48 protein-coding genes and 1 tRNA gene (2 of these 49 running past the window's edge) are annotated in these 57671 nt (G+C 37.7%); 21 read left to right on the forward strand and 28 right to left on the reverse strand.

All coding sequences use genetic code 11. The features are described from left to right. From BLS33_RS08575 to ribB, 4 genes are all read left to right on the forward strand, one after another. On the forward strand, nt 1-706 hold the end of the coding sequence (locus BLS33_RS08575; protein ID WP_089887465.1) for an FtsK/SpoIIIE family DNA translocase. It extends 1667 nt beyond the left edge of the window; only the last 706 of its 2373 coding nucleotides appear in the window; the start codon falls outside the window, past its left edge; its stop codon occupies nt 704-706. Nucleotides 707-726: 20 nt separating this feature from the next. Next, nucleotides 727-1371 (forward strand): outer membrane lipoprotein periplasmic chaperone LolA1, encoded by a 645-nt coding sequence (locus BLS33_RS08580; protein ID WP_089887466.1) that lies wholly within the window; start codon nt 727-729, stop codon nt 1369-1371. A gap of 73 nt (nt 1372-1444) precedes the next feature. Beyond that, on the forward strand, nt 1445-2890 hold the full coding sequence (locus tag BLS33_RS08585) for an LptF/LptG family permease (protein WP_245731339.1): 1446 nt from the start codon (nt 1445-1447) through the stop codon (nt 2888-2890). After that, nucleotides 2887-4029: a 3,4-dihydroxy-2-butanone-4-phosphate synthase gene (gene ribB / locus BLS33_RS08590; RefSeq protein WP_089887468.1), complete on the forward strand. Its 1143-nt coding sequence runs from the start codon at nt 2887-2889 to the stop codon at nt 4027-4029. The genes BLS33_RS08585 and ribB overlap by 4 nt, the downstream gene beginning before the upstream one ends. Before the next feature lie 16 nt (nt 4030-4045). Here the strand turns inward: ribB and BLS33_RS08595 are convergent, their stop codons facing one another. The 4 genes from BLS33_RS08595 to BLS33_RS08610 all read right to left on the reverse strand — a co-directional run bounded on the left by BLS33_RS08595 (nt 4046) and on the right by BLS33_RS08610 (nt 8232). Further along, the gene (locus BLS33_RS08595) at nt 4046-5449 is read right to left on the reverse strand and encodes an alpha/beta hydrolase family protein (RefSeq protein ID WP_089888153.1); all 1404 of its coding nucleotides are present in this window, start codon (nt 5447-5449) and stop codon (nt 4046-4048) included. Between the two features lie 151 nt (nt 5450-5600). Further along, complete coding sequence (locus tag BLS33_RS08600; RefSeq protein ID WP_089887471.1) at nt 5601-6794, reverse strand: DegT/DnrJ/EryC1/StrS family aminotransferase; 1194 nt, start codon at nt 6792-6794, stop codon at nt 5601-5603. A gap of 36 nt (nt 6795-6830) precedes the next feature. After that, a complete protein-coding gene (locus tag BLS33_RS08605; RefSeq protein WP_089887473.1) occupies nt 6831-7466 on the reverse strand; it encodes a nitroreductase family protein in 636 nt (211 codons plus the stop codon). Nucleotides 7467-7473: 7 nt separating this feature from the next. Next, entirely contained in the window at nt 7474-8232 is a 759-nt protein-coding gene (locus tag BLS33_RS08610) for a sulfite exporter TauE/SafE family protein (RefSeq protein ID WP_089888156.1), read from the reverse strand. 166 nt (nt 8233-8398) lie between these two features. On the opposite strand from BLS33_RS08610, the gene BLS33_RS08615 reads away from it, so the two are divergent. Then, nucleotides 8399-8483: transfer RNA gene (locus tag BLS33_RS08615), tRNA-Ser, on the forward strand. 301 nt (nt 8484-8784) lie between these two features. Here BLS33_RS08615 and BLS33_RS08620 read toward each other — a convergent pair. The 4 genes from BLS33_RS08620 to BLS33_RS08635 are packed head-to-tail and all read right to left on the reverse strand — an operon-like array spanning nt 8785 to nt 12997. Beyond that, nucleotides 8785-9507: a sterol desaturase family protein gene (locus BLS33_RS08620; RefSeq protein WP_089887476.1), complete on the reverse strand. Its 723-nt coding sequence runs from the start codon at nt 9505-9507 to the stop codon at nt 8785-8787. Between the two features lie 12 nt (nt 9508-9519). Next, entirely contained in the window at nt 9520-10749 is a 1230-nt protein-coding gene (locus BLS33_RS08625) for a radical SAM protein (RefSeq protein WP_089887479.1), read from the reverse strand. After that, the gene (locus BLS33_RS08630) at nt 10749-12437 is read right to left on the reverse strand and encodes a hypothetical protein (protein WP_143017591.1); all 1689 of its coding nucleotides are present in this window, start codon (nt 12435-12437) and stop codon (nt 10749-10751) included. The genes BLS33_RS08625 and BLS33_RS08630 overlap by 1 nt, the downstream gene beginning before the upstream one ends. 11 nt (nt 12438-12448) lie before the next feature. Continuing rightward, nucleotides 12449-12997 (reverse strand): hypothetical protein, encoded by a 549-nt coding sequence (locus BLS33_RS08635; RefSeq protein ID WP_089887484.1) that lies wholly within the window; start codon nt 12995-12997, stop codon nt 12449-12451. Nucleotides 12998-13112: 115 nt separating this feature from the next. Here BLS33_RS08635 and BLS33_RS08640 point away from each other — a divergent pair, with 115 nt between their 5' ends. After that, entirely contained in the window at nt 13113-13835 is a 723-nt protein-coding gene (locus tag BLS33_RS08640) for a response regulator transcription factor (RefSeq protein ID WP_089887486.1), read from the forward strand. A gap of 47 nt (nt 13836-13882) precedes the next feature. Here the strand turns inward: BLS33_RS08640 and BLS33_RS08645 are convergent, their stop codons facing one another. Beyond that, on the reverse strand, nt 13883-14110 hold the full coding sequence (locus tag BLS33_RS08645; protein ID WP_089887489.1) for a hypothetical protein: 228 nt from the start codon (nt 14108-14110) through the stop codon (nt 13883-13885). A 532-nt stretch (nt 14111-14642) separates the two neighbouring features. On the opposite strand from BLS33_RS08645, the gene BLS33_RS08650 reads away from it, so the two are divergent. After that, nucleotides 14643-16496, forward strand: coding sequence for a hypothetical protein (locus tag BLS33_RS08650; RefSeq protein ID WP_143017592.1), 1854 nt, complete (start codon nt 14643-14645; stop codon nt 16494-16496). A gap of 249 nt (nt 16497-16745) precedes the next feature. Here the strand turns inward: BLS33_RS08650 and BLS33_RS08655 are convergent, their stop codons facing one another. Further along, nucleotides 16746-18905, reverse strand: coding sequence for a hypothetical protein (locus BLS33_RS08655; protein ID WP_089887495.1), 2160 nt, complete (start codon nt 18903-18905; stop codon nt 16746-16748). A 204-nt stretch (nt 18906-19109) separates the two neighbouring features. On the opposite strand from BLS33_RS08655, the gene BLS33_RS08660 reads away from it, so the two are divergent. Continuing rightward, a complete protein-coding gene (locus BLS33_RS08660) occupies nt 19110-20579 on the forward strand; it encodes a M20 family peptidase (RefSeq protein ID WP_089887497.1) in 1470 nt (489 codons plus the stop codon). A 7-nt stretch (nt 20580-20586) separates the two neighbouring features. On the opposite strand, the gene BLS33_RS08665 is transcribed toward BLS33_RS08660, so the two are convergent. From BLS33_RS08665 to BLS33_RS08685, 5 genes are all read right to left on the reverse strand, one after another. Beyond that, nucleotides 20587-21285 (reverse strand): SCO family protein, encoded by a 699-nt coding sequence (locus BLS33_RS08665; RefSeq protein ID WP_089887500.1) that lies wholly within the window; start codon nt 21283-21285, stop codon nt 20587-20589. Continuing rightward, nucleotides 21254-21862, reverse strand: coding sequence for a toxin-antitoxin system YwqK family antitoxin (locus tag BLS33_RS08670; RefSeq protein ID WP_089887503.1), 609 nt, complete (start codon nt 21860-21862; stop codon nt 21254-21256). The genes BLS33_RS08665 and BLS33_RS08670 overlap by 32 nt, the downstream gene beginning before the upstream one ends. A 9-nt stretch (nt 21863-21871) precedes the next feature. Continuing rightward, entirely contained in the window at nt 21872-22642 is a 771-nt protein-coding gene (locus BLS33_RS08675; RefSeq protein WP_089887506.1) for a YHYH protein, read from the reverse strand. Nucleotides 22643-22670: 28 nt separating this feature from the next. Beyond that, entirely contained in the window at nt 22671-22970 is a 300-nt protein-coding gene (locus BLS33_RS08680; protein ID WP_245731341.1) for an EF-hand domain-containing protein, read from the reverse strand. A 403-nt stretch (nt 22971-23373) separates the two neighbouring features. After that, nucleotides 23374-24186 carry an alpha/beta hydrolase gene (locus tag BLS33_RS08685; RefSeq protein ID WP_089887510.1) on the reverse strand — a complete coding sequence of 271 codons (813 nt, stop codon included), beginning with the start codon at nt 24184-24186 and terminating at the stop codon, nt 23374-23376. Nucleotides 24187-24589: 403 nt separating this feature from the next. On the opposite strand from BLS33_RS08685, the gene BLS33_RS08690 reads away from it, so the two are divergent. Then, a complete protein-coding gene (locus BLS33_RS08690) occupies nt 24590-24946 on the forward strand; it encodes a pyruvate kinase (RefSeq protein ID WP_089887513.1) in 357 nt (118 codons plus the stop codon). Nucleotides 24947-25239: 293 nt separating this feature from the next. Here the strand turns inward: BLS33_RS08690 and BLS33_RS08695 are convergent, their stop codons facing one another. The 3 genes from BLS33_RS08695 to BLS33_RS08705 all read right to left on the reverse strand — a co-directional run bounded on the left by BLS33_RS08695 (nt 25240) and on the right by BLS33_RS08705 (nt 29970). Further along, complete coding sequence (locus BLS33_RS08695) at nt 25240-25869, reverse strand: response regulator transcription factor (protein WP_089887517.1); 630 nt, start codon at nt 25867-25869, stop codon at nt 25240-25242. Nucleotides 25870-26902: 1033 nt separating this feature from the next. Next, complete coding sequence (locus BLS33_RS08700; protein WP_089887520.1) at nt 26903-28588, reverse strand: PorP/SprF family type IX secretion system membrane protein; 1686 nt, start codon at nt 28586-28588, stop codon at nt 26903-26905. A 119-nt stretch (nt 28589-28707) separates the two neighbouring features. Then, complete coding sequence (locus tag BLS33_RS08705; RefSeq protein WP_089887523.1) at nt 28708-29970, reverse strand: PD40 domain-containing protein; 1263 nt, start codon at nt 29968-29970, stop codon at nt 28708-28710. A 360-nt stretch (nt 29971-30330) separates the two neighbouring features. On the opposite strand from BLS33_RS08705, the gene BLS33_RS08710 reads away from it, so the two are divergent. The 5 genes from BLS33_RS08710 to BLS33_RS08730 all read left to right on the forward strand — a co-directional run bounded on the left by BLS33_RS08710 (nt 30331) and on the right by BLS33_RS08730 (nt 35713). After that, a complete protein-coding gene (locus BLS33_RS08710) occupies nt 30331-31338 on the forward strand; it encodes a glycosyltransferase (RefSeq protein WP_089887525.1) in 1008 nt (335 codons plus the stop codon). 123 nt (nt 31339-31461) lie between these two features. Then, on the forward strand, nt 31462-33384 hold the full coding sequence (locus BLS33_RS08715; RefSeq protein WP_089887528.1) for a BatA domain-containing protein: 1923 nt from the start codon (nt 31462-31464) through the stop codon (nt 33382-33384). 76 nt (nt 33385-33460) lie between these two features. After that, the gene (locus BLS33_RS08720; protein WP_089887530.1) at nt 33461-34720 is read left to right on the forward strand and encodes a dihydroorotase; all 1260 of its coding nucleotides are present in this window, start codon (nt 33461-33463) and stop codon (nt 34718-34720) included. A gap of 2 nt (nt 34721-34722) precedes the next feature. Further along, complete coding sequence (locus BLS33_RS08725) at nt 34723-35052, forward strand: hypothetical protein (RefSeq protein WP_089887533.1); 330 nt, start codon at nt 34723-34725, stop codon at nt 35050-35052. A 1-nt stretch (nt 35053) separates the two neighbouring features. Then, complete coding sequence (locus tag BLS33_RS08730; RefSeq protein ID WP_089887534.1) at nt 35054-35713, forward strand: alpha/beta hydrolase; 660 nt, start codon at nt 35054-35056, stop codon at nt 35711-35713. Nucleotides 35714-35778: 65 nt separating this feature from the next. Here the strand turns inward: BLS33_RS08730 and BLS33_RS08735 are convergent, their stop codons facing one another. Both BLS33_RS08735 and BLS33_RS08740 read right to left on the reverse strand, forming a co-directional pair. Next, complete coding sequence (locus BLS33_RS08735) at nt 35779-36273, reverse strand: hydrolase (protein ID WP_089887537.1); 495 nt, start codon at nt 36271-36273, stop codon at nt 35779-35781. A gap of 11 nt (nt 36274-36284) precedes the next feature. Beyond that, nucleotides 36285-37061 carry an MBL fold metallo-hydrolase gene (locus tag BLS33_RS08740; protein WP_089887540.1) on the reverse strand — a complete coding sequence of 259 codons (777 nt, stop codon included), beginning with the start codon at nt 37059-37061 and terminating at the stop codon, nt 36285-36287. 81 nt (nt 37062-37142) lie between these two features. Here BLS33_RS08740 and BLS33_RS08745 point away from each other — a divergent pair, with 81 nt between their 5' ends. Further along, nucleotides 37143-38603, forward strand: a complete 1461-nt coding sequence (locus BLS33_RS08745; RefSeq protein ID WP_089887542.1) for a nicotinate-nucleotide adenylyltransferase — start codon at nt 37143-37145, stop codon at nt 38601-38603. 110 nt (nt 38604-38713) lie between these two features. On the opposite strand, the gene bcp is transcribed toward BLS33_RS08745, so the two are convergent. Beyond that, the gene (gene bcp / locus BLS33_RS08750; protein WP_089887544.1) at nt 38714-39166 is read right to left on the reverse strand and encodes a thioredoxin-dependent thiol peroxidase; all 453 of its coding nucleotides are present in this window, start codon (nt 39164-39166) and stop codon (nt 38714-38716) included. 54 nt (nt 39167-39220) lie between these two features. Here bcp and BLS33_RS08755 point away from each other — a divergent pair, with 54 nt between their 5' ends. Beyond that, nucleotides 39221-39886 carry an endonuclease III domain-containing protein gene (locus BLS33_RS08755; protein WP_089887545.1) on the forward strand — a complete coding sequence of 222 codons (666 nt, stop codon included), beginning with the start codon at nt 39221-39223 and terminating at the stop codon, nt 39884-39886. A gap of 229 nt (nt 39887-40115) precedes the next feature. On the opposite strand, the gene BLS33_RS08760 is transcribed toward BLS33_RS08755, so the two are convergent. Further along, nucleotides 40116-40697 carry an RNA polymerase sigma factor gene (locus BLS33_RS08760; protein ID WP_089887548.1) on the reverse strand — a complete coding sequence of 194 codons (582 nt, stop codon included), beginning with the start codon at nt 40695-40697 and terminating at the stop codon, nt 40116-40118. 732 nt (nt 40698-41429) lie between these two features. Next, on the reverse strand, nt 41430-42011 hold the full coding sequence (locus tag BLS33_RS08765) for an RNA polymerase sigma factor (RefSeq protein WP_089887550.1): 582 nt from the start codon (nt 42009-42011) through the stop codon (nt 41430-41432). A 264-nt stretch (nt 42012-42275) separates the two neighbouring features. On the opposite strand from BLS33_RS08765, the gene uvrA reads away from it, so the two are divergent. The 3 genes from uvrA to BLS33_RS08780 all read left to right on the forward strand — a co-directional run bounded on the left by uvrA (nt 42276) and on the right by BLS33_RS08780 (nt 48253). Continuing rightward, a complete protein-coding gene (gene uvrA, locus BLS33_RS08770) occupies nt 42276-45062 on the forward strand; it encodes an excinuclease ABC subunit UvrA (RefSeq protein ID WP_089887552.1) in 2787 nt (928 codons plus the stop codon). 249 nt (nt 45063-45311) lie between these two features. Further along, nucleotides 45312-46595 carry a hypothetical protein gene (locus tag BLS33_RS08775; RefSeq protein ID WP_089887555.1) on the forward strand — a complete coding sequence of 428 codons (1284 nt, stop codon included), beginning with the start codon at nt 45312-45314 and terminating at the stop codon, nt 46593-46595. A gap of 317 nt (nt 46596-46912) precedes the next feature. Continuing rightward, on the forward strand, nt 46913-48253 hold the full coding sequence (locus tag BLS33_RS08780) for a hypothetical protein (RefSeq protein WP_089887557.1): 1341 nt from the start codon (nt 46913-46915) through the stop codon (nt 48251-48253). 219 nt (nt 48254-48472) lie between these two features. Here the strand turns inward: BLS33_RS08780 and BLS33_RS08785 are convergent, their stop codons facing one another. From BLS33_RS08785 to BLS33_RS08795, 3 genes are read right to left on the reverse strand one after another with little or no spacing between them, the layout of a single operon-like run. After that, nucleotides 48473-50158 carry a RagB/SusD family nutrient uptake outer membrane protein gene (locus BLS33_RS08785; RefSeq protein WP_089887559.1) on the reverse strand — a complete coding sequence of 562 codons (1686 nt, stop codon included), beginning with the start codon at nt 50156-50158 and terminating at the stop codon, nt 48473-48475. An 18-nt stretch (nt 50159-50176) separates the two neighbouring features. Then, nucleotides 50177-52291, reverse strand: coding sequence for a SusC/RagA family TonB-linked outer membrane protein (locus tag BLS33_RS08790; protein ID WP_176801361.1), 2115 nt, complete (start codon nt 52289-52291; stop codon nt 50177-50179). 27 nt (nt 52292-52318) lie between these two features. After that, entirely contained in the window at nt 52319-53125 is an 807-nt protein-coding gene (locus tag BLS33_RS08795) for a carboxypeptidase-like regulatory domain-containing protein (RefSeq protein ID WP_089887564.1), read from the reverse strand. 401 nt (nt 53126-53526) lie between these two features. Here BLS33_RS08795 and BLS33_RS08800 point away from each other — a divergent pair, with 401 nt between their 5' ends. Further along, entirely contained in the window at nt 53527-55299 is a 1773-nt protein-coding gene (locus BLS33_RS08800; RefSeq protein ID WP_089887566.1) for an alkaline phosphatase, read from the forward strand. Between the two features lie 65 nt (nt 55300-55364). On the opposite strand, the gene BLS33_RS08805 is transcribed toward BLS33_RS08800, so the two are convergent. Together BLS33_RS08805 and BLS33_RS08810 are read right to left on the reverse strand one after the other, a co-directional pair. After that, entirely contained in the window at nt 55365-55844 is a 480-nt protein-coding gene (locus BLS33_RS08805; RefSeq protein ID WP_089887569.1) for a GAF domain-containing protein, read from the reverse strand. A gap of 66 nt (nt 55845-55910) precedes the next feature. Beyond that, the gene (locus BLS33_RS08810; RefSeq protein WP_089887571.1) at nt 55911-56708 is read right to left on the reverse strand and encodes a transthyretin-like family protein; all 798 of its coding nucleotides are present in this window, start codon (nt 56706-56708) and stop codon (nt 55911-55913) included. A gap of 811 nt (nt 56709-57519) precedes the next feature. Between BLS33_RS08810 and BLS33_RS08815 the strand changes: the two genes are divergently transcribed. After that, on the forward strand, nt 57520-57671 hold the start of the coding sequence (locus BLS33_RS08815; protein WP_089887574.1) for a hypothetical protein. 274 nt of this gene lie beyond the right edge of the window; the window shows 152 of its 426 coding nt (coding positions 1-152); its start codon is at nt 57520-57522; the stop codon falls past the right edge of the window.

Raw genomic sequence — 57671 nt, forward strand, 5'->3', positions numbered from 1 at the left:
ATTGAATCCGAATGACGGACATAAATTTTTACCCTATATTGTTTTGGTAATCGATGAGTTTGCCGACCTTATCATGACTGCCGGAAAAGAAGTAGAAACACCTATTGCTCGATTGGCACAGTTGGCCCGAGCGATCGGAATTCATTTGATCATAGCCACGCAGCGACCGTCAGTTAATGTAATAACCGGTATTATAAAAGCTAACTTCCCCGCTAGAATCGCTTTTAGGGTTACTTCGAAAATAGATTCTAGAACTATTCTTGATGCGCAGGGTGCCGACCAGTTGATTGGTCGTGGTGACATGCTGTATACCCAAGGCAATGATGTCACCCGAATTCAATGTGCCTTTGTTGACACCCCTGAAGTTGCTAAAATCACTGAATATATCGGCTCACAGAGAGCCTATCCGCAGGCGTACGAACTTCCTGAATATGTAGGCGAAGATTCTGGCACAAGTATTGATTATAATATATCTGATCGTGATGCTATGTTTCGAGATGCCGCCGAAGTTATCGTTATAGCACAGCAAGGATCGGCCTCCTTAATACAACGAAAGTTGAAATTGGGATACAATCGTGCAGGCCGAATTGTTGACCAGTTGGAAGCGGCAGGAATCGTAGGTCCTTTCGAAGGCAGTAAAGCAAGACAGGTTCTGGTACCCGATTTGGTTGCGCTAGATCAATTATTGAATAATGAAGGCCGATAAAAGGCATTAATAATTATAAAATGAAAAAATATTACCTAGTACTACTTTTGGTTTTAATCTTTAGTAGCTCCTTTGCCCAAAATTCAGATAAGGCCGAAGCGCTTTTAGACGATGTATATAACAAGGTGCAGAGCTATGACAATGTTACTATTGACTTTAAATACGTATTGAACAATGTCGAAGCCGGTATAAATCAAGAAACCCGTGGCGATGTCACTATGGAGGGGGATAAATATCTCTTCAATTATATGGGTGCCCAACAATTATATGACGGAAAAAAGGTCTATCGTATTGTACCTGAAAATGAAGAAGTTACCATTGAAGATCTTGTCGAAGATGAAAATACGGTTTCCCCTTCTAAAATGCTCACTTTTTATAAGCAAGGTCATACGTACGAATGGGATATACTACAAAATGTTCAGGGTAGAAAAATACAATATGTCAAATTGATTCCTATCGATACTGATACTGAAATAAAATCTATATTGTTAGGTATCGATGCCGAGACCAAACACATCTACAAACTTATCGAAACGGGCCAAAATGGCACCACCACTACGATTACTGTTAATTCTTTTAAAACGGATCAGCCTTTGTCGAAAACCTTATTTACTTTTGATGAAGACAAGTACAAGAAATCAGGCTACTACATTATAAGAAATTAGACCATTGAGAATATTAGACCGGTATATTTTATCGAGATTTCTATTTAATTTTTTCAGCTCGTTTGTAATATTGATGTTCATCTTCATATTTCAAACGATTTGGCTTTTTATAGATGATTTAGCGGGAAAAGGTCTCGATATTGTTATTATCGGAAAGTTTCTTTTCTATTTGATGCCGAACCTTACCGAAAAAGTTTTACCCTTAACGGTTTTGCTTTCTTCAATTTTGACCTTCGGAACCTTTGCCGAAAATTATGAATTCGCAGCCATGAAGGCGTCAGGTATTTCATTACAGCGTGCCATGCTAAGCCTTATCGTATTTATTATTTTTTTAGGAGGGGTTACTTTCTATTTCGCCAATAGCGTAATTCCTGCATCGGAACAAAAAATCTATAATATGCGACGGAATATTGCCAAGGTGAAACCGGCCGTAGCTATCGAGGAAGGTGTATTTAGCGACTTTGAAGGAATGAACATCAAAGTCGACAATAAATACGGCGAACAAGACCGTTTTTTAGATAACGTGATCATCCATCAAAAAGCGAATAATATAAACCGGGTGGTTATCAAGTCCAAATCTGGAGAATTAATTAGTAGCGAAGCTTCCGATATTATTCAATTGGTATTGAAAGAGGGGCATTATTATGAGGATATTACCACCAAATCGAATAATGAAAAGCGTCAATACCCTTTTGCCAAGGCAAATTTCGAAGAATACACTATGAATATCGAGGTGCCCGATTTCAGTGATGTCGATCTTGAGGAAGAGCGTAATGTACGAACCGATAAAATGAAGAACGTTTCAAGGTTAATACAAGATATTGATTCACTTAAAAACGACAATCTAAAAATTGTTGGTGCGTTCTCGAAAAATATTTCCAATAGAATGGGTGCCTTTGTTCCAGTACCAAAAATCGACAGGGTAGATAGTCTTGCACAAAAGAACAAAGAAATCAAAAAAGACACGACTGCCTTGGCTTCTACACAATTGGCAGATTCCGTCGAAACGGGTGGTCAAAAACCTATAAAAAATATAGAAGACCTGTTTCAAGATTGGCAAAAAACTCAAGTTGTGAACTCAGCTAAAACGTCGGTATCGAACATTTTGACTTCGATTCAAGGGAAAAAAGAGGAGTTATCGAAGCGTTATAAGATATACAACATGCATATTCTCTCTTTACATAAAAAATATGCTTTGGCGCTCTCCTGTGTTATTCTGTTTTTTGTGGGTGCACCACTAGGAGCTATAATTCGTAAAGGAGGCATGGGGTTGCCCATGGTTATTGCCATTGTTCTCTTTCTTACTTATTATTTCATAGGAGTTTTTGCAGGTAATTACGCCAAGGAAGGTAACATACATCCCATATTGGGCGCATGGTTATCTACGCTGATAATGTTACCTTTGGGAGTATTTCTAACAAGAAGGGCTACGGCCGATAAAGGACTAATGAGTTTTGGAAATGTAATTGACTTTATTAAAAGGAAGTTTCCAAAGAAGGATAAAAAGGAGATGGTATGATAACAAAAGTGGAAAAAAAAATAGCGTTACATACAATAGAGGAAGCTATTGAAGCTATTCGTAATGGCGAGGTCATTATTGTGGTCGATGATGAAAACCGAGAGAATGAAGGTGATTTTTTGGCCGCGGCTGAACTCGCCACGCCCGAAATGGTGAATTTTATGGCCACACATGGCAAAGGATTGATTTGTGCTCCGCTTACCGAAGGTCGTTGTCGCGATCTAGGGCTTCATATGATGGTCACCAATAATACCGACCCACTGGAAACTGCTTTTACGGTTTCTGTAGATTTACGGGGCAATGGGGTAACTACAGGGATTTCTGCTTCCGATCGGGCAAAAACGGTACAAGCATTGACCGGACCGGATATCAAGCCCCAGGATTTAATGCGCCCAGGGCATGTCTTTCCCCTTATTGCAAAGGAAGGCGGGGTCTTGAGACGCACGGGCCATACCGAAGCTGCAATAGATTTTGCGCGATTAGCCGGTTTGCAGCCTGCGGGAATCATTGTTGAAATCATGAATGAAGATGGTAGCATGGCTCGCCTACCCCAACTTATCGAAGTCGCCAAAAAGTTCGATTTAAAAATTGTTTCCATTGAAGACCTTATTGCCTATCGCATGGAACATGATAGTTTGATCGAAAAAGAGGCCGATTTTGAAATTACAACGCTATTTGGCGATTTTAGGTTGCGTGCGTATAAACAGACGACCAACAATCATGTGCATATCGCTTTGACCAAAGGAAGCTGGAAAAAAGATGAAAAGATTTTGACTCGTATAAATTCTACCTTGGTCAACAATGATATTTTAGGAACCCTCACCAATAATCCCGATAAAAAATTGGATGATATGTTCCAAGCGATCAACAAAGAAGGAAAAGGAGCTATTGTCTTTATCAATCAAGATTCCGAATCACTTAATCTTTTATCGCGCTTAGCGGAATTAAAGGAGTTACAAAAACAAGGCATCTTTAAGGCACCGAAAATTGACATGGATGCAAAAGATTTTGGTATCGGCGCCCAAATTCTACATGATCTCGGCATTGTAAAAATGCGTCTCTTGTCCAATTCACCACAAACCAAACGTGTAGGTATTGTAGGGTATGGATTAGAGATTGTCGATTATGTCGGATATTAAAAGTTTGGCCAAAGTACTATTCGACCTGTTGTAAAATCCAATTTGAGATTTCCTTTAACGCCATAGGTGAAAAAGTCTGTTCAATCGCTGCATATTCAGTAGGTGATCCCGTCTCGCTTTCTTGAAATAAATGGTTCAAGCCAGGCAACATCTTTAAGGTTACATTTTTATTACCCCCTTTTTTTAATGCTTTGGCTATTGCCTCCAAATTTTCTTTAGCAGGTACCTGCAGGTCTTTATCACCATTTATAGCCAAAACTGGACAATTTACCTTTTCAAGTACATTTGCAGGATCATGCCTTAGTAAATAGACCATCCATGGGGTAGCCATAAAATCTATTTGAGCCTTTATAAACTGTTCGGTATCAACACTTTCAGGAACCCAAGTACTCGATTCCTCATTTTGGGTTTCAGCAACAAGATAAGTATTCAAATCATCCTTCAAGGTCTGTATATTATCTGAAGCAACGGCCATACTAATCATTTTATCCCGAATCTCAGCTGATTTTTTTATTTCAACATCTGATTTTCCCATGGCCTTTGCTATCAACCTTCCTTGTATGGACAATAATTCACTACCCGGTATTCCAGTTCCAGCCATTAGAACGATAAACTTGACATCTTTAGATTGAACAGCAACCATTGGTGCTATTATTCCACCTTCACTATGTCCGATCAAACCAATATTATGCTTATCGACCTTCTTTCTTGTTTTTAGATAAGCGATGGCACTTTGTACATCTGAAGCAAAATCGACCGAAGTTGCAGTTGTAAAATCCCCGGTAGACTCTCCGGCACCGCGGTCATCATAGCGCAATACCCCAATCCCGTTTTTAGTCAAATAATCGGAAATGACTAGAAAAGGTTTATGGCCGGCCAGTTCTTCATTTCGGTTTTGCGGACCACTTCCGGTAATCATAATCACAACCGGATAGGTACCCGTTGCTTTGGGCAATGTTAAGGTTCCCGCCAAAACGATTTCGGCCGATGTATTGGAAAAGTTAACTTCTTCGGAGTAGTATGAGTAGGGTTCTTTTGGTTCTTGCGGACGGTTGACCTTAGGTTTTTCAATCGCCTCCCTTGATAATTCCAGCGGCAGAGAAAATCCGCCTTGCGTAAAAGTACCTTCCAATTTTTCTCCTTTAAGATTGGCAGTATATACAAGCCCCAAGGCGGTTATGGCTATGTTTAGTTTGGAATCTTCAAAACTAGTGGAATTCACAGGAATACCTAAAGCACCTTGATCGGGACTGTCCAAAGTCGAAGTATAACCCGTATCGGATTCAACAATATGAAGAACAAGACGCAAGGGGTTTCCAGGAATTTCCAATAAGCCGTTCCATTGCCCTGTAATGTCTTGTGCAACCGATGTAAAAACAATTACAAAAGTTAGTAATGTGGTTAGTGTACCTTTTATCATCACTGTGGGTTTTTGGATTAACATTTCTAGAGTTTTGCTCCTATTCCATGAAAGCATCTACTCTATCAGTTACAGGAATGTTGGAAATATTACACGTATTCCAATATTTATTTCCGAAAACAGCGCTAAACGCAAAAGAAATACCCGAAGATTACAAGCTCTTCTTGATGATTTGTGCAATTTTTTCCGCCCGTTGTCGCATTTCGTTTTCACTCCATCCCAATTTAATCAAACAAGAGATATTACGCCCAACCCAATGGTCAGATTGCGAAAAATCACAAGTTTCTAAATCTTGAAGTCCCTCAAGAGTTTCTTTTGGTAATTTCCCCAAAGATTTCCTTTCGGTTAAATGTTCCCACTTCCGGTAATAATGCCAATTGTTATGAAACCAGTAAAAACAGCCATCAACACCTTCATCACCCATTGCAGCGTGTACTTCTTCCGCCAAGGCCATTGAAGGCAAAAAGAAACTGAGAAAAGAATAGTTTTCAATTCCTCCTTTAGGAACTCGTCTAAAACTAACTTCAGAAATATCTTCCAAAACCGTTCTTAGTATGGAATAATTCCTTTTTTGGATGGATAAAAACTCATCTAAGCGGGCCAATTGTGCCAGTCCTACAGCCGCATGCAATTCAGATATTCTGTAATTGTACCCTAAAAATGGATGGGTTTCCGCTCCCCTATCCTTTCCCACGTGGTCATGCCCATGATCGGAATAATGGTCGGCATTTTTGTAAAATTTCTTATTGTTGGTAATAATCGCACCACCTTCCCCGCAGGTAATCGTTTTTACATAATCGAAGGAAAAAACACCCAAATCGCCATAACTCCCCAAAGGCTTCTTATTAAAAGTGCCGCCAATCGCCTGACAAGCATCTTCCAACAAAAGTAGATTGTGCTTTTCGCAAATGGATTTCAATGCTGCAAGATCAGCCATCGAACCACACATATGTACGGGCATAACTACCCGTGTTCGTTCGGTAATGGCATTTTCAACAGCTTTCGGATTTAAGGTCAGCGTATCATCGACATCAACCAGAATGGGTACCGCACCAATGGCAAGAATGGACTCAAAACTGGCTACAAAGGTAAAGGTGGGGATAATCACTTCGTCTCCTGCTCCTACTCCCGCAACGGCCAAAGCTACCGTCAAGGCTGCCGTACCACTACTGACCAGTTGTGCGTAATCGACTTGCATTCGTTGTGATAAAGCTTTTTCAAGCTCAACAGCCTTCCAGTGGCCATTTCTCATGCCATCAAAGCCGTAGCGCATTAAAACGGTAGAATCGAGTACCTCGTTTACTTGTGCTTTTTCTTTATCTCCAAAAAGTTCAAATCCTGGCATAAATAGTTATTGTTGGTTGTTGGCTGAAAATAATTTTTAAAGAATATCGATAATACTATCATCGATATTTCTTCTTACTTTTTTAAATTCGGAAAACATATCGTCGGAGGCCCTATAACCGACCGGAAGCACCAATACGGAAGTCAAACCTCTTTTCTTTAAATCCAATATTTTATCGTATGATTCCGATTCAAAACCTTCCATCGGACAAGAATCAATTTTTTCAAGGGCGCATATGGTCAGTAGGTTTCCCATGGCCAAATAGGCCTGATTAATACTCCATTGCCGTATTTCTTCCACCTTTTTATTGGAAAAATCGGCTACTAGTGCCTCTTTAAACGGATTCAATATTTCATCGCTGGTTCCGCGGACTTTTTTTATCTGATCAAAATAACCAGCAATGTATTCATCGTCAACACGATTCTCAATACAAATGATGAGAACGTGTGATGCTTGAGCCACTTGTTGCTGATTAAAAGAATGGGAAACAAGTTGCTTTTGAATCTTTTTATTTCTTAAGACCACCAATTTTATGGGCTGTAGTCCGTAAGAAGTAGCCGTAAGATTGAATGCCTGCTTTAATTTTCTGATATCCTCGGACGACAGTACTTTCTCGGAATCAAATTTTTTGACCGCATAGCGCCATTTCAGATGTTCGATACTGTCGTGCATATACTTTCTAATTAAAAAACCACAATTTTATTGACATGATCGTAATCATGATGACAAGTAATACCTTGACGATGCCATCACCCTTATTTACTGACCACCTACTGGTAATCCATCCGCCCAAGGCCTGACCGGACGCCAAGGTCAATCCGATTTCCCAATCCAACTTACCGTTAAGCCCGAAAAGTATCAAAGCAGCAATAGTATACAGGGTCATTACCACGGCTTTTATGACATTTGATTTAATCAACGTCATTTTATTGATAGAGGACAACGCCAAAAGTATAAAAATACCCGTTCCCGCTTGAATAAAACCACCATAAATTCCTATAAAAAAGAAAGCTATGACTGCCCAAATCATATGTTTCCCGGTAAGTCTTTCAGCAATATCTGCTATTGATCGCTTGGGTTGAAGTACCATAAAAGTCACTATAACGACCATTACAATAGCCAGTACACGGTTGAAAAGTCGTTCATCTATTTCGATAGCCAGTTTTGAACCGATCAACGTTCCTACAATTGCGGATGCCGATAAATACCAAATAAAGCGGGAACTGATTTGCATTCCCTTGCTTTTATAGCCCACAATATTGGCGAAACCTTGTATGAGTATAGCAATTCTATTCGTGCCATTGGCAACGCTTGGTGGCAACCCCATAAAAATAAGAATAGGTAAGGTCAGTAGAGACCCGCCACCCGCCAACGTATTTATAAAAGCTACTAATACCCCCAATAGGGCCAAGAAAACATAGTGGTACCATTCTTCCATGGCGCAAAAATACATGCTAGAATAAGATAAATATAAGTTTATCTAAAAATAATATTACACTTCTTTTACAGAATTGAAAAAGGTTAGTATATTTGCACCCGCCTACGCAACCTATTGTTGCTTCAGTAGTAAAATACTGCTGAAATCTTTTAAAGATGTATCGACCGGAGAAATGGCAGAGTGGTCGAATGCGGCAGTCTTGAAAACTGTTGAGGGTCACACCTCCGGGGGTTCGAATCCCTCTTTCTCCGCTGAATAAAAACCCAACTATCTAATTTATAGACTGTTGGGTTTTTTTATGAGCTTTTTAAATTTTGATATTAAATGAGAGATTATAAGAAATGTTGTTTTTCTCTTTCACTTTCTATGGATTATTAGTGTCTTGGTTCCATACTTCATAAAACTATTGGATATTAAAGCTTTAAAGAACCTACACAAATTCGCTTTGAGCGATGGCAGATAATTTAAAACTACGATTTAAGCATCGTTTTTTTGATATCTATCCTTTTACGATGGAAAGTCAGCTATAAGGAGTTTCAGGGACACTAAATATCATACATCGATTTTATACGTACCCATTATCTTGTCCCAAAAATTAAAATATAAACCGTAATTTCCTTTAACCCCTTTATGATGTAAATCGTGATCATCGGGGGTATTCTGTAATTTAAACAGCTTTAGTACAGCAACCGAAAATCCCAAATGTATATAGGAATTATATATAATAACAAACGTTATAAATAGTACCAATGCCAGGTGATGAAATGGTATCACAAAGAGAATTATCGGTATTATACCTATAGAAATTATGGCTTCTATTGGATGAAAGGCGAAAGCTGCCCAGGGGCTGGGACTATCAAATGTATGATGTACTTTATGCACATATTTAAAAAATAAGCGGTGATGGATCAACCGGTGTGTCCAATAAAAATAGGTGTCATGTAAAATGATCATGATAACTATACTGGTCACAAAATAAATCAGGCCATGTTCATAAATATCAAAATAAATTTTGGTCATATCATTTCTTATCCAATATAAAAAAAGCCAAACTCCAAGGCTATAGATAAAAAAAGTAAGCACTGAGTATTTAATTTCTTTTGTAATCTGTGTTCTATTTGACCATTTGTTTTGTAATTTAAAGGAAGTCCATTGTGCTCTTTTCCATATATAAAAAAAGAAATAAAACAAACCGGCAATCAATAGATATCGTAACAAAAAAATTCCTGTAACCGCCATCCAAATTTCAAAATCCGTAAGATTACCTGTTATCATAATTGTATGATGCTAATTATAGTTATTGCATCCGATTCGTTGCAATGTTGTTATATGGTCTTCAAAACAAACATCGAGCACATTCCCACTTTTTTTATTGCAAAAGGGGCATGCATTGATATCTCCATCGGTATCTACATAAAAGCCCTTAATTCCGGCGCTATAACAACCTTGTCTTCTCTGATAATACCCATGGTAGGTAATGATAGGAAATGTTTCAAACTCGCTGTCAAAGTTCATTTTAAGGAAAAATTTCTCCAAAATCTGCAAGTGTTCTTGATCAAGGGTAACATTCATATTTTTATAATGCCCAATCGGTTTTGGTTCTAGAAATTGGACAAAGGCTATATTAAACTTTTTTGCCAAGTGCATGTAGGACATTAAATTGTCATGAGAGACGAATTCCCTAGTCACACAAACGGAGAGTGCTACAACCAGATTCTGGTCATGAGCATTGCATATGGCTTGTTCTACCCAATAATAAGCATCTTTAAAATGCCTAAATGCATTGTGTTTCTCTGGGATAAAGTGATCTAGACTGATAATTATCCCTGTAAGTCCTGACTTTTTTAACCTTTTGGCGTTTTCATTCGTAAACTTAAAACCAGAGGTCGCAATCCAACAATCGGTTTTCTTACTTGCCAGCGCCACTACCTCTTCCAAAGTATCTATCCTAAGTAAGGGTTCGCCTCCTGAAAATTGGAACTGACCAACACCATAGAATTGAAGCTTTTCAATTATCTGCTTTATTTCTTTCGTGGATAAAACATCCTTCTTATTTAGGTTTTCCCATTCGTAACAATGGTCACATTGTAATGCACACTTTTTGGTGATGGCTATAAAAACGTTGTTGAACCGGTTTGTCTTTGATTTTATCTCTTTAAAATCATTTAGTTGTGCAGCGATAAAATTTTTGTAAACACTGCTGTTCCAACCCGGTGTATATAGTCCCATATAATACTTGCCACCTGCATAGACCATTTTTCTTAGCCTGTGGTTTCCCAAAAACTTTCGCCGTAACCTTATTAAGTCCCTTAGCGCCTTAATCCAATCCATAGGACGATTATAATGTTTTATGGCTACCCCTAACAAACTCAACTTTAACCTTAAATGGACTAAGTTCAACTTTGTGCCGTTTATGATATGACTTCGTTTAAATTCATTATCGCAAGTTTTGACTTTAACTTTATAGTCGGAACCAGGCCAAGACATCCGCATCGATATGGATTTTAAATCTGTCATTATTGAATCGCATTAAAATCAATACCGTTCACAAAATCGAAATAGCGCTTTTCGGAAAATCGGGTAAATTCACTGTTATACTTAAAGGTCTTAAGATTATCAAAATCGGGAATCCCTTTATAATCCCTTATATAATTGTAATAGCCCCTGTTTTTGAGAAAAACGGACTGTTTTTGGTGGTTTCTGTTTTCTTTGGCAATAAATATAACTTCGACCTCATCACCAATTCTCGGTTGTTCAAAGTAGTTTTGGTCGGCAACCGCCAACAAGGATGTCACATCAATACCATTTTGATCTGTAGCTTTGTAGGGTTTGATATATTCTATTTCCACTGGCACATTGACGGAATAATCTATGCCCACATAATCAACTTCCCAGAACATGAAGCCCGTTTCCAGTTTTATCTCAAGCTTATCAGACCCTGATTCTTCCAATTTTAAAGGTATTGCCAAATCTCGCATGGCTAAAGGCCCTACTGTATTTATCTTTTCTATCAATTCCCATTTACCGCTATTTTTCACGTAAATCGATAGTGGTATGTGCTGGTCAACTAACCATTGTTTTATTTTTTGACCCTCAATCTTTTGTTGATTTTTTTGAAAAGTATTGTAGTAATATCCAAATTGTTCGTTAAATTTTCCGAAAACATAGTCAAGCCAAACGGTATTTTTAAGTGTTAAATATAGTTTTGCTGCCTCATTATCTTTTGGTTTCTCAAACTCGAAGATTATACTTCTTGTACTATTTTCAGAGCTTGTCAACGATGAATTGAATGTGTAATAATCATTATCCTTATGTAAGGCGGGTGATAAATGGACGGTTCCATCTTCTAAAATCACCTTTCTTGGTCTGTCGATACTCTTGAAGGTTTGAATGTCTCCATACACATCTAACAAAACCTCCAAATTTTCACTATGATTCGCTACCATAAGTTCTAGTTGATCCGTATACTGAATTTCTTTTAATTGGTTGGTCACCTTTACTTTATAAGCACCATTTTCGGATGTAAAATTCGGTAATGGCAGATAATCATCGTGCTGCATGGTAGGAGTGATTATTCCCGGGTATAGCTCCCCGACAAAATCATAGGTATGCCCATTTTTAATGTATACAAAAGGGCAAGAACTTTTTGTGGCGAAATAAATAATTAGAATAACAAAAAATAATCCAATGCTTGTGAGTACAATATTCACTACCGCACGCCCCGTATTCTTATCGTTAATGGAAATGTTGTTAATTGCCGACAAAGGTATTTCTATGGTACTATTGTGCTTAAAATCAATTGGTTTTTTTAAGTAAAAATGAATTTCGTTTAATGGATCCGAGTTCAACTTTTTGTATCTATGAACCTTTTTCTCTTCTCTTTTGGATTGATCGTTATGCGCATTGCTTAAAAATTGGAGCGTTCCTTTTATGATTTGCTCATCATCGTTGATGACCATATCACTAAGATGATAAGCGGATTCACCGGAATGAATAATTACATACTTATCCAACTTATTAAAATCATGAACTTGTTTTGAAAGCCCTTCGTCATCTGAAGCAACGTTCTTGACCGTGTAATACGAACAAGAAAATGAGATGTTTAGAATAGCCAAAGCGAAAAAAATTGAAATATAGTTCGCGTATTTTCTCGCTAATTGGAACAGCATAGTGGTTAAATGGCCTTTTTTTGCTTGTAATTCCATTGTTTTGATTTTTATCGGTCGTATGTTTTATTTCTATATACCAAAGTAAAGTTCACGTTGATTAACGGTACAATTCCATTAACAGTGATGTTTGGGTTTACTCCAATACCTAAATTCGGAGTAATAAAATAATTGGCCTTTATTCTAACGGGAAGTCCTATGGTTGAAGTAGTTACCTTGGTGTCAAATAAGATATACTTATTGGTATAATAACCTAGCCCTGCGTGACCTTCAAGTATAAATCGTCCGCGCTCTAAAAACTTCAAACCTATAGTGAGATTAATTTCTGAATAAACTTCCTTTTCCAAATCCAACTTATTAAGACTGGTACCATAATAGATAGCGAAAAAATAATCATCTAGTTCAAAAATCAAGTCGGCAATTAGATTGGAGCCGTTAAGTTCATTTTCAGAATAGCTATCGTGGATGAGGAAACCATCATAAACACCCACACCTAAGCTCAATGAACTGAATCTTAGTACGCCCCCATCTTGCGCATTATTAAAGTAGACGGTAAATACGACCACCATGAAAGCTGATTTTAATTTAAGTGTTGACATGAAGCGCTGCTTTTGAACAATCGGGAGAGATAATCAAAGAAAAGCATTGATGGAAACATATAAAATACGGGAATACACGTATTTTTCTTTATCTTAAGGGTAATAAACTGAAAAAATGGATGGAAAAGATTATTTTCTAAACCAATTGAGTAATCTCAAAGCTGATTTGCATTCCATGAACGCTCAGGCCATTAAGAAAAAGTTTTCTTTATTTCCCAATCAAGCAGTTTCTATATATGATTACAACACCTTTGAATTAAAGTATGTAGATGGTTTCCAAATGTTTGGAATGAAAAATGATGAAATTACGATGGTCGACGTATTTAATACCGCGGTACCTGAACATCGAGAAGTTTGTGGGGAATTGAGCGGAAAGATTCTTCAATTTGCTAAAGACCGTCTAATTAAAAAAGACTCACATGTACTCAATATGACATATGCCGGGCTTCACAAAGACGGAACCCGTATGCACATCATGTTCCAAGCAAAAATTTTTGAAACTACCTCAGACGAAATTATCAAATCGGCCTGCACGATGATGACCCACCTTCCTCATCTAAAACCACCAAATATTGTTAGTTGGAGTGTTCATGGCCCTTCTTTTGATCATGTATATAAATTACTTGACAAAAGTATTGTAAGCCCAAATCACATTAGGTCTCGGGAACAAGAAATATTACAACTAATGTCGGGGGGATTAACGATGCATGAAATGGCCGATAATTTATGTATATCTAATCGTACAGTAGAAAAGCATTTAGAAAACCTAAGACATCGATTCAATTGCCAGAATTCCATTCAGCTAGTCGCTTTTGCTAAGGATATGGAATTGTTATAACATATTCATTGAATGACCGATTGGAAAGAAGGTCGACTGAAATGTACTTAAATTCCCGAATTGGGTCTTCCTTTTAATCGAATATCAATTCTTTTTTTCTTAGCGGTCAACCGCTTCATGACATCCATTAGGTTTGCATCTTGTGTTTTCTTATAAATCTCATTGATTTCTAAAATAAGTCGTTTAGCCTCTCTTGAAGCTGTCACTCTATCACTCGTAGACATATGAGTCATCTTAGTCTCTTCAAAAATCGTTGCCTCTTCTAAAATATCCATTATTGTGTTTTGTCTGATATTATATAAATATAATTAAACAGGAAATATTTAGCAAGTGTTAAATACCGTTTATTATTATTTTAACAAAACTAAACTGAATTAAGTAAATTTCGAAATATTAAATTCGAAATAAATCAACAAAATGCTTCCTATTAAAATGTGCTTAAAGCGGTCATTTATTCAATGAATATTTAAAAGCCTAATGAAATTTATTTGAATCAAAAGCATGTCTAACCATTTCACATTCAATTATATACCAGAATTTAAAAATTAACAGTATAAACGCTGATTGTTTATGCCGGTTATTTTATTAGGCAATCGCAATTCATATATAGAGACCATGATAATTGAAGCATGTATAAATTAACTACATATCTGAACGCTGAAGTGAAGTTAAGGCACTTGATGAACAGCTTGGTTGGAAAATAGTCATTACTTAAAGATCGGTCATTTTTTGACAGGAACTTTGCCAAAAAAACTAAATTTAGGCTTAATCAATAAATTGATTTTTTTAACACACTTAATTTCACGCATGACCACTACAAATACTTCCTTAAGAACACGCATCATTTCGGGATTGATGATAGCGGCATCCATATTCGGTTTTTCTCAAACAAGGGAACAAATAGATGACAATTTCCGTTTTGCCAAACAACATCAAGATGATTTGAAGCTGAGTGTATACATCACAGCGCATTCTGTTGAGCGTTTACTTTCAACCCCTGAAGGAAGAAGAGAGGCTATTTCACTCATGATGGCAAATGGAATTACCAAAGTTTATGTAGAGGTGTACCGCAACGGGTTGGTGGTTTCACCGCATTTATTGGCCGAGGTTACAGAATATTTTAACCAAAATGGATTTGAAGTTGTTGGAGGAATTGCCACGGTACCCGGGGGTGATATTGGAGTAAAAGGTGAGGGAGATCTTGGTGGCTGGTTCAATTGGCAGAACCCAAAGACCCAACAAGACATGAAGAAAGTCATGGTAGACGTAGCGCCAATTTTTGATACTTTTATCGTTGATGATTTTTTATGTACCGAAGATACCAGCCCAGAATCTATTGCCGCAAAGGGAGACCGCAGCTGGTCTGAATACAGAAGACAATTGCTAACAGATTTAGCAACATCAATTTTCATAGAACCAGCCAAGTCTGTTAACCCTGATATCGACATGATCATTAAATATCCACAGTGGTACGATCGTTTTCATATGTTTGGTTATGATGTGGAAAGTGGTTCGAAATTATTTGACGAAGTTTGGGTAGGAACGGAAACAAGGGGGCAATACACACAGCGGTTCGGGTTTGTGCAGCCCTACGAAGGCTTTGTAAATTATAGTTGGATAAAATCCATAGCTGGGAAGAAAATCGGGGGAGCTTGGTTTGATCATGGTGATTGTGATGCTTTAGATTTTGTAGAGCAGGCTTATCAATCGGTACTTGCAGGTGCTAACGAATTAGTTATTTTCAATTATGGAAGCTTTGTAAATGGCCATCCTGGTCATCATTTATTGCGGATGGATTTTGAAAAATTAGCAAGGCTCGCCAAAGCTATAAAAACCGCTCCAATCCATGGAATAGCTGGGTACAAACCACCGAGTAGTGATGCGGGAGGTGATTTATATATTATGGATTTTATAGGCATGTTTGGGATTCCTTTAATGCCCACGGCACATTATCCCGAAAGTGCTGAAACTATTTTTCTGCCAACACAAGCTGCCGCCGATCCCGAAATTGTAGGTAAAGTAGTGGCATCGCACAAACAAGGTAAACGAATTATTATGACTGCGGGATTTTTGGCAAACGTAGATGATAAAGGAAAACTCGCAAAATTGGCTGGTATCGTAAAGCCAGAGATTGAGGCGATAAATACGGAGAAAATAATCTTAGATGGAAGTGAAACTACTTTGGAAAGGCCACTAGATTTAGAGGCAGCATTGGAAATTAAAAAAGCAATAGTGATTCTGGAAGCCAAATCAGGCAGTCGCATCATTCCATTCTTGACTAAAAGCAAAGACGGGCAGCTATATGTATTGAATTCCCATACGTTTTCAGAGGCTGACTTCAAAGCTGTCGGAGAGGTTTTACTGAGTCCACGACCACTAGGTTTGCTCGAATTGCCAACTTCTTGGGCCAATGAAATTCGTAATGTTTTCAATAAAAATTTACAAATAGAACTTTACGCGCCCACCAGAATTACCATGCAACCCATGGAAAACGGTGACATTATTTTGCACAATTACAATAAGGAAGAAGTAGAGATTCAATTAAACGGATTACAAGATTATGAAGTATTGGATGCTTTTACCGGTCAAAAAGTAGATGTGACATCAGGAACTATGAAAATGAAGCCTAGGTCGAGGATTTGGCTTGGTAATAAGCATTAGTTAGAAACTTATCGATTAGTCTTTGATACCGTGTAATGCATTTGTATTGCTCGTGCTAGCTTGTTGAACACCGTCGAAAATAAGAAGGTGACCTTAGAATGTGTCGTCTTTATTTTGGCTGTAATAAGTGGATTTTGGGTTTATAGTCAGGGCCATCCGTGAAAATAATATCATAGAAAAACCCGACCTACTCCCGGTAAACCGGAAGTTTAAAAAGTAGCATAATACAGTAGTCAAAACTGTATTATTCTAAAGCCCTGGTAGCATGGTCGCCTTCAAATGCTCAAAATCCGTTCCGACACTTGAATTCTTGGTCTTGTCCCAATAGCTGGTCTGCTCTAATTTCAAAGCCAAAGTAGTTGTGATAAAGCTTTGGGTCCATCCCGTAAGTGTGCCCCAAGCACCCCAACCATGATCGGCGTTAGACCCATAATATTCCCAATTTTCGTAATCGAAGGCTCTAAACCAGGCTCCGTCTAGATCAGATCTTCCCGAAGACGTACTCTGAATACGTACCAAAAAGTCTGAAAGCTTATCAACAGCTTTTAGATATTTCACTTCTTGTGTTACTTGGGCCGCCTCGTTCAGTGAAAAAAGTGCAAAATTGGTTGTATACAACATATCGGCAATAGGGTCACCGTTTGAAAATATAACCGGTGCTTCAGAAGTGCCGTAAGCCTCGTTACTCTTAGATGCACCGTATTTTCCCTGTTTTTGATCGCCCAAAACCTCTCGAAGTGCTCCAGAGCTGACTTGATATTCTAATAGATCGTCGCAGAGCTTCGTTAGCCATTGCCTATGCTGTTCCGTATTTTCAACACGAACCAACCACGCCAATGGCAAAATCATTCGGGCCCTTTCTTGTTGTAGTCCATTCGTCCATATCCACTCATTCGGGTATGCATCCATCGTTATTGTTATCGCCCTTTTGGCTTTTTCCAATAAGGGTTTGTATCCCGTTTTGTCATACAACCATATGTAGGTCGCCCACAACCACGATTCGTAGTGAGGGGCAGGGTTTATCAGTTGACCTTCGCTCAGCTTTCGCCATCCTAGCGGTGCTATTTTATTTCCGTTCAGGGCATTCCCCCTAAAGCCGGTTTCCCCTGCAGTTCTAAAATTTGCCAGAATTAACCTTTCCAACGATTGATCCCATTTTTTGTTTCCTAGAAGCTGAGCCGCCAAAAGACCACCCAAAATCACCCGGGCATTATCATCACCATAGTATTTATGCGGAGCCGTATCAGCCCAACCGATAAGGCCGTATGACGTTCCATCCGGATTTTTACTATCATCGGTCATGAATGTGTCCGTGTTAAAAAGAAAATCCATTAAATTCTCAGCCTTTTGCAAATGCCCTTCACGTTTTTGAACAGAATTGGCCATGGCCATGGTCATTGCGGTCTCCGCCACACAATCGGCTCTTAACCAATAACGGTACGGCTGGCTTCCATCGGGATTTATATATGAATAATGCCCCTCCATAACACCTAACGAACCATCGCCCGAAGGCCGGTCAAGATCCATGGGCGGTCCCACAGGAAGTGCCAAAGTATCTATGGCTTGCCAATGGTTCTTCCATTCAGGGTGAATCAAAAATCGCCCTTTGTCATACCATTGGCTTCCGCGATCAACGGCAAGTCGATACGCATTCTCGGGCAGCTCCTGTTTTTTAGAATATGCCGGTTTGACTGAGGGAGTCCATTCAACTGTATCCGTATCAAAATCGTCTATCAAAAATGAAAGTATATGACCGATGACGATGTTCCATTCCTTTATCGGTGAATACCTGCCCTGAATAATATTGCTCAACTTAGTGGTAGCCACCAGTACATCACCCTGCTTAAATAGTATGGGAAAATGGTCGGTTTCGTTTAAACCATAAACCGCAGATTTAAAACCCGCTACTTTTGCTCCTTGTAAAATTGCCGCTCTACCGGGAATCGACACATAAGAAAATATACCTGCATCTAAAATACTCATCTGGGGCAAATGCGCTCCAAATGCATCTGAGGTTACCACAAGTCGTTCTTTTTTTGTTGCGATGATATCGCCCGTATCCCCTGCATTCAAAAGATTCGGAAACTCTACATACACTTTTAGATTCTTAGCTTTTGCCCTTTCATAGAAATCCGGAGGAAGTACTGTTTTTTGTTGGGGATAATTAAGTGCAAGTACAATTAACTTTCCATTCTCGGAAACACTCTTCAAAGCCTTGTCCACGTCTTCATATCGAGTATAGGTGTACGGTGTTTTTGACAGCACCTCAAAAAGGTCATTGTTTTGGTCTGCCACAATATGCAGGGTCGTTGAAGTGTTCGATGTTGTACAACCAAAACTTAACATCCCTATTGCCACAAAAAGAGTTACCATTATCTTTACATGGTCGATGTGTTTCACATATTTCATTAGCGTAAATTAAAGTCACGTAAATTAGTAGATTTTATAGCAGGAAAGAAATTAAAAAGTCATCAATATTTTCAAAGGGTCCTTTTTTTCCGGGCTTCAATTTTTTACAAATAAAAAACTATCATTTGTTCAGATATTCTAATTTTGATTAGGGCCAAATTGCAAAGGTGTACCTACCGCCAACAACTTAAAAGTTATTAAATAATGAAAAGACTAAAAAAACCCATTCTTTCCCTAACGGCATTACTGGTGATTTTCATAGCTTATCTGCTCTTTAACGCTTTTAGCTTCAAATCGGTACAAATTAAGGCCGATCCGGTAGCTAAGCTTGAAATTGACGCTATGTCAATAGAAAATTTCTCCAATGCTATAAAAATAAAAACGGTATCACCTGAAAATGAAATTGATTTCGACTCGATCCAATTTCATGATTTCAATACGTTCTTGAAACGAACCTATCCTTTGGCAGATTCTATTTTGGAAAAGAAAACCTTCAATTCGTTTAGCTTTCTTTACAAATGGAATGGTTCTGACACTTCTTTAAAACCCATTGTTTTAATGGCACATCTTGATGTGGTACCCGTAATTGAAGAAAATTTACCCGATTGGAAACACAACCCATTTGGTGGGGAAATTATAAACGACACTATTTGGGGTCGAGGAACAATCGATGACAAAATTGGGGTAATCGGAATAATAGAGTCAATTGAGTTGTTACTAAAGCAGCACTTTAAACCGCAACGCAGTATCTATGTCGTTCTTGGCCATGATGAAGAAATCGGGGGCTTGAGAGGTGCCAAAACTATGGGTGAGTTTTTAAAGGAAGAAAAAGTAAAAGCGGAATTTGTAATTGATGAAGGAGGAAGTATCGTGCAACAAATGGTACCCGGTATCGACAAAGATGTGGCGCTCATAGGTATTGCAGAAAAGGGATTTGTTTCTTTAAAACTTTCGGTAAAATTAGAAGGAGGTCATTCTTCGATGCCAGAAAAAGAAACAGCCATAGATGTGCTATCCGATGCCATAGTTAAACTAAAAAAAACACCTTTCCCTGCAACAATTTCTCCTCCAATAGAAGGTTTTATCAAGTATTTGGGTCCTGAGATGCCTTTTGTAAACAAATTAGTTTTTGCCAATAAATCAATTTTCAGTTCAGTTATCACTTCTATTTACGAAAAAAGCGCCTCTGGAAACGCGCTTGTGCGAACGACCACCTCACCTACCGTGTTTAATAGCGGTGTGAAAGATAATATAATACCGCAATCGGCAAATGCTACCGTAAATTTCAGGATTATTCCCGGGGAAACTATTGCGACAGTAACCGCTCGTGTCAAACAACTTGTCAGTGATGACCGTATTTCAATCTCAACAGGTGAATTTACTTCTGAACCCTCAAAGGTATCTCGCACCGACTCATTTGGTTTTGAAACCCTGCACAAGACGATTTCAGAAATTTTCCCAGAAGTATTGGTGACGCCATATTTAGTCGTCGGGGCTACCGATTCTCGGCATCTGAATGATATCTCTGATAATATTTATCGATTTTCGGCCACAACCCTAAATAAGGGGAACATCAAATCTTTTCACGGTTTAAACGAAAGACTGCCGGTAAGCGATTTCAAAAACTCCATTCGCTTTTATCATCAGTTGATAAAAAATAGTACTTCGAAGTAAGGTCAAGCTAATTTAATTCTGATTTCAACAGTTTAACGTCAGTGATCAATTGTGCTATCGAAGCCCTATTGAGGCCGTTATAGATGCCCCGAATGTGTTTATTCTTATCTATGAGCAAGAAGTTTTCTGTATGTAGAAAGTCATTTACGTCTTTAGGAATTCCTAAATCATTCTCCACAAAGTATTGATTTCTTCCCAGATTATAAATTTCTGTTTTATCACCGGTAACCAAATGCCATTTGCTATCAATAATCCCGTTTTTATCGGCATACGTTTTAAGTACCGAAACGGAATCTATGGATGGGGTCACCGAATGTGACAGCAGTAAAATATTGGAATCATCTATAAACTCTTCCTGTATTTTTTGCATATTTCCTGTCATTTTCAGGCAAATGCCCGGACAAGTGGTAAAGAAAAAATCAGTGATATATATCTTGTTATCGAAGGTCTTTTGCGAAACGGTATCTCCTAGCTGATTTACCAATTTAAAATCTGGGATTTTATGAAACGCTTTCTCCTCTTCACTATCAGGGGTTAACCAATGTGGCGTAAATGATTCATCATTATAATAAGGCAAGTGCACTACCCTGCCGGTTTTCATCACTTGAATATCTTCTTTCTTTGTCTCTTCTTTGCAACCCGTAAAGATTCCCGACAAAAGAACAAAAAGAAGACTATATTTTTTTATCCCTAATAACAACTTCATTCTCTAGTTTATAACATGAATTCGCTCTTCGCATACCGTAAATACGTCCGTTTTTGGCTTCATAATTAACATAAAGCTTTCCATTTTGCAACCAAGCTTTTTGTAAACCTTCTTCTTTACCATCAACCAATTGCCTCATCTTGGCCAATTCACCTGTAGAATACCACTTTTTTTCAACTCCATTAAGAACGCCCTCAGAATATTGGGACTCTTGGGCCAATACGCCATTTTCCCACCAGCTTTTATAGCTTCCTACTAAGCGATTTTGTTTGTAATTCGACTCTATGCGAAGTACACCGTTCTCTGACCATCTTCTGGCAACACCCTCCCTTTTACCGTTGAAATAACCCAGCTTCTCTGCCAAAGTCCCATTTTCATGGAGTTTCAAGGAATAGCCATTAAAGGGCTGACCTTCGTAGTACCATTTACCTTCAACCTGATTGACTACAAGATCGTCTTTTGGCATCTCTAAGCTATCAATGGTGATAACTCCATTAGATACATCTTCGATAACAGGGCTTTCTTTACATTGTATAAAAGAAAACACAAGCGGTATAATGAATAGGAAGCGTCTCATTTTTATGAATTAATAACCTTGATATGGACCAGCAAAAGCTAGATATGAGCCTGTTGTCGAATACAATTCGTTTATAATATGATAGTGATATTCTTCCTCTCCATCGGTGTATTGCGTTGTAGCTGTATGCCCCCCAGAACTATCCAAATCTGTAGGATACGCTCCTGTTGCGTTACACTTTCTTCCATAAAGAAAAACACCGTCCAATAAAATTCCTACTAATTTATCATCATCATTCGTGAAAGCCTTAGGCTCTAGATGATAGTGATATACACCAGGTCCAATATGGGCACCTGTCCAATCTAAACTAGCCGCAGCTTGATCCAAGGCACCATTACCCTCTTGATCATTGAATATAGAAGCTCCACTAACGGCTATACCTATCGTGTTTAACTCTGTAGATACCGTATTGCCTGTTAAATTAGGGGTTGCGTCGACCGTAATGGTTGTTGCGTTATTGTTGCTAGACATAATACTCGGCGTAGTGGCAACATTAGACTCTTCTCTATAGAGGCTGTTGCCCTCGCCCCAATAAACCGTTTCATGATCCGGCAGACCAGTAGTTTCTATCACCACGTTCGACCCGTCTAGAAAAATGGTCGTGGCATCAGTATTAAACGCAGAAAAAGCAGCATGAAGTTCGGTAGGAATTGTTTCCTCACTCTCTTCTTCCAAAGTCTCATCGGCACTATCGGTACTGCAGGACAAAAAAGCCATACTTACCATCGCGGTTAACGTCGCTAAAGGAATACGTTTTAAGGTGATTCTATTTTTATTCATAATTGTTGTTTTTATTTAATGGATGCTTTTATTTACCTCGCGGAGATGATTTCGGTCCCTTGGGTTTTGGTGCTTTTGAAACTTCTTCTTTAGAAAGAAAACCATCTTCGTTGCTATCGATTTTTACAAAGCTGTTCTTTAGTGGTCCTTTTAATTCTTTTTTTGAGAGTTTACCATCTTCATCCTTATCGATTTGTTTGAAGATTTCCTCGACCGATGGAGGTTCTTGATTTCCTTTTCCATCTTGAGGTGGTTGTGCGAAGCTCAATGCTGAAACAAACAACGTACATATAGCTGCAAAAATTGTTTTAATTGGGTTCATCTTCATTATTCTATTATTTAATAATTCATCGTTATGACAGCAAAGATTGGCAATGTTTTAATGCGACCGGAACCCCTTCAGTGAATGGCAAGAAGTTTTCAGCGAATCAAGGAGAAGAAACAGTAAAGAAATCAGCGTCTTTGTAAAATGACGAACATATGCCCTACAGAATAGTCATGTATATGGTCGTTTTCCAGTTTTTACCTCAGTAAGAAAAACAACGAAAATGTGTCATGCTTTTTTGCAGAAATAGGCTAGACCTAATTTTAAAACTTTGAGGTGATTGTAGCTGTCGAAAAGGGAATTTAGAAATCCGAAGCTGTTTCAAGGCGTTTTTAAGACCCGAAGAAATATGAATAGAAATTAAACGAACAGTTGATAAAAAGCATTGATCCGTTCTTGGGAACGGTTACTCATTAAAAAAATCATCAAAAAATAACATTTGGTATTTTATGGCATTGTCCCAATAGTTCCAATCGTGCTTTCCGGGGCGTTGGGTATAATCGTGTGGAATATTTCTTTCCAATAATTTTTCATGCAACCTTTGGTTTCCATCATAGAAAAAATCATCTACGCCACATTCAAAAACTAATTTCAGGCTCTTGCTATTTATAAGGTGAACCATATTTATTACCGTATTGGTCTCCCAAACTTCTTTGTTTTCGGCATAGCTGCCCAAGCGTTCTGGAATATCCCAGTTTTTGGGGAAAGGTCTAAAATCAACGCCTCCACTCATACTACCAGCGGCTCCCCAGATATTTGAATGTTTAAAAGCTAAATAAAAAGCACCATGCCCGCCCATACTTAAACCAGTAATTGCGCGACCTTTTTTTGTGGTTTTGGTATTGTATTTTTTATCCATTGCAGGAACAAGCTCTTGACTCATATATGTCTCATATTGCATTTTGGGGTCTATCGGACTATCAAAATACCAACTGGTTTTACTTCCATCGGGACATACTATAATAACATTGTAGATATCGGCATATCGTTTAATATCAGGCACCTTTCCCAGCCAATCCCTATGATTTCCTCCAGCACCATGCAGTAAATATACCACGGAATAGTCCTGGCCCGAGGAAGTATATGAATCAGGTTTAATAATTACATTTTTCACTTCTTTATTCATTGCTTTACTGAAAACCACCAGTGTATCTACACTCGATGCGTTAACGTTAAGGGCAATACAGAAAAACAATATAAAACCTATTCGTATTTTCATATTCACTTTATTATATACTTTGTAGTTGCACGTATTGATAAGTTCGACTCGCTTGAAAATTTATTTTTTATTTTTTCGAAGGGAAAAGTACAAGTTTTAAATGAAGTTTCATAAATACTTCCTTTGTCTGCTATTTAATAAATAGACCTTCCCCGTATCCCGTTTGAATAGCTTGGAATTAATAATTAAGAAATCTAATAGGGCCAACTTTTCACAATAGTGAAACAAGTTTAACAAATTACAGGCAATTACGAGCATCAAATATGTTGATCACAATAATTTGGGGACGATAATGAAGATAAGCTCCCTGTAAACCAGGCTATTTGATTTTGTTAATAATTTCTAAGTCCATCTTAGTTTCAAAACTATGTGCAGCCGTTATTTTTGTAAACTTTTGAACCTTATGGAGAAACTTAAAATTGGGGATAAAGTGTATAATGCGAGGCAAAATGGATTTGCAGATTTTATTCGTTATACCTTTTCCGAAGTCGTAGAAACCACGAAGACCTTAGCCATTTTGAAAGATGGAACCCGATTAATAAATATACCGAAAATCTCCTATATTACAGAAGATATCGGGTATTCGGTCTCTAGAAAAAAAGGAGTCCATTGGCATTTGGTTTCTTTACAGGCCATACGCAACGCCCAAATCGAAAATCAAAAAATTGCCGCTAGCGATTGGTTTGATACCAAGGAGTTTTCATTGGCAGAAAAACAGTGGATTTATAAATTGTTCAAGGAACGTACTGAAACGGAGTAAAAGCTTACCCTTTCAAGTTTTCTATGTAATAATAGTTAGCACTACCCTATTAGCTTTCGAAAGCGCAAGGTATAAACGTACTATTTAAGTGCAGTAATGAACTCATCAAACGGCATTCTTAATACAAAAACCCATAACTAGGTTATGGGTTCTTGTTGGCAAAGGAGGAAATAATTACCAAATAATGGCAAATCCTTAGATAATCGGTATCTGTGTCGGAATATTTCCCTTAATGTTTTTAAGATTATTACATTGGGAAAATCATTACACAAATCGATTTTCATTTACTTCTTCTATGCATATTCCAATTGCTGCAACTTCGTAATAGCCTCGGCCTTAGAATTCACATTCAATTTTAAGTAGATATTCTGAATATGAAAATTTATGGCACTAGTGGTCACAAAGAGTTTGTCGGCAATCATTTTGTAGGTTGCGCCTTGGCATAGATAATCAATGATTTGGTTCTCCCTTTCGGAAAAAGATTTGTATGATTTTCTTTGAAACATGGAGATTACCTTTTTGGCAATATCATTACTCATGGCAGCGCCCTCATGTCGAATCGAATCTAGCGCATTGTATAATCTTTTACCGTTTATAGGTTTGGTCATATAACCGTTCGCTCCATTTTTAAAGGCGTTTTTAATGAAATCAAAATCAGATTCGTCACTGACCATAATGATTTTTACATTGGGGTCTTTTTTACGAAAAAGACGAATACCTTCGATACCAGTAATCTCCGGCATATTAACTTCCGATACAATGATATCAGGTTTAATAGTATCATAATTTTTAAGGGCCTCTTTTACAGAGGAATAAATTCCATCTAAAGAATAATCTGAAAACGTTTCAAAATAATGTTGGTAAACAACGTGTGATACCGCGTCGTTATCAATAACAATGATTTTTAGGGTGTCTGACTCCATAGCTCATAGCATTTTAGTCGGTACTCAAACTTTCGGGGGAAAGAATAAATACCAAATGTTAAATTGAAAAAATTTGGGGGTAACAATCACCAGTAAGACAGTCTAAATGTTTCAAACAAAACAATAAAAGCTTTTGACGATATGAATCGACATGGCAGAAGGGCACAAAATCATCTTGATACTAAAACAAATAATGTTCAAGTCGAGACACAGATTTGCAGCATAGGCTAGCCCTGTATGTTTTATTTAAAAAATAGAAACTCGCTAAAGTGAAAGCTAAAGTCTAAATATGGGGTGAAGTTTACTCCATAATCATGAATATTCCAATATAGGTATATCGGAATCGTAGTTGAATTTTAAATCAACATTTGTCTTGCCCTTTGGGCCACTCTTGAGGTTAAGATTTAAACTCATAATCTTGGGGGGATTTGGGTTAAACGTAATGTAGGTTAAATTATAATGTAAATATACAAAACCAATAGAGCTGTGAATAGTTTTAATAAGAGTATTCGTTCAAATACACTAGAGATTATTATATTATCAAAGAAAAAGGCGGTTTATTCAGCATCTTTCAAGAGTAATGCGAAATTCATTATGTTATATGGAGTGTTACTCGGCATTTCTAGAGAACTCTCCCCTTTGTAAAGGATGGGTTGTATTAAAATAGTACTCGGAACATCGTATTAACGAAAAGGAGGGGCTGATATCCCCCCGGATAGCCCCTCCTTTTTTTCAGACACATTTATTTTTAATTGGTGGTCAAGCAGTTTTTATTTCTATGAGCTTGCGCTCCGCTGGAATAAGGAGGGGGTGATATCCCCCCGGACGGCCCCTCCTTTTTTTCAGACACATTTATTTTCAATTGGTGGTCAAGCAGTTTTTATTTCTATGAGCTTGCGCTCCGCTGGAATAAGGAGGGGGTGATATCCCCCCGGATGGCCCCTCCTTTTTTTCAGACACATTTATTTTTAATCTTATTTAAGTACATCTTTTGAAAACAGAACGATATAAGCCCCATTCGTAACATCCTTATTTAATCTTCATAGATATTGGCAGCAGTAGCCATTGAATTGTCAACTTGCATAATCCACTTTTCATCTCTATACTTTCCATTTAAATTTGACACAAAAGCAGTTTCAGCATCTTCTTTGAAATTAAAATCAGCCAAATACACATAATAAAGTCCGTTCTCTTTGTTATAAAATTGTTTGGCATCTAGGCCTTGCTCGTTTAAGGAATGCATAAAGGCATCTAAATACTTCTTGTTCTTGTACACATTCGCTATTACATAATATCCTGATTCAACACCAATAATGTCAGATTGATTTAGAACCTTTATTGGAAGTTTCACGTATGGCTTTTGATCTGATATTGATGAACTCACTTCTTTTACCGGAGCTGTTTCCGTTTGTGCCAATACCGTATTTTCTGAAACCTTATAGTTTTCCGTAGCGGCTTTAAAATTTTCCTTTATATCTTTTCTTAAGATTTCAACGATTGCCTCAAACCCTTCTGCCAATTCTTTTTTCCTTGCAGACTCAATGGAATCTTGTCTTAAGATCAACTCGTCTAAAATCATTCGATTTTGATAAGCAAGCGAATTTGCGTCGTATTCAACTTCTTTTTCTTCTTCGACCATTCGTTCTACTTCTTTCTTACCTTTATTGTCATCCCTTTTATTCTTTTCCTCCATCAAGTTCAAAATCTGTTCTTCGTAGTTTCTTACAATACGATCAATTTTGTCATCATCGGAAGTTGCGGCAAATGCGCCTACTCCACTATTGTCTTTAAAAGTATATGCCAAAGTCAATTCATGGTTCCAACCAAGGTCAACATCGCCTTGTGACAGATCTTTCTCCATCAAATAACCTAAAGACATTTTTTTGCTTAGATTAAAACCGAAACCTGCAGACATTCCAAATTTATCATCAAGAGTTGTCTGTACCCATCCGTATTTCGGCAAATCTAATAGTAATGCCCCAACATAAGACAAAGAGCTATCTTCATTTCTGCCTATTTGAACAAGTGGCATTAATCTCGCATTTGAGAACAAACCTCGAGTTGCCATAAATGAATGGGTGTACTGAACCGAAGCTTTAATACTTTTATCATTGAAAGATGTCGTAAAATCATCGGTAGATTGATTGTATTTAAATAGGTCTTGGGCATACAATCCAAAATCAAATTTACCTGTTGACAAAGTGATACCTGGCTGAATCGCAAGTTTACTTTCTTTAGTTGATTCTTGAATTGTAGGATCGTTTTCTGCTCCAGTCACACGATTTTTATCAAGACCTTCATTAAAGTAAGTTACATTTGTTCCGAATGTCAACTTACTCTTTTCACTTAATTTTACCGAAGTCGCGTAATTGGCATTAAAACCAAATTGTTGTATCACTCCAGACCATTGGCTATAAACACCAATACCTACAGCCGTATGATCATTCAGTTTATTACTGAAACCGATATAATAATTCTGGTAATTATCTTCGAATGTAGCATATTGGTTTCTGTTAAGAATATTCAAATACGATTTATTTTCTCTTACTAAAGAGAATGTCGGGTTAATCAAAAATCTATTAAAAAACAATTGATTGTGATACGAATTGCTCGTACTTGGGGCAGGATTCGCTTCTTGACCATAAGTCGTATGTATGCAAATGGCTACATAGAAGAAAAGCAGCAGGCATTTTTTTGTTTTAATTTTATTAAAGTTCATAATTTGGGGGGATTAACGTTATACTATGGGTAATCTTTAAATATGTGCTTATTTATTAACAGGGGCATTCAAGCATCGTAAGCCAAACAATTTTTACCTACGACACTTCGCCAGGCGTCTTATTCATCTTCGAATACAGATGAGGAGTAATCAACATTTAGATCGTCGTTCAAAGAAGCCAAAAAATTACTGCTCAGCTTTTCTTCAGACTTGATATTAGTTTTGTCTCCATAAGAGAAGGCCACACGGTGCACTGTATCTTTATTTTGGCCACGGTTCGACATTACATAGCCCATATCTTTTTCCGTCAATAGAAAAATAGAAAAATCATCTTTATCACTATTGATGGGGTCGCCTAGGTTGACGGCCAAGCCCACTTTTCTCTGGTCTACCTGTGCCATATAAACATCAAGTCCGCCATGGCCTTTTCGTCCTTCAGACGCAAAAAAGAGTGTGTTCACCCCTACAATATTAGGGTAGAGATCATTCTTCTTAGTATTCACCTTTTGGCCTAAGTTTTTTGCTACACCATAGGTTCCGTCACTTTTGATGTTGGATACGTAGATATCGTATTCTCCAAAAGTACCTGGCATATCAGATGCAAAAAACAATCGTTTTCCATCATTGGACACAGCAGGGTGCATCGCTGAGAAATTCTTGGGGCATAGGGCCACTTCTTCTACATTACCCCATTTATCACCTAATTTGTCAGCCTTGTATATTTTATGAACCAATTCCTTTTTAGAAAAAAGTCCATATAAAGGCTTTTCATATACAGCTTTGGTAAAGTAGGCCGTCTTTCCGTCGGCAGTCAATGCTATTGGTGATTTATAGATATTCTCACCTTCTGACGTTCCTGTATTTAAGTTTTCCAGACCATTCACTTCCTCTAGTTGAGATTGCACCAATTCGTTTAGTGATTGAGGAGTTTCTCTACTTGTAAAATCCAATTCTTTGAATTTTCCGGAATTTCTAGAGACTTTGGTCCCTACCTTATAATCCGCTTCGATTTGACCAAGCCAATCTTTTTGTTTGTCGTTTGAAGCAACCCTATTACCCGATTTGGCAAGGGCGTACTCGTAACGCTCATTATAACTAGAACCGAGTGTACCTTCTTTACTAATATTTATTAGTTTTGAGTACCAAAATACTGCGGTTTCATAGTTTTTAGTCAAGAAGTTGGCGTTTCCGAGATCCTCAAAAATTTCCTTGTCGGTGTATCCTGAATTTTTAAGTTGCTGATAGTTTTCTTGCCTTTTTACATGCTCATAAGAACTTGTTTTTTCAGAACTTGAATTTTTCAAATTCTGTGCGGACATCGAATAACAAAAAAAAGTTACAAAACATCCGAAGGCTACTCTGTAGGTTAAAGTTTTCTTCATTGGGATATCATTTTAAATTATTTCAAGGACAAAGGTTAAAAATTGTTGGCGACCTTTTATTAGTAATAATTCATAGGTTTTCAATTTTTTTGGCATTTTTTTCCCAAAAATCTACCGTTCATCGAATATTTACACCATTTATCTTAGAAATTAGGAAAATAATTCATAGTATGAATAACTATTCAAATCAAAAAATCAAGCTGATTTTCGTTTTCTTATACTTACAATAAACTCTTTTATTTGACTGATTCTGATTCCCCGAAAATCAAATAGCGTATAAAATGCTTTAAATTCTCGCCCCCAATACCCGAAATAGAACTTTCTGTTTTGTGAGGCTTTTATCTTTTTTTACTTTGCAACATGCAAAAACCCTTAGTCAGTATTCTGATTCCTTTTAAAGACACTGAAGCTTTTCTTACAGAGTGCTTACTGTCTATTACAAATCAAACTTATGAGCATTATGAGGTTTTGGCCGTTAATGATCGCTCAACAGACACTAGTAAGGTCGTTGTCGAGACCTTTGGGAAGCAAGATTCGCGTGTTAAGGTTTTCGACAATAACGGCCATGGAATCATTGACGCCCTTGAAACTGCTTATGAGTTTAGCAACGGACAATACATTACCAGAATGGACTCCGATGATATCATGCCCCCAAACAAGCTGCAGGTTATGGTCGATGCACTTCTAGAAAATGGAACTGGGCATTTAGCCCTAGGCCAGGTGCACTATTTTTCTGATCGCGGTATAAGTAATGGTTACGCCCGCTATGAGGAATGGCTGAACAGATTAACAGAGAAAGGAGCTAACTACTCGGAGATATATAAAGAGTGTGTTATTCCCTCCCCTTGCTGGATGGTACACAAGGAAGACTTGGAAAGATGTGGTGCTTTTGAACCAAACCGTTATCCTGAAGATTACGACTTGGCATTTCGTTTTTATGAAAAGGGATTAAAATGCATTCCGTGCGATCAAGTATTACATTTATGGCGTGATTATGACACTCGAACATCACGAACCAGCGAGCATTACGCCCAAAATTATTTTTTAGACATCAAACTACACTATTTTCTCAAACTCGATTGGGATGATTCTCGCCCCCTAGTTGTCTGGGGTGCTGGAAAAAAGGGGAAAGCGATAGCCACAAAATTACAAGAACAGTCCGTCGATTTTGTTTGGCTTTGTGACAATCCTAAAAAAATAGGAAAGGATATCTATGGTGTAAGAATGCAGCATTTTTCTGTATTGGATAAATTAAATAATCCGCAGAGCATAATTACGGTAGCCAATGAGCAGGCGCAGACTGTAATTCTTGACTATTTTTCAAAAAAGGGCCAAAATAGCTCGACAGACTATTTTTTCTTTTGTTAACTTTCTGCCTAACAGTTATCGTGTAGGCTTGAACCGATCAATTGACTTACGGCTAAATTTTGCTCCAATACTTTGAACTTTTGAACCTCGAATTAAGTATATTTGCCAAATCTTATTCAGTAAATGCAGTTTAAACATCCGGAATTACTTTGGGGACTATTGCTACTACTGATTCCTGTTTTAATACATCTCTTTCAACTTCGCAGATTTAAGAAAACGCCATTTACCAATGTAAAACTCTTGCAGAAAGTCCAAGCGGCTTCAAGGCGTAGCAAAACTTTAAAAAAGTGGTTGCTCTTAATCACAAGGCTTTCATTATTTGCTGCTTTGGTTCTTGCATTTGCCCAACCATTTTTTGCCACTAGTTCGGCGCTACAAGAGAAGGAAACCGTCATATATCTTGACGATTCTTTTAGTATGCAGGCCAAAATGGACGATGAAACACTATTACAGCATGCCGTTCAAGAGTTGGCCAAGCAAATACCCAAAGATCAAGTCTTTAATCTATTCACCAATACAAAGGTTTTTAGAGACGTAACACTGAACGCGATTCAAAACGACTTGCTGTCCCTCTCTTTTACTGCTGATCAATTGCAGTTAAATGAGATATATCTTAAAGCAGGCACATTTTTAACCGGTTCTAAAAATTCGGTAAAGAATTTGATCTTAATTTCAGATTTTCAAGATAGACACCCATCATCGATTACCGATTCAATTCTAATAAGTTCATCGCATTATGTGAAGCTTGTTCCTGACAATTCTACCAATGTCTCGATAGATTCTGTTTTCTTGGCTCCTACGTCTACAGAAAACATGGAAGTCAATGCCTTGCTTTCAAAAGTAGGCGACATCGAAAATATTGCAGTATCACTTTTTAATGGAGATAAGTTGATAGCCAAGACCTCGGCCGCTTTTAATGCCGGAGATAAAGCCGAAGTTACTTTCACCCTTCCTAAGAACGAGCCTATAAAAGGAAAAATAGAAATTTCAGATGCAGGCTTGACTTATGACAATCAGTTCTATTTTAATATAGATGAAAAAGAAAAAATAAAAGTTCTTGCCATCGGGGCATCAGACAATAATTACCTCAATCGTATATTTTCAGAAGATGAGTTTGCTTTTTCATCCTACACTTTAAAAAATTTAAACTACCGGGATTTACCACTTCAAAACTTGATCGTCATCAATGAACTGGAAACCATACCCACTTCATTGCTGACCAGCATACATTCATTTACCGATGACGGCGGAAGTCTGATCATAGTACCTCATTCAGAAATGGATATAACCGCATACAATCAACTAATATCCCCGTATTTCTCATCTTCATTTGTGAAAAAAAATCTTCTAGAGAGAAATATTACGGGCATTATTTTTTCACATCCTCTTTACCAAAATGTATTTGAAAAAAATGTAAGTAATTTTCAATACCCAAAAGTTTCAAGCTACTATAGTATAAAATCTTTTTTGCCGACCGCCCTATCATATGATAACGGAGATCCTTTTTTAGTTGGCAACACTAGTATCTACATTTTTACAGCACCGCTATCAAATCAAAATTCAAACTTTCAAAATTCGCCTTTGATTGTACCGAGCTTCTATAATATTGGGCAAAATAGTCTCAAAGTAAACCAGCTGTACTATACTTTGGGCAGTTCGGCAGAAATAGATATTATAACACAACTGACGAAAGATAATATCCTTAGTGTTTCAAAGGGAGCGACAGAATTTATTCCAAAGCAACGATCTATGGCCAACAAAGTTCGATTGTCTTTCGACGACCTCCCTTACGAAGATGGTATATATGAGGTTGCCCATAAAGAGATTATTTTCAAAGGTTTAAGTTTCAATTACCCAAGAAACGAGAGCAAAGTCGACTATTTGGATTTAGCGGATATCAGTTCTGAAACTCGACAGGAATCGGTTGCATCTGTATTTCAAGAAATGCAGAACGACAATCGAATACAGGAGCTTTGGAAATGGTTTATTATTTTAGCCATAGTTTTTATCTTGATGGAGGTTCTCATCCAAAGGTTTTTGAAATGAGTTTAGGGAAATAAAATAGAACCTAATTCGATTTAGGATTTTTATAAAAGAAAATGATTAGTCACATCTGAGCGAAATGGATATACTTTTAAAATCAGCCAAAATTATTGATGCCGGAAACAAGGAATATCACCTAAAAAAAAGGGATATCCTTATTAAGAATGGCGTCATCGAGAACATAGCGCCAAAGATAGAAGGAACAGGTAAAGTAAAAATTATCGACTATAAAAATCTGCACGTTTCCATAGGATGGTTCGATAGTGGTGTAAGTTTTGGTGAGCCAGGTTACGAAGAGCGGGAAACCATAGCAAACGGACTTCGAACCGCTGCGAAGAGCGGCTTTACAGATGTCATTTTAAACCCAAACACCAATCCAGTGCCCGACGGCAGCGGGGCTATCGTTTTTCTTAAAAATGCTGCAAAGGGTCAGGTCACTAGTTTATATCCCATTGGAACTTTAACAAAGGGAGGTGCGGGCGAGGTACTCGCCGAATTGTACGACATGAAAAATTCGGGCGCAGTGGCGTTCTACGATTTTAAATGTCCTCTAAAAAATTCAAACCTGGTGAAAATAGCGCTGCAGTATGCCCAGAATTTTGATGGATTTATATATTCATTTCCTCAAGATTCAAAAATTGCGGGAAAGGGAATTGTCAACGAAGGCGTGGTTTCGACACGGTTAGGCTTGAAGGGAATTCCCGCACTCGCAGAAGAGCTTCAAATTTCTCGCGATTTATTTATTCTCGGGTATACGGGTGGAAAACTACACATTCCCACCATTTCTACTGCCAATTCGGTAAAGTTGATTTCCGATGCAAAGAAAAAGGGTTTAAACGTTAGTTGTAGTGTAGCAATACACAATCTTTTCCTGACCGACGAAGCATTGGAAGAATACAATTCTCTTTTCAAGGTAATGCCTCCGCTTCGAACGAAAAGCGATGCGAAGGCCCTTCTAAAAGGTCTTACAGATGGCGTCATTGATTTTGTGACTTCAGATCATAATCCCATGAATATCGAACAAAAGCATGTCGAATTTGATAATGCAGCGTTTGGCACCCTAGGGCTGGAAAGTGCTTTTGGAGCGCTAAATCAACTTTTGGATATTGAAAAATGTATCGAAATTTTAACAAAGGGCAGAGAACGCTATGGTTTGGCAACACCAATACTAAAACAAGGATACAAAGCTTGTTTGACTCTTTTTAATCCTGATAAGACCTATACCTTTACAGAGAAACAGCTTTTCTCTACCTCTAAAAATAGTATGTTCTTGGAAAGTACTTTAAAAGGCTCGGTTTATGGCACGATTAACAATAACAGAATAAGTTTAAACGATTGAAAATGAGTATAAATACAATCAAAGAAGGAAAGACAAGTGCCATCGTCGCTTATATGACAATGATTGGCGCCCTGATTGCCATTAGTATGAACTCAGAATCAGAGAATGAATTTGCCCGGTTTCATATTCGTCAAGCCTTTGGTCTTCATCTTATTTTTTTAGGTGTTGCCATCTTTTTGAGTGTTTGGTTCAACGAATATGCCTGGTACGGACTTTATATTTTTTACATCGTTCTTTGGTTCTATGGTTTTTTAGGCGCATTAAACGAAAAAAAACAGTCTGTACCCGTACTCGGTCCCTATTTTCAAAAATGGTTTACTTTTATTAGATAACATGACAACAGCCCCCCTATCCCTCGAACATCTCATTAGGCCATCTTCTTTGGAAGAAGGAAAACCACCCGTTCTTTTTATGTTTCATGGTTACGGAAGCAATGAGGAAGACCTATTTTCCTTTGCCCCTGAACTACCAAAAACCCTTTGTGTTATTTCGGTTCGTGCACCCTACCCGCTAGAACCCTTCGGTTATGCATGGTACGCCATTAATTTTGATGCCGAACAAGGAAAATGGAGCGATGACGAGCAGGCTAAAGTTTCTAGGGACAAAATTGCCGCTTTTATTGACGAAGCTTGCACCACCTACAATCTTGATTCAAAAAATATTTCACTTCTAGGGTTTAGCCAAGGCACAATTCTGAGCTATGCCGTAGCACTCTCCTATCCTGAGAAAATTAATAATGTAATCGCCCTTAGCGGTTATATCAATAAGAATATCTTAGTTGATGGCTATGCTGAAAAGAACCATAAAAACTTGCAGATCTATGCTTCCCATGGGCAAGTAGATCAGGTGATTCCTCCTGAATGGGCGCAAAAGGCACCTGACATTTTAACGAAATTAGGGATTGCCAATACGTACGAAGAGTTTCCTGTGGGTCACGGAGTTTCTCCGCAAAATTTCCGCTCTTTTAATCAATGGCTTATAGAAAGGATCTAAATTTTTTAATGAATATAATTCTGAGGTACCCATGAATTATGTCAAAATCGGTTTTACTCACAAAACTATTGGCTTCTTGTATATAATAAATGATCTATCAAGGTGAAATCAACACCTAAGTCATCTTTAAGTTCATATTTTAAAAGGAGTTCGCCCCAATATTTTCCATCGGAAAAATCGGCAATAATCCACTTATGATTTAGAATTTTTATTTTATTGATTTTAAAGTCACTTTCCATTCCCTCATACGGAATCAATGGATTGTCTCCTTTCTGTTCATTGGTCTCAAGCAGCTTATCGGCGATATAACGTGAAGGATCATCCAATTGCAGATGCTCATAATAAACAAGGGCATCATCATTATTTTCCAGAGAAAAATACTGCATATCGAGCACTTTCAACTGGGTTTGTTGTACCGAATCTTGCAGGTTTTCGATTTTATTATGCAACCTCTCTAGTTGGGCATCTTTGGCTTCTATAATTTTATTACTGCTCACAAAGAGATATAGGGCAATTAAAGCCATGAAGAAAAATAGATACAAGAATATTTTACTTCTCATTTTTTGTTAAATTATAATTCAATAACCAAATTATCAAAGGCCAAATGTACGTTTTTTGGTAATTTTTTTTCAACGTCGGCGTGAAAACCTAACAAATGACTTATATGTGTCAAATAAGCAGTTTCCGGTTCCATTTTTTTTACAAATGCCAAAGCCTCTTCTAGATTGAAATGAGAATGATGGGGTTCTTCGCGCAGGGCATTGACCACAAGTACTTTACTTCCCTTGATTTTTTCCTGTTCCACTTCACTTACAGTCTTCGCATCGGTGAGATACGTAAAGTCATCAACACGAAAACCAAAGACTTTCAACCTGTTATGATCTGCCTCAATAGGAACGACGGTCTTGTTTCCAATTTTAAAAGGTTGGTTACTCCCAATTGTATTTATCATTACCGATGGCGCCCCAGGGTATCTATTCTCTGTGGCGAAAATGTAATCGAATCGCTTTCGAAGTGAAGCCACCACTCGTTCATGTGCATATATGGGGATATCTCCTTGCCTAAAAAAATAAGGACGAATATCATCTATTCCCGCAGTATGATCAGAATGCTCATGCGTAAACAATATGCCATCTAGCCGGTTTACATGGTTAGTCAACATTTGTTGTCTGAAGTCAGGCCCGCAATCAATAACATAGTTGTAGTTGTCCCACGAAATCAATACCGATACCCGAAGTCTTTTATCTCTACTGTCGGTACTAAGACAAACTGGGTGAGTACTTCCAATTACAGGCACTCCTTGAGATGTTCCAGTGCCTAAAAAAGTAATTTTTAATCCTTTTTTCATTAATTTCAAATTTATAACTAATTAGTTTAATAGCTTCATCGTTCTTAGTAACTTTGTTAAAAGAAAAATCTAGCTAAGAAAATGACATCAGTCCTAAAAAGGGAAGCCGCATTTGAGAACATTCCCTCTCTAAAGGCCAAAACCCTACGAATAAATCTGAATCCTGATATTTACGGAACTTTCGCAGAAATCGGTGCAGGTCAAGAGACGGCCAGACATTTTTTCAGGTCTGGAGGCGCATCAGGCACCATTGCCAAAGCTATGAGTGCTTATGATAAAGACTTTAGCGATGCCATATATGGTACCGAAAAAGATGGTAGGTATGTAAGTCAGCCCCGATTAAAAAAAATGTTGGAGCATGAAATGCGTCTGATGGAAGAACGAATTAGCAGAAAGACCCATCCAGAAAGGTTGTTTTTCTCTTACGCCAATACCGTTGCAACCATTGATTTCTCTAAACGGTACAAAGGTCATGGGTGGCTGGGCATCCGGTATCAATTGGATCCAAATCAAAAGGAATATGATGAAATAATACTGCATATCCGATTTAAACAAAATGAGGCCCGTTTACAACAGGAAACACTTGGAACCGTGGGTGTTAACCTTATTTATGGAGCTTTCTACAAATACCATAAACCTCGCAAACTTCTAAAATATTTATACGATCATATCGATAAGGATACCATTGAAATAGATATGGTTAATTTTTCCGGTCCGAATTTCAAGGATGTCGACAATAGGCTGATGAGCCTGCAGCTTATTAAGAACGATATGACCGATGCCATTATGTTCGGTCCCGATGGCAATAATTTGCTCCCCGCAACAATGCTTTATAAAAAGAACATCTTAGCACTGCGCGGAAGTTTCAGGCCTGTGACCAAGGTAAATATGGATATGTTTGAAAAATCATATGATATTTTCATTAGGGATCCAGCAGTCGATGAGGAGAAAACGGTTGTCATTTTCGAAATAACGCTATCGAATCTAAAAGCTTCCGGTGAAATCGACGAGCACGATTTCATGGACAGAGCAGAGTTGCTATGCACCTTGGGTCACACCGTACTTATTTCAAAATTTCAGGAATATTATAAGTTGGTGGAGTATTTCAACAATTATACAAAAGCCAAAATAGGATTGACCATGGGAGTCAATAACCTTGTTGACATTTTCGACGAAAAATACTATCGCCATCTAAGCGGTGGTATACTTGAAGCCTTTGGGAAATTATTTTTCAAAGAGTTACAGGTATACTTATATCCAATGAAAAACCCTGATACAGGGCAAATCATGACCAGCAATAATATTAAGGTACATCCTAGAATGAAAGAATTGTATAAATTCTTCAAGTACAATGGCAAAGTGATGGACATCATCGATTACGACCCCGAAATCATGCATATTTTTTCAAGAGATGTCTTGAAAAAGCTGATCAATGGCGAAGATGGATGGGAAGAAATGTTGCCTGATGGGTTACCTGAATTAATTAAAGAGAAGAAACTATTCACTCGAAAACTTGTCAAGCAACAAGAGGATAAAATTTAGGCATAGAAAATCCCTATTAAACCTAGAGAGATTTTACGTCTCGAATATTAATAGGGATTTTGTTTGAAATCTTAGTTTTCTATAGAAAGACTCCATGAAACTTAACAGCGCTATTCTAGTAATTGTGCGGCGTGGTTCTTTGTCTTAACTTTTGAAATCACTTTGGTGACGACGCCTGTTTCATCAATTACAAAGGTGGTTCTGTGAATTCCATCGAACACTCTTCCCATAAACTTTTTTGGTCCCCAAACTCCAAAAGTATTGATTACCGAATGATCTTCATCGGCCAATAGAGGAAATGGCAAATTGTATTTTTTCTTAAAATTACCTTGTTTTTTTTCAGAATCGGCGCTCACACCTAATAACTCAAAACCGCGAGACTGCAATTCAGAGTAATTATCCCTTAAGTTACAGGCCTCTAAAGTACATCCGGGCGTGTTCGCCCGTGGATAGAAAAAAACAATCAGTTTTTTTCCCTTATAATCTGTTAAATTGATACTATTGCCATCTTGATCAGTACTAGAAAACTCAGGTACCTTATCTCCTTCTTTCAATGTTGTCATTCCTTAAATTTATTTAAATTCGTTCTTTAAACTGTACAGCGAAACTACACAAAAATGACAAAAGCCGAAAAGGTTGACTTTGCAATAAAAACACTTCAAGAACTATATCCAACCATTCCTGTGCCCCTTGAGCATAAAGATCCATATACCTTATTAATAGCCGTACTACTTTCTGCGCAAAGTACCGATGTTCGTGTGAACCTGATTACCCCGCTTTTGTTTGAAAAAGCTGATAACCCTTTCGACATGATAAAATTATCGGTAGCTGAAATCAGGGAAATCATTAAGCCTGTTGGTTTATCTCCTATGAAATCAAAAGGCATTTATGGGTTATCAAAAATTCTAATAGAGAAATATGGAGGTGAAGTTCCGAAAGACATTGCCTTGTTGGAAGAACTACCTTCGGTAGGCCATAAGACCGCTAGCGTAGTGGTATCACAGGCCTTTGGCATACCTGCATTTCCTGTGGATACACATATACACCGCTTAATGTACCGATGGGGATTTTCCAATGGTAAAAATGTTACTCAAACGGAAAAAGATGCTAAAAGGTTGTTTTCAAAAGAGTTATGGAACGACTTGCACTTACAGATAATCTGGTACGGACGTCAATATTCCCCAGCAAGAGGCTGGGATTTGGAAAAAGATATTATAACCAAAACCATAGGAAGAAAGAAGGTTCTGGATGAATATTTTAAAAACAAAAAGACCCGAAAATAATCGGGTCTTTATCTAATTCAAAATATTTTCGAATTTAAAATTTTTGTGCTCTACAATGTGCAAAGATTTTGAATAATTCAATAAAAATTGAATAGTTTCTGTCCTCGTTGCCACAAGTTGACACCTATTTTCGTGTTGAGAGTAGATTTTTTCCATAATTATAGTATTGTTATGTATTAGATAACGCAACTAAAATTAAAATATTGTCTACTCTTTAAAAGACCAACTTTTAATTGGTCAGTACGATGCTATTTTTATCTATAATCTTTCTAAGATTAATAAGGGCATATCTCATTCTTCCAAGTGCCGTGTTAATGCTAACACCTGTGTTTTCCGAAATTTCTTTGAAACTCATATCCTTGTAGATACGCATAACCAATACTTCTTTTTGATCTTCTGGCAATTCTTCGATAAGGTGCTTAAGATCTTCTGTAATTTGGTCCTTTATAATTTGCTTTTCGGCATTCAACTTATCATCACCTATAACTGAAAAGATATTAAAATCGTCACTTCCCTCGAATTTGGGCATTCTTTTGTTTCTTCTGAAATGATCGATTATAAGATTGTGCGCAATTCGCATTACCCAAGGTAGAAATTTACCTTCTTCACTATAAGTACCTTTTTTTAGCGTTTTGATAACTTTAATAAAAGTATCCTGGAAAATATCTTCCGTAACATCCCTATCCAAAACTTTTGAGTATATAAAGCTTGTAATTCGTTGGTTATGACGGTTGATCAGAATTTCAAGAGATTTTTCGTCTCCACTGATATAATCTCTTACTAATACTGAGTCTTCAATTTGTAGTTCCATGCCGATTACTTTTTTTTTGGTTAAGATTAAGGCTTACTTTTTAGTAAGCTGATTTAAGTTGTTAGATTTATTTTTAAGCGATTAATTAGCTTTGTTTTCTTAATTATGATCTAAAACTAGATAAAAGGGGGTGACAGAAAAAAAGTATGTTGTCAAACAGCTACTTTTTGATGTGAAACCATCATTTTCCATTTTTGTCAACAATAAATCAAGTTTTTATGTGTTGCAGTTCAAATTTGATGTGATAAAGAAGCAAACCTCCTTTATTAATTGATAAGTAGCGTGATTTTCAAAATTCATTAAAGAGCACAAAAACTGGAGCACCTGTGATTATAGCAGAATTTTTAGTATTTATATTGTAAGGTTTTACCAATAAATGAAAGTAGGGCAACTAAAAAGAAGAGAAGAAAAGACCCTAAAAGGTTTGCAACCTGCCCACAATACACTCCATTAAAACAAAAAACCTCAAAATACCAATGATTTTGAGGCTATATTAAAAGAACTGGGTTTAACTAATTCAAATTACTTTCGAACTTGTGTCCTTTTATTTGCGTTATTTTTAAAGACTTTGAATAGTTCAATAAAAATTGAATGGTTTCAGACTTGGTCTTAATAAGTTCATTTTTTTCTGAATTCTTAATGTAAATTTCTTCCATAATAATTAGTTCAGTGTTGTTTGGCTAAATAACGCCACTAAAGCAGAAGAAGTCAATACGTTCGGTATACCGTCAATTAATTCGTTAAAACAATATTATTTTGATCAATTATCTTTCTGAGGTTGATTAGTGCATAACGCATCCTACCCAGCGCCGTATTAATGCTGACCCCTGTATTTTCTGAAATTTCCTTAAAACTCATATCTCTATAGATCCGCATCATTAGAACATCTTTCTGATCTTGGGGAAGTTCTGCAATCAGCACACCCAAGTCAGTATCAATTTGATTTTTTATAATTTGTCCTTCAACATTCAATTGCTCGTCACTCATAATAGAAAAAATATTAAAGCTTTCGTTTCCATGAAACATAGGCATTCTATTACTTTTTCTAAAGTGATCTATAATTAGGTTATGGGCTATGCGCATTACCCAAGGAAGAAACTTACCTTCTTCACTATATGTTCCCCTTTTTAAAGTTCGAATGACTTTAATAAAGGTATCTTGAAAAATATCTTCTGTAATGGTTCGATCATTGACTTTAGAATAGATAAAACAACTTATTCGCTGATTATGCCGCTCAATCAATGTTTCCAGAGCCTTTTCGTCTCCGTTAATATATTTCTTAATAAGTAAGGAATCGTCTACCTGTGCTTCCATATCAATTACTTTTTGGTTAAAACTAGTGTTCTCTTATCCTGATAGTTATCAGAAGTAGAGGTTCTTGGGGTTAAAATCTAATTTTTAAAAAGTAATTGTATATGCTATAGGCCTTTAGGATTTAGTGTTTAATAGAATTCAAATATAGAAAAAATTAAATGGTATCAAAAAAATTGTGATGCCATACACACAATATTAATGCCATCTATACATTTTTCGTTATTGAAATGTACATATTGTATCTTTGCCAACTTAAATACGAGTATGTCGACGATTCTAGATGTTAACCCCAAAGAAAATATTATTATCAAAGGTGCCAATCTGCACAATTTGAAGAATATAGACGTGGTTATTCCGCGAAATAAGCTTGTTGTAATTACCGGACTTTCGGGTTCGGGTAAGTCTAGTCTTGCTTTTGACACATTATACGCAGAAGGACAACGAAGGTATGTTGAGAGCTTATCATCATACGCAAGACAGTTTTTGGGGAAACTCGACAAACCAAAGGTTGACTATATTAAAGGTATAGCTCCCGCCATTGCCATAGAACAAAAAGTAAATTCGACCAATCCTCGCTCTACAGTAGGCACCACAACCGAAATTTACGACTACTTAAAACTTCTTTATGCCCGTATCGGAAAGACAATTAGCCCGATTTCAGGTGAAGAGGTGAAGAAGCATACCGTAACCGACGTTATAAATTATATCAAAACCTACGATCAGGAAACTAAATTATTGCTGTTGGCGCCTATTATCGTCAAGAAAGAAAGAGATCCCTTCAAAACCTTGCAGTTATTCTCTAAACAAGGATACGCCAGAATAAAATATAAAGGAGAGGTGTTGCGTATCGATGCTGCTCCAGAAAATATAGGTAGGGAGTTTTATCTCGTAGTCGATCGGATTATTACAAAAAACGATGAAGACTTTTATAATAGGTTGGCCAATGCGGTGGATACTGCTTTCTTTGAGGGCAAAGGTGAATGTATTATTGAGGATTTGAAAACCGAAAAACAGGTGCCTTTTAGTAATAATTTCGAGTTGGATGGAATGCAATTCCTTGAACCGAATGTTCATTTATTCAGCTTTAATAATCCCTATGGGGCATGTCCTAAATGTGAAGGGTACGGAGATGTCATAGGTATCGACGAAGACCTTGTCATACCAAATACTGCACTTTCTGTTTATGAGAACGCCGTATTTCCATGGCGGGGCGAAAGTATGGGTTGGTACAGGGACCAACTCGTGAATTCGGCTTACAAATTTGATTTTCCGATTCACAAACCTTGGTTTGAGCTTTCAGATGCACAAAAACAATTGGTTTGGGAAGGTAATGATCACTTTATTGGGTTGCACAATTTCTTTGGAATGCTCGAAGAGAAAAGTTACAAAATACAGAACAGGGTAATGCTTTCCCGATATCGCGGAAAGACTAAATGTAATGTATGTAAAGGCAAACGTTTACGAAAAGAAACCGATTATGTAAAGGTTGGGGGTGAATCGATTTCTGGTCTCGTCGAACTTCCTATTTCCGATCTCACTACTTTCTTTAATGCACTCGTTCTAGAGAAACATGACGGGCAAATAGCCTCTCGTCTACTTAAGGAAATTATAACCCGCTTAGGGTTCTTAAACAATGTAGGGTTAAATTACCTCACACTGAACAGAAAATCAAATACCTTGTCCGGGGGTGAAAGTCAACGTATCAATTTAGCCACTTCTTTGGGCAGTAGCCTTGTTGGTTCGATGTATATACTTGACGAACCCAGTATAGGTTTGCATCCAAAAGACACCGAAAACCTCATCGAAGTATTAAAATCACTTCGCGATTTGGGAAATACGGTAATTGTGGTTGAACACGACGAAGATATTATGAAAGCTGCCGATGAAGTAATAGACATTGGCCCTGAGGCCGGCACCCATGGCGGTGAAGTCGTTGCACACGGTACCCTTGACGAAATCTTATTGTCTTCTTCATTGACTGCCAGTTATTTGAATGGCACTAAAGAAATTGAAATACCAAAAAAACGCCGTACTTCACAACAATTTATTGAAATAAAAGGAGCACGAGAAAATAACCTCAAAAATATTGATGTCACTTTTCCCTTAAATATGCTCACTGTTGTCACTGGAGTTTCGGGGAGTGGAAAAAGCACCCTGGTAAAAAAATTGTTATATCCTATCATTCTTAAAAAAGTTGGAGGTTACGGTGAAAAAGCTGGGCAATATACTTCTGTAGAAGGAAAATATCAGTCTATCAAACATGTTGAATTTGTTGACCAAAATCCTATTGGACGGTCATCACGATCGAACCCTGTCACTTATATCAAGGCCTATGACGACATTCGGAATTTGTTTGCTTCACAAAAGCTAAGTAAAATCAGGGGCTATCAGGCTAAGCATTTTTCTTTTAATGTGGATGGGGGTCGCTGTGAAAAATGTAAAGGAGAAGGCGAAATAACGGTGGAAATGCAGTTCATGGCCGACGTTCATCTTGAATGTGAAACATGCGGAGGTAAACGTTTTAAGAAAGAAGTACTTGAGGTAAAGTTTGAAGATGCATCTATCGACAATGTGCTCAACATGACCATAGACGATGCTATTGCCTTCTTTGAATTGCATAGTCAAACCAGAATTACCAACAAATTGAAGCCATTACAAGATGTCGGTTTGGGCTATGTCACTTTAGGGCAGTCATCCTCTACCCTATCGGGCGGCGAAGCGCAACGTATCAAGTTGGCTTCCTTCTTGGTCAAAGGCACCACTAAGGATAAAGCTTTGTTCATTTTTGATGAACCTACAACGGGACTCCATTTTCACGATATCAAAAAATTATTAAAGTCGTTCGATGCCCTTATTTCAAAAGGACATTCAATTGTCGTGATCGAGCATAATATAGAACTTATTAAATGTGCCGATTATATTATCGACCTTGGTCTCGAAGGAGGAGCGACTGGTGGGCAGCTTATTGTTCAAGGCACTCCAGAAGAAATAATAAAGAATAAAATTTCACATACTGCACGCTATTTAAAGGAAAAATTATTGGCCCGCTAGGGCTTATTGTTTTTAACCGTATAGGAATTTATCCGATAAAAAGTAATAGTAATTTTTGACTTTAGCAAGGTGGATTTCACTACTACCAAAGGATAAACTACATCTTCTGGAAACTCAATGCTTCCTTAAAATAATTTATATTTAATTGAATATCAGTATATTATAATATTATTTATATTTTTGGCACGCTGTTTGGTATATACTTCACGAATGTAAATAGTTGCATTCAGGAACATAAAACCTTATATCATGAGAAATTTAATACTCCTCTTTACAGCGCTAGTTTTTGGTACCGCAAGTACCATGGCCGTAAATACTGAAGATAAGGCTGCGGAACGCAATACTTATAGATATAATAACAACGCTTTCATTTTTATTGAGAATGATGTAACATTTTCCGTATTTCCTGACGGTGAGTTTGACTTCTATATCGACAACTACATAAATGGTCGTCGCAACAAAATTACATTCAATTCAGGTTTTGATTATAGTCCTTATGCGCAATATGATGATTATGGCGCGGTAATCCAGGTAGAGAATATCCCGGTTTATTATGACTATTATGGACGCGTATCACAAATCGGTGAAGTTCAAATATCATATCGAAATGGAAGAGTCTTTCGATTGGGCGGTATGCATGTCTTTTATAATCATAACGGCATTTATGACCACCATACAGGATATATAAATGTATATAATAGACATTATGTTTATAGACCATTTCATAGGTTTTTCTTAAGACCGGCTTTAGGTTTCTCACTTGTATTCAACAGCCCTTACAGAAGATATTACAGCCCGGTAAGATATACCTATTACCAGCCCTATAGGCATAATTATAGGAAGGCTTACGCCAAAGTAGGTAAAATACATAAATACAATAGTCCTCGTCGTGAAAGAACCTCAATATATCGCAATGATAAAAGAGTAACGACACGTAGCAATGGAGTGCGCAGCAATAGAGCCGTTACTCAACGAAGCACTGTAAAAAATTCAAATAGGAATGTAGTGCGTAACAATGCCAAAACTTCTGATTTGAGAAGCAGAACAAGTAGGAGTACAAACCAGTCGGGAAGAACAGTACGCAGCAGTACCATTCGAAAGTCGAATACCCCTTCGGGCAGAACGATTACAAAAAGAGAAGTAAGTAATTCTTCTCCTAAAGGAAGAACGGTAACAAGAAGTACGACTACTATAAAAAGACCTGTAAATAATAACTCGGTAAGAAGTGCATCAAGAAAGCCACGAACGGTCTCGAAGACCCCTAGTTCAAGAACAACAAGAAGCAATGCTGTTTCAAGTAGAAGTTCTGATAGACGATTTGTAAGTAATACGCCAAAACAAAATCGTAGCGTTTTTACAAAAAGTTCGTCTTCAAGAGGTTCATCGGCAAAAAGTTCAGTAAGCCGGGCTCCTAGCAGAAGTAAAAGTATATCAACAAGAAGTACTTCAAGGAATTCAGTAAGCAAGGCCCCGGCAAGAAGTAGTAGAAGTTCAAGTAGCACATCGGTTGCTAGAAGTTCTAGAAGAAATTAAAAATAGTTTTTAGGTTGGTTAGTTGTTTAGCCCCGTAGTGGATTCGTCTACTGCGGGGTTTTAACTTTTGTAGTAAAAGGTATTAAACATAAGTGCACATTGCTCCCAACGTATTAATAATTAAAGCACGGGTCTTAGTCCGTCTTTCACATATGAAATGTTTCAATTCCCCTAAAAACTTTTGACATTAACGATTTTTCTTAATAAAATGTTAACCAAAATGGCGTTTCAGCGAATATTCTGTTAATAAGGAATATCAAGATAGAGTACATGCCGACGTTTTGCGTACTTATCTAAACCCTAAATTTTTACAGAAAATGAAAAGAACAACACTACTGGTGGCATTGCTATTGCCACTATTCGCATTTAATGGCTGTGTGAATGATTTGGTCAATGAAAAACCGAAAGAAGAATCCGTTATAGAAGAAAATTCCAATGATGATGATGATGGTACAGAAACTGAAAACCCAGACGATGAAGACACTTCGGAACCCGTCGATATCTCTGAAGAACTTGTTGCTAATGATCTAGCTCCGCATCCTATGCAAGATGTTGCAAAACCAGCTTACCTCGATACCATCATCGACCCTTCGTTCGGCACCGTCATCAGAAGAATTTCTGATGCTGGCAATGGTAATATCATAAAGCCCATGTACAGTACCATTCAAGCTTGGAATGCCGATGAAAGCTATATGATTCTTTATGATCAATCGAACGGGGTACACCAACTATTGAACGGGATGGATTACACCTTCATACGCAATCTTGAAGATGTGGTTCCTGATGATATCGAACAGATTTTCTGGGATTTTAATGATCCCGACATTTTCTTTTATTTAGATAGAGTTACTGCAGACCTAATCAAATATGCTGTTAGTACTAAAAATAAAGACATTCTCACGAACATTAAAGCATTGACAGGATGTAATGGAAATTTGGGCTCGGGAAATGATGTACAAATGATGTCGTGGGATTCAGATGTAATTGGGCTTCGCTGCGACAATGACACTGTATATTATTATCGAATCTCAACCAATGAAATTACAGAATTCGATATTTCCGAGGTTGACTACACAGCCCCTATGCCTGCCCCTAGCGGCGAACGTTTTTACCATAGTCAAAGTGTTTACAGTACCGATGGCAAGAAAGTTCTTGATCTTAATGAGAAAAAAACCGAACACTCTTGCTTGGGTAAATTTGTTGACGGCACAGATGCTCATTTTACCGTAGCCTTCGGCGAAGGACCTCAGGGCGGTTGCTTGGGAAATATCATTGCCCATGATTTAGTTACTGGTGAATGTTTTCCCATAATTAGCGAAGCCCAAGGTTATGATTACCCGAAAACCGGGACACACATTTCCGCGGTGTCGCATAAAAATCCCGGTTGGGTGGCTGCCTCAATGGTAGGCTATGAAGAAGATGGACATAAACTTTTGGATCAAGAACTGGTTTTAGCCCGGGTGGAAAAAGGTAATACCGAAGTCTATAGAATCGGTCACCATAGGGCCGACGAAAATGAATTCCCTTATTGGGGCGAGCCTCATGCAGTAATTAGCCCCTCTGCGACCAGAGTACTTTTTGGATCAGACTGGAGCGGTTCAGATGATGGTAAATCAGTAGATTCATATGTGGTTGAATTACCTTCCTTCAATAAATAAAGACATCCCTAAATTTTCCATGCTATGGGGTAATGGGTCGGACGATATGTGCGGCCCATTATTTTTTTACAATACTATTTTCTTTATTTACAATGTCTTATAAGCTCGTGTTTAAATTGAATTTCCTAAACGCATTAAAGAAACTTTAAAATAAAAGACTCCGACCAATAGGTCGGAGTCTTTGTTATCCAAACAAACTCAAAAACCAGTATTTATTAATTAATACCCCGGATTTTGAACCAAGTAACCATCAAGAATCGAGGCGCCATCAACCGCACTTTGAGGAATTGGGAAAACGCGTTTCTGGGGATCGGAATTCGTTTTTTCGGTATAAGAATCCTCAAACTTTCCAAATCGGATCATATCGGTCCGTCTTTGAAATTCCCAATAAAATTCAAAGCCACGCTCGCGGTATAATATATCAAGATCCATAGCATCAAGCGCGGGGGCAGTATGTCTTGCCGTTCTTGAAGCTCTGACGAAATTTACATCGGTGAGAGCAGCACCGGCATCTCCTTTTCTAAGCATTGCTTCTGCACGCATAAGGTACATGTCGGCAAAACGAAGCACGACCAAGTCGGCCTGCCCTTTATTTCTTCCCGAATCGGATGTTTTACTGAATTCATATTTCTCAACCCTATATCCGCTACTGTGCGAACTATTGGCCGTAAAATCGACTTCCAAAGAGTGAAACACCGGGTCACCTACCTCAGATCTACGGTTTGTTACCAAGTCCACTACATACTTATCGCCCTCACAGCGCTCAAAGGGATCTCCTCCTTGATCGTGCTGCAGGCCATATAAAAATCCTCTATAAATACCCCGGTCAATTTCAAAATCCTCTGCACTCACACATCCAGGCTCATTGATTAAATTGTCTTTATGGAATCTAGGGTCGGCATCTGCCGGATCTACATCGCCATAGGCGTCTACCCATGTTTGATAAAAATCAGATGTAATTGCCGCGGCATCTGTTCCATTGGCACTAGGAAATTCAGGAAGCGGGTAAAAGTCTCCTGACATTGAGAAATAAGCCATACGGTTATGACCATCTAAATCTTCACGCTGATCGATGGCAAATATCAACTCAGTGTTGGTATGGTTTTCATCATCGAATATTTCAAAATATTCAGCAGAAAGGGCATGTTCCCCTGAATTGATGACTTGATTTGTGTATTGTATAACGGCATCCATATCTGCATTACTGAAATCAGGTGTTCCGTAAGGATCACGATAAACGGGTGCATTTAGATGCAGCCTTGCCAACAATGCCCAAACACCTGTTTTTGTCATTCTACCCGGGCCCACAGCGGTCGTAGTGGACAAATCGGGTTCAACGGCCAATAACTCACTGATCAAATAATCAACCGCTTCGCTTCCCCTAAGTATTACCGATTGATCATCAATATTATCTTTAACGAACACCAACCCAAAGGCATCCAATAAGATATGGTTATAAAGGGCTCTCATTGCTCGTGCTTCCGCCAAATAAACAACGGCCTGAGGGTTCGTTTCGGTCAATGGGGTTAGCGCATTAATAGCACTTACCGCTCTTGCGATATGCTTTGTGGTTCCTTCCCAAACATCTTTCATGATAGCATTACCTGGCGTCATGGCGTGCAGGTATAAATCTGAAAATTTCCCGCCATCTCCCCAATCCGTACCACCTCTATACGGCAGAATGGCTTCATCAGTAGAAATCTCTTGCATGGCAAAGTATTTGGTATGTCGCCATATATTGTTATTTGCATTTGCATAAACAGGAGCCAAAGCTGCCACGGCCTCATCAATTCCTTCGGTACTGGGATTTAAAGATTCATCTAAAACGTTCTCTTCAAGATCTGTACAATTCCAACTTAATAACATGCCGCTGAACAACAATGCTAATTTTATCTTGCTTTTCATATTTATTTTTATTTTTTATTAAAAGGAAACATTTACACCGAATACAAATGTTTTCGCTTTTGGATATGCGAATTTATCTATACCGAAGGATTGAATTCCATTCGTTGAACTGTCTTGATTTACTTCAGGATCATATCCATCATAATCAGTAATTACAAATAGATTTTGACCTGTAAAACTCAATCGTAATTCTTGAAGCCAGTTTGAAGCCCACGCCATAGCTTTTGTATCAAACGAATACCCTAACGTCAAGTTACTTAGCCTTAAGTATGAACCATCTTTTAAATAACGTGTTGAAACCGCCGCTGAATTTATAATACTTTCTTCAGGATATTGTATCGCTATAGCTGTTGTATTATTTGATTTACTTAAAAGGGTCTTGTAAAAACTACCCATGGCCGTATGATCATAAATCTCATTTCCGCTAACCCCATTAAAATTGATATTTAAATCTAATCGCTTATAACTAAAATTGGTGTAAAAACTATAGGTCATATCCGGTAGGGCACTTCCAACGACAGTTCTATCATTTTCGGTAATATCACCGTCACCATCGCTATCGACAAATTGAGAACGGCCATCTGAATTGATTCCCGTAAATGTCTGCATATAAAAAGAGCCTATTGGCTCACCGCTTACAAACCCGTTAATGGTCGCATCAGTAAGTCCTTGACCAGAAGCAGATCCCGTAGTAACGATTGTAAAAGGAGAATCTTCTACCACATTATCAATAAAAGTGGCGTTTCCTCCAATTGCATAGGAAAAACCTTCGTAGTTCCGTTTGGCATAATCCAAGGCAATCTCAAATCCCTTGTTGGTAATGGTCATGTCAGGAACATTGGTCCAATATGTCGGAGCAGGAACAATAGGATCTACCGGAACAACCTCCAATAAAATATTATCGGATACTTTATTGAAATAATCAACAGTTCCCGTCAGACTACCATCGAAGAGTCCAAAATCAAGACCGACATTAGATTGTGTTGAAACTTCCCATTGAATATCAGGATTCGCGAAACGGGTATACTCCGATCCAACAGGATAAGCTCCATTTTGATCAATCGGATAACTGACACTACTGGAGTTACTCACTGAAAAAGATTCTTTTGTAATTTTATTCGGAATTTCTTGATTTCCTGTTTGGCCCCAACCTGCTCTTAATTTTAGATCGCTAAAGATCGACCCATCCATAAAGTCTTCTTCTATAATTCTCCAAGACCCCGCAAAAGATGAGAAAACACCATATTTATTGTTCTCTCCAAATTTAGAGGAACCATCTGCTCTTACTGTTGCGGTAAACAGGTATCGGTCTTTGAAGCTCCAATTCGCCCTGCCAAAGAAAGATTGCAATTCATTTTCCCAAGTACTTCCTGTGGGGCGATTATCCGTTAAATTAAGATCACCACCCAAGCCCGGGTTATTACGGGGTTCGATGTCGGTATCGGCAGGAAACTCATCTATAGACCAATTGCTACTTCGAGAAAAGGTTTTTTGATAAGAGTGTCCTCCTAAAATACTTAAATTGTGTTCGCCCACATCGAACGTATAGGTCAAGTAGTTTTCAATTAAGGTATTTCTGTATTTCCCAAAACCTTGACTCAAACTACCTAAATCATTGCGTTCTGTATTCGCAATTGTTTGTTGGTCACTATCGGAAGAGTTATTCTCGTAACCAAAATTGAGTTTGTAAACCAACCCATCCAAAATTTCAAAAGAAGGCGATACATTGAACAAAATTCTTCGAGATTCTGAAAAATCGCCGTTGTATTTATTACTTAACAGAGGGTTGTTCCAATTCAATGGGTTGTTAATCTCTCCATCAGGTGTATATGCATCAAATGTGGGGTTTGTAGTATACCCTAAATTATTGTTTCTAGATTGTTCCGTGATCGTGGTATTTAAATTGTAATCAATTCTTAAACGATCTTCTAATAATTTTTGAGTTACATTGATTCTGGCACTTGTTCTTTTTAAATCGGAATTATATACAATGCCTTCTTGATCTTGTAAACCTAAAGAAGCATAATAGTTCAATTTTTCAGTTCCGCCCGATAAAACAAGGTTATAGTTTTGTGTAATCGCGGCCCTAGTCAATTCTTCTTGCCAGTCTGTACTGCCACCTCCATCTATCAATTCACTATCAGGAATAGCGGCTACTTCTCAACGGAATTCATCGGCATTGAACACATCTAATTTACGTGTCAGGGTAGAGACCCCTAAACTAGAAGACAGCGATACTCTTGAAACACCGGCCTTTCCTTTTTTAGTGGTAATAATAATCACACCGTTGGCCCCTCTTGAACCATAGATAGCCGTTGCAGAAGCATCTTTTAGAACATCGATAGATTCAATGTCATCTGAATTGATAAAATTCAAAGGACTTCCACCAGATCCAGTCCCCGCCAATCCAAGTGGAAATCCGTCCAAAACAAACAGGGGTCCAGAACCTTGACGGATAGTCCCTTGTCCACGTATCACAATACGCTGACCGCTACCAGGTTCACCGCTTGATGAGGTGACATTTACCCCTGCAGCCTTTCCTTGAATAAGCTGGCCCGCATTATTCACGACCCCCTTGTTAAAGTCTTCACTGGTAACGCGCTTAACCGCACCGGTTACATCTTTGATCTTTTGCGTTCCATACCCCACAACGACAACCTCATCTAATTGTGAAGCGTCATCTTGAAGCTGAACGTTAATAGTGTTTTGGTTATTGGTAGGCACTTCAAGCGTCGCGTAGCCCAAATAGGAAACTACTAAAACGGCTTCCCCATCCGAGACTTCCAAGGTAAAATTACCATCAAAATCTGTGGTTGTGCCATTCAATGTACCTTTCTCAAGAACTGTTGCCCCGGGCAAAGGAACGTTCTGTACGTCGGAAATCGTTCCGGTCACCGCAGTTTGTGCCCATGAAACGGTAGCGAAACCGATCATGAAGGCACACATCAAAAATTTCAGTTTTTTCATAGTGTTGGAGTTAGTTAATAAAAAAATGTTTGAGTTAATTAATAAAAAAGTTCAAAGAACGTAGTACTAGTGTAAATAAAACTTAAATCTGTGTAAACGAATTGCTATGTTTTCAGCAATATAATTATGATATCTTTACGAATTATTTACAATAATTATATTTTTTTTACAATTTAGTAATTTAAATCACACTTAAAAATAAAATCTTGCACAGCGCAAGACCCCCTTTTACTGGTATGGAAGTCAGAATGGTTTATCACATCCTATTCCTAAAGCCAGAATCAGATTAATTAAATCGGTTATTTTGATGTCTTATATTTGCTCATTGACAAATTACGATGCCTATAAATAACTGGAAACCATAACTGTTCAATTAAGTTTACAATTTTAATTTTTCCACAATGAAGCACATTTTTATCCTATTTCTCGTATTGGGCCAAACAATCGCAGCCCAAGACTTAACCCAATATCGAGTTCACTCACATAATGATTATTATCGCAACATTCCGTTTTGGAATGCTTTAGCATCAGGTGCAACATCAATTGAAGCGGATGTCTTTTTAAAAGACGGGGGACTTTTCGTAGCACACTCGGCAGATGAAATTCAGAAAGATCGAAGCCTTGAATCGCTTTATATCAAACCGCTACAGCAAAGTATTTCGTTGGGCTCTATGGCTGACGTTAAATTGCAATTGCTTATCGATATAAAATCGGAAGCTTATTCCACTTTAGATGCCATAACCAACCTTTTAAAAAAATACCCGCTGCTCACACAACAGAATAATATCTCTTTTGTCATCTCTGGAAATCGCCCTACCCCTGAAGAATATATGAACTATCCAGCGTTTATCTCATTCGATTACCAAAGTTTAGACCCCATCAATGATGAACGAATAACTAACAAAATTGCCCTAGTAAGTTTAAGTTTCGGAAAATTCTCAAAATGGAACGGACTCGGGCGATTGACCAAGAACGACAGCACTTTAGTAGTTAACACAATCAAAAAAGGTCATGCCTTAAAAAAACCTTTTCGCTTTTGGGGAACGCCAGATACCAAAACGGCGTGGCAGGCATTCGCAAGTATGGGTATCGATTTTATCAATACCGATAAACCTTTTGAATGTTACAATTATCTAAAAACCCTGGCTGATCGAACTTTCAGCATCAGCAAAGACTATTCAACGGTGTATACGCCAACTTTTGTGTCTGATGGAAAGCAAAAACCGGTTGAGAACGTAATCCTTTTGATTGGAGATGGTAACGGACTTTCCCAAATAACAGCTACCCAACAGGCAAACAAAGGCTCCTTATCAGTGACCCAACTAAAAAGTATAGGTCTTATAAAAACCCAATCGGCTGATGATTTCACGACGGATTCGGCTGCAGGTGCGACGGCCATGTCAACCGGACAAAAAACCAACAACAGGGCAATAGGCACTGATAAAAAAGGAAAAAAAATAGCCAACCTTACCGAGATACTTTCTAAAAAAGGTTTTTCAACGGGAATCATAACCACCGATAATGTGACAGGAGCCACCCCTAGTTCTTTCTATGCGCATCAAATCGATCGGTCACAGTCTGAAGACATCTTAAAAGACCTTTTTAAGAGCTCCCTAAATTTAGTTATGGGCAAAGGTGATTATAAGGAAGAGAATAACGGCTTTTTTAAAATTGCGGCAGCTCCTTCTCAAATAGGCAATATGCCAATCAATCGTACCGCTTTTTTCTATGCCGACGAAACAGAATCAATAGATTTTCTTGCATCGTTGACCGAGGAAGGTCTTACCCATCTAAATCAAGAAAAGAAGCCATTTTTCTTGATGGTCGAAGGCGCTAACATTGACTCTTACGGTCATAAAAATTCGGTAGAGGGCATCGTTACTGAGGGTATTTCTTTCGATAAGGCCATCAGTGAAGCACTGAAATTTGCTGATGAAAACCAAAATACACTTGTCATAATAACCGCGGATCACGAAACTTCAGGTTTTAGCTTGCCACATGGTTCAATTAGCGATAATTCTATAGAAGGTGACTTCGCTTCGACAGACCATTCAGCCGTTATGGTACCACTTTTTGCTTACGGGCCTCAATCAAATGAATTCACAGGAGTTTATGACAACCATATGATTTTCCAAAAGATAATAAAGGTATTGAAGGTAAGCCTAGATGAATAGTGTTTTACTTTTATAGGTATTGGGAGAATATTTAGGCAAAAAACTGGAATACCTTTTGTCCGTTTCTAACCCTTTTTAATGACTCTGCTAATCGCAGCACCAATGGACAAGAGGTCAGTGCTTTCTTCATCGGTGAAATCATAAGGAACCGGCTTTGCTATACCCAAAACACCAAATAAGGTATCATCAAGCAGCATCGGAACGGCAATCGAACCTTCTACCTTGGTTTCTTTGGCAGCTGGTCTTGCGACCCCTGAACTATCGGTTTGTAGATTACACATTTCGACTGGTTCGCGACGTTCGGCAGCGATACCAGCCATTCCCTTTCCAATTGGAATTATAGCTAATTTGGGAAGTAAGAATTCGGGAATACCTTGATGTGCCTGTAATTTTAAAAGTTGTGTGCCACCCTCAAGAAAATGAATTGTACCCGTAGTACAATCAAAACTAGCAATAACTTCCGCCAGAACTGACTGCCAGTTCACTGGTTTCTCTTCCAATAGGGAAAAAATAGCGTCTTGATTTGATTTCGCTGTTCTATTCATAAATACTCCTTTTAAATCTTTATCAAATTTATCAACATTTACTTTTCGAATGTCCTAAATAAAATTTCATTCATTACAATCAACATAAAGCTCAATATCGAAACAATTAGGAATGTTTCGTCTCGGCATTTTTTCACCATCTGCTTTATTTTCTTCAAATAACATTACACCCTCATTAGATGCCACTTTGAAATAAACCCCGGGGCCAGGAATTGGAGAAAAAGGGGTCTCCACATTAACCAAAGGTGATAAGAATGTTTTTTTAAAATCGACACTGCTATAATCAATTCGAAAATATCCTGAGCTATCGGTAGAAACAGTCCCTAAAAAATCATCTTTTATCCAATCGGAATCATAAGCAGAAACTTTTGCTCCAGCAATGGGTATTCTATGATCTGAAGCCGATTTTACGTAACCACAAATCATCCATGCGTCGAACGCTGTACGTATGCTAGCCCAAAACTTAAAGGGCAAACAATAATGCCAATTGTAATATGATTCACCGCCGCCCTCTTTCCAAACGGGTTGTAAAGTAGTAAGTGTAAACTGAATTTTCTTGGATATTTTAGCTTTCTGGCGTGGCACCTCGGTTACTTCAATGTCAAATGCTACGGGACCTCCGTTATACTGATCTGACAGTTTTATTTCGTAATTTCCTAAAGCATCCGTTTTCCCAATACCTATAAGGAACTTGATTTTTTTTAGAACTGTCTCCTCTTTCAATATTCCGAAAGTATATTTTGTTCTGCTGTTTTCGGTAGTTGGTTCTTCAGGAAGATAGACTTTAACAACAACATTACTCAAAGGCTCATGAAAATTACGACAGAGGGAACCACAAAAATTGCCTTTAATATAAAAACCCATACATTATAATATGCTGATAAAGTTAACATAAAATATTATGGATAAAGAAAAAAATCAAATCAAGAACCAATTATACAGCACTAAGGGCACTGAATTCAAAAGCTTCATTACAAAAATTCACGCAATTTTTTTCTTGGTTAGATATGAATAATAAGAAAAACAATTCATAAAAGCATATGGATTAATCAGAAAAGTCGAGCACAGTGCTTAAGGAAAATTTATTCAAAACTCTACCATTTATACATAATTACCTACAATTCACACATTTTTTCTGTCAAAAAATCAAGAATAAGACTAAATTACGCGCGCAATAACTTTATGGTCGACACTTCTCCCTAAAGGTCGATGTAATGCTATCGTAGAAGCCCCAAAAGTTCCCTAAATAAAGCGTATGTGAATATGTAAGTGCCTATATGCGCATACATTCCCTTATTGAAAGTCTTGAAAAAGATGAATTCAAATGGCACTCATAAATTTCGATGTAAACTATTGTTTAACCTAAAAACATCGTGCGTATGAGGAGACAAAAAAACTTAGAAATAGGTAAGCCCCCGATTTCCTAACAACTTCTTAATATTACAAAATTAGCATAGTTGCAGCTACCGGTCTAACTAAAATAGTTATTTGATTTTAGCAGGAACTTGTGTCAGAGAACTTCCATATCCATAATTTCCTTCTATAAAAACTCTGAAAGCCGCTACTCTAGATGTCACTATTGAGATGGAATGAATTACTATCGGCATAAAGCATTAGCTCGGTAGGTAAAACAATATCTGTACTTCTTAATCCCATTAATTAAAAATCAAAAAGAATGAACAATAATATGATTAATTCAGAAAACGAAATGCCTGGATTCGAAATGCCATCGGGAAGCATGAATGATAGTCAAATGCCATCAGCAGAGGGAGAAATGCCCACAGGTAGTATGGATGACAATCCTCAAAATTTTAGCGGAGAGATGAC

The organism is Kriegella aquimaris, from assembly GCF_900103215.1.
In the GTDB taxonomy this organism is placed as follows: Bacteria; Bacteroidota; Bacteroidia; order Flavobacteriales; family Flavobacteriaceae; genus Kriegella; species Kriegella aquimaris.

Coding starts and splice junctions, on each gene's coding strand:
- BLS33_RS08760 (WP_089887548.1), bottom strand. CDS start 40,697: ATGGAACTACAAATTGAAGACTCAGTATTAGTAAGAGATTATATCAGT.
- BLS33_RS08595 (WP_089888153.1), bottom strand. CDS start 5,449: ATGATAAAAGGTACACTAACCACATTACTAACTTTTGTAATTGTTTTT.
- BLS33_RS08605 (WP_089887473.1), bottom strand. CDS start 7,466: ATGCACGACAGTATCGAACATCTGAAATGGCGCTATGCGGTCAAAAAA.
- BLS33_RS08650 (WP_143017592.1), top strand. CDS start 14,643: ATGACCACTACAAATACTTCCTTAAGAACACGCATCATTTCGGGATTG.
- BLS33_RS08795 (WP_089887564.1), bottom strand. CDS start 53,125: ATGAAAAAACTGAAATTTTTGATGTGTGCCTTCATGATCGGTTTCGCT.
- BLS33_RS08780 (WP_089887557.1), top strand. CDS start 46,913: ATGAAAAGAACAACACTACTGGTGGCATTGCTATTGCCACTATTCGCA.
- BLS33_RS08725 (WP_089887533.1), top strand. CDS start 34,723: ATGAGTATAAATACAATCAAAGAAGGAAAGACAAGTGCCATCGTCGCT.
- BLS33_RS08655 (WP_089887495.1), bottom strand. CDS start 18,905: ATGAAATATGTGAAACACATCGACCATGTAAAGATAATGGTAACTCTT.
- BLS33_RS08745 (WP_089887542.1), top strand. CDS start 37,143: ATGACATCAGTCCTAAAAAGGGAAGCCGCATTTGAGAACATTCCCTCT.
- BLS33_RS08630 (WP_143017591.1), bottom strand. CDS start 12,437: ATGGAATTACAAGCAAAAAAAGGCCATTTAACCACTATGCTGTTCCAA.
- BLS33_RS08805 (WP_089887569.1), bottom strand. CDS start 55,844: ATGAATAGAACAGCGAAATCAAATCAAGACGCTATTTTTTCCCTATTG.
- BLS33_RS08610 (WP_089888156.1), bottom strand. CDS start 8,232: ATGGAAGAATGGTACCACTATGTTTTCTTGGCCCTATTGGGGGTATTA.
- BLS33_RS08765 (WP_089887550.1), bottom strand. CDS start 42,011: ATGGAAGCACAGGTAGACGATTCCTTACTTATTAAGAAATATATTAAC.
- BLS33_RS08690 (WP_089887513.1), top strand. CDS start 24,590: ATGGAGAAACTTAAAATTGGGGATAAAGTGTATAATGCGAGGCAAAAT.
- BLS33_RS08640 (WP_089887486.1), top strand. CDS start 13,113: ATGGATGGAAAAGATTATTTTCTAAACCAATTGAGTAATCTCAAAGCT.
- BLS33_RS08710 (WP_089887525.1), top strand. CDS start 30,331: ATGCAAAAACCCTTAGTCAGTATTCTGATTCCTTTTAAAGACACTGAA.
- BLS33_RS08695 (WP_089887517.1), bottom strand. CDS start 25,869: ATGGAGTCAGACACCCTAAAAATCATTGTTATTGATAACGACGCGGTA.
- BLS33_RS08715 (WP_089887528.1), top strand. CDS start 31,462: ATGCAGTTTAAACATCCGGAATTACTTTGGGGACTATTGCTACTACTG.
- BLS33_RS08785 (WP_089887559.1), bottom strand. CDS start 50,158: ATGAAAAGCAAGATAAAATTAGCATTGTTGTTCAGCGGCATGTTATTA.
- BLS33_RS08800 (WP_089887566.1), top strand. CDS start 53,527: ATGAAGCACATTTTTATCCTATTTCTCGTATTGGGCCAAACAATCGCA.
- BLS33_RS08665 (WP_089887500.1), bottom strand. CDS start 21,285: ATGAAGTTGTTATTAGGGATAAAAAAATATAGTCTTCTTTTTGTTCTT.
- BLS33_RS08720 (WP_089887530.1), top strand. CDS start 33,461: ATGGATATACTTTTAAAATCAGCCAAAATTATTGATGCCGGAAACAAG.
- BLS33_RS08730 (WP_089887534.1), top strand. CDS start 35,054: ATGACAACAGCCCCCCTATCCCTCGAACATCTCATTAGGCCATCTTCT.
- BLS33_RS08810 (WP_089887571.1), bottom strand. CDS start 56,708: ATGGGTTTTTATATTAAAGGCAATTTTTGTGGTTCCCTCTGTCGTAAT.
- BLS33_RS08700 (WP_089887520.1), bottom strand. CDS start 28,588: ATGAACTTTAATAAAATTAAAACAAAAAAATGCCTGCTGCTTTTCTTC.
- BLS33_RS08735 (WP_089887537.1), bottom strand. CDS start 36,273: ATGAGAAGTAAAATATTCTTGTATCTATTTTTCTTCATGGCTTTAATT.
- BLS33_RS08685 (WP_089887510.1), bottom strand. CDS start 24,186: ATGAAAATACGAATAGGTTTTATATTGTTTTTCTGTATTGCCCTTAAC.
- BLS33_RS08600 (WP_089887471.1), bottom strand. CDS start 6,794: ATGCCAGGATTTGAACTTTTTGGAGATAAAGAAAAAGCACAAGTAAAC.
- BLS33_RS08675 (WP_089887506.1), bottom strand. CDS start 22,642: ATGAATAAAAATAGAATCACCTTAAAACGTATTCCTTTAGCGACGTTA.
- BLS33_RS08740 (WP_089887540.1), bottom strand. CDS start 37,061: ATGAAAAAAGGATTAAAAATTACTTTTTTAGGCACTGGAACATCTCAA.
- BLS33_RS08755 (WP_089887545.1), top strand. CDS start 39,221: ATGACAAAAGCCGAAAAGGTTGACTTTGCAATAAAAACACTTCAAGAA.
- bcp (WP_089887544.1), bottom strand. CDS start 39,166: ATGACAACATTGAAAGAAGGAGATAAGGTACCTGAGTTTTCTAGTACT.
- BLS33_RS08670 (WP_089887503.1), bottom strand. CDS start 21,862: ATGAGACGCTTCCTATTCATTATACCGCTTGTGTTTTCTTTTATACAA.
- BLS33_RS08645 (WP_089887489.1), bottom strand. CDS start 14,110: ATGGATATTTTAGAAGAGGCAACGATTTTTGAAGAGACTAAGATGACT.
- BLS33_RS08635 (WP_089887484.1), bottom strand. CDS start 12,997: ATGTCAACACTTAAATTAAAATCAGCTTTCATGGTGGTCGTATTTACC.
- BLS33_RS08625 (WP_089887479.1), bottom strand. CDS start 10,749: ATGACAGATTTAAAATCCATATCGATGCGGATGTCTTGGCCTGGTTCC.
- BLS33_RS08620 (WP_089887476.1), bottom strand. CDS start 9,507: ATGATAACAGGTAATCTTACGGATTTTGAAATTTGGATGGCGGTTACA.
- BLS33_RS08585 (WP_245731339.1), top strand. CDS start 1,445: ATGTTCATCTTCATATTTCAAACGATTTGGCTTTTTATAGATGATTTA.
- ribB (WP_089887468.1), top strand. CDS start 2,887: ATGATAACAAAAGTGGAAAAAAAAATAGCGTTACATACAATAGAGGAA.
- uvrA (WP_089887552.1), top strand. CDS start 42,276: ATGTCGACGATTCTAGATGTTAACCCCAAAGAAAATATTATTATCAAA.
- BLS33_RS08660 (WP_089887497.1), top strand. CDS start 19,110: ATGAAAAGACTAAAAAAACCCATTCTTTCCCTAACGGCATTACTGGTG.
- BLS33_RS08775 (WP_089887555.1), top strand. CDS start 45,312: ATGAGAAATTTAATACTCCTCTTTACAGCGCTAGTTTTTGGTACCGCA.
- BLS33_RS08705 (WP_089887523.1), bottom strand. CDS start 29,970: ATGAAGAAAACTTTAACCTACAGAGTAGCCTTCGGATGTTTTGTAACT.
- BLS33_RS08580 (WP_089887466.1), top strand. CDS start 727: ATGAAAAAATATTACCTAGTACTACTTTTGGTTTTAATCTTTAGTAGC.
- BLS33_RS08680 (WP_245731341.1), bottom strand. CDS start 22,970: ATGAAGATGAACCCAATTAAAACAATTTTTGCAGCTATATGTACGTTG.